Origin of the sequence: Microbacterium gallinarum (assembly GCF_014837165.1) — a bacterium.
GTDB classification, from domain to species: domain Bacteria; phylum Actinomycetota; class Actinomycetes; order Actinomycetales; family Microbacteriaceae; genus Microbacterium; species Microbacterium gallinarum.
Genome location: NZ_JACSPM010000001.1, coordinates 1326034 through 1383704, shown reverse-complemented (window position 1 = coordinate 1383704; position 57671 = coordinate 1326034). Strand labels below are relative to the sequence as shown.

Here is a 57671-nt window from a genome sequence, read left to right as displayed (position 1 = left end):
CCACCCCGACTCGTCGTCCCGCGACGACCGCCGACTCGAGCTCGGCGAGCGTCGCAAGCGGCGAGTCGACGCGCCACGTTCGCACAACAGCATCTCCGGCGGCGACGAGGTCATACGGGTCGGACAGCTGACGCCCGATGCTCGCCCACACCGACGCCGGCGACGCAACCATCAGACCCGTGCGATCATCGCGTCTGGCAGTCACGAGCGAGGGCTTCGCCTCGTGTCCGCGCACGCCCGCGCTGCGAGGAAGTCGCCGCGGCCGGAGCACCGACACATGGAGCAACGACCGCGCGACGACGGCGTGCGGGAGGGGGATGCCCAGGATGACCGCTGCGGTGACATGGCTGAAGAACTCGCCCTCGGACATCCGCGGTGCGTACGCCAGGGCGCGTGCGAGGTGCGCTTGCTCCGCCGGCCCGAGAGCCCGACCGCAGCGATCCGTCGCGAGCGCTGCGGGAAACCCGGCGTCGCTCACCACTCGGACGCCGTGGAACGGCTTGTCCACGTCTTTCCGCCGCAGCCTCCCCTCCGAGACTCCGGCGGCCTTCGCCTGCTGGACGGAGAATCGGGGTCCCAGCTCTTCCGGAAGCGGTCGCATCACTCGAAGATCGTGACCTCAGCTCAGCGAGCGGCGCAGGCTCACAGTTCGGCTGTGGAGAGTGCGGTGCTGGACGCGGCCTCCGGAGGAGGCAACATCCGCCCCGCGCCATCGCTCGTCCGTCACAATGTGCCACCCGCCTCGACACATCGTGACAGGTGAGCGGGTCGGCACGTCGCCGACAACAGCTCCCCTGTCACGAAGTGCCACCCGCCGCGACACATCGTGACAGGGGAGCGGGAAGGCACGTCGCCGACAACAGCTCCCCTGTCACGAAGTGCCACCCGCCCCGACACATCGTGACAGGGGAGCGGGAAGGCACCCGACGTCAGTTGGGGTAGATCGGCACCCGGATGTTGTCGAACTCGCCGCCGGTCAGGATCGCGAACATGTCGGCGTCGTCCTCGGCCTCGAGCACCGAGGTCACGACGGCGCGCGGGGCCATGTCCATCGTGCAGACCTGGTCGGCGGGCGGGGTCGCGAACGTCACCGTGATCTCGGTCGCGCTCGTCACCTCGGTGTTCTCGATCATCGGCGCGCACGACGACGACCCCCACGACAACACGACGAACTGCCCGTCGACGTCGGTCCACCCGGCGGAGGGCAGGTAATCGGTCTCGCCGCCGCCGCCGAGGTCGGCCACCCCGCCGAGCTCGGTGTCGCCGGTCCAGCCGTCGCCCGTCACCTCGATCTCAACGCCCTGGGCCGGATCGACCCCCTCGGGCACACCGACGAGCGAGACCCGGGGCGCGAGGTCGGCGGTACAGGCGGTGTCGCCCTCGACGTCGACGAGCGTGACCTTCATCACGCCGTCCTCGTACGTCGCCTCTTCGGCGGTCGGGATGCACGTGGAGCTGCCCTGGGTGACGATGCCGATCAAGCGGCCGCCATCGAGCCACGCGGCGCCGACCTCCTGTTCGTTCGCGTCGTCGCCGTTGGTCGACGACGTGCCCGAGGGCGCGGTGGGCGCGGTGCCGCCCGACGTGGTCGCGCAGGCGGTGAGCGCGCCCGCGAGGAGCGCGGCGAGGCCGAGCCCGGCGAGCACCGAGCGAGTGCGAGGGGTCATGCGAGATCCTTCCCTGAGCAGCGCGGACGCCCGAGACCGCGGCATCCGTCAGCCATATGGTGTCGCAGATCGGCGCGTGATCTCAGGGTCCTCGGTAACGCGCTGATCACAATCACCCCGACGGGGTGATCACTGCAGCGCGGAGGTCAGCCGCGCGAGGTTGTCGAGCACGGTCGAGCGCAGCGGCTGCTTCTCCCACTCCTCGAGGGTGAGCTCGCGGCTCAGGGCGCGGTAGCTGTCTTCGATCCGGCGCATCTCGCGCACGAACTCCTCGCCGCGCACGAGCATGGAGATCTCCAGGTTGAGACCGAAGGAGCGCATGTCCATGTTGCTCGAGCCGACGATCGCGACCTCGTCGTCGATCGTCATCGACTTGGAGTGCAGGATGAATGGGCGCTGGTACATCCAGATCCTCACGCCCGCCCGCAGCAGCGCCTCGTAGTAGCTGCGCTGTGCGTGGTAGACGAGCGCCTGGTCGCCCTCTTCCGACACGAAGAGCTCGACGTGGATGCCGCGCTGACACGCCGTCGTGATCGCGAGCAGCAGCGCCTCGTCGGGCACGAAGTAGGGGCTGACCACGACGATCTTGCGCTGCGCGGCGTAGAGGAGCCCGGCGAACAGCTTGAGGTTGTTCTGGAACTCGAACCCCGGCCCGGACGGCACGATCTGGCAGTCCAGGTCGCCCGGGCCGGACTCGACGTCGAACAGGTCGATCTCGTCGGTGAGGATCTGGTCGGTCTCGCTGTACCAGTCGGACAAGAAGACGGCATTGACGGATGCCACGACCGGGCCTTCGATGCGCACCATGAGGTCGACCCAGTGCAGGCCACGCTTGATGTTCTTGCGCAGGTTGTAGGTGGAGTCGGTGACGTTCTGCGATCCGGTGAACGCGACGCGGCCGTCGACGACGAGCAGCTTGCGGTGGTTGCGCAGGTCGGGCCGCTGGTACTTGCCCTTGAGGGGCTGCACCGGAAGCATCAGGTGCCACTGCGCGCCCATGGCGTCGAGGCGCTTGAGGGTCTGCTTGTAGAACGGCTTGCCGCGGTTGGCCCAGTGGTCGAGCAGCACGCGCACGGTCACGCCCCGCGCGCTGACCTCTTCGAGGGCACGGAAGAAGTTCGCGGTCGAGGCATCCGACTGGAAGATGTAGAACTCGACGTGCACGTAGCGCTTCGCGCCGCGGATGGCGTCGGCCATGGCGTCGAGGCTGTCCTGGTAGCCGCCGATGATGTGCGCGGCGTTGTCGCCGGCGAGCGGCATCGCGCCGAGGTTGCGGTTGAGGGTGACCAGCGACGTGAACCAGGACGGTGCGTGCGGGCGCAGCGTGCCGAAGTCGAGCGAGGCGCTGGTGTCGCGGATGTACTCGTTGATGCGCTCCTGCTTGCGCCGCCGCTTGCGGGGCAGGCGCGGGTTGCCGATCAGCAGGAAGAGGAACACGCCGATGATCGGGATGAAGTAGATGGCCAGCAGCCAGGCCATCGCCGCGGTGGGGCGCCGGTTGCGCGGCACGATGATGATCGCGGCGACGCGGATGACCAGGTCGACGACGAAGACCAGCACCAGCCACCACGTCGCATCGAACGTGATGGTGATCACTCTTGTGGCTCCTGACGTTCCCCGGACAGCGTGAGCCCCACCTTAGTGGGGACGGCGGTCAGCGCTCGGAGGCGGCAGGTGCATCGACGGATGCCGGGGCCGGCGGCATCCCGAGCTTCGCGCGCTCCTTGGCCTCGACGCGGGCGTACTCACGGCGCTCGTTGCGGTCGGCGCGGATCACGCTTCGCAGCACGAAGAAGAAGATGGCGCTGACGACGATCGTCGGGAGCAGCGTCCACACGACGGCGACCCAGTAATCGTCCATGCCCTCAAGGATACGCGGCGGTGGAGCGGTGGTTCCCCAGGTCTTCGCTGCTGGCGTCCGCGGCTGGCGGCGGCTCCTCCCCAACCCGGGCTCTGCGCTCACGATCCCCGGTCGGCGATCGGGTTCCCTGCTCACCCCGCCCGTGCCGCGACAGTCGACCCATGACCACGATCGTCAAAGCCGCGGGCGCCGCGGAGTTCCTGTCCCTCATCCCCCGCATGCTCGGCTACGTCCCCTCGCGCAGCCTCGTGATGGTCCCGTTCGCCGGTTCGCGCAGCGTCGGCGCGATGCGGTTCGACCTCCCCGCCGACGACCCCGAGTCCGTCGACCGCGTGGCGGCGACCGTCATCGGGACCGTGTGCCGGCTCCCCGACGCCGACGCCGTCGCCGCGATCGCGTTCACCGACGCGACCTTCGAAGGAGGGGATGGGATGCCGCACAGCGGCCTTCTGCGAGCGCTCGAGCGTCGCGCCGACGCCTGCGGCCTGCGCTGGACCGACGCCCTGTGCGTCGCGCAGGATGCCTGGGGCTCCCTCTTCGACCCGCACTGTCCCGAGGGCGGACGGCCGCTCACCGACCTCGACCTCTCCGCGGCGGACGCGGCAGGGCCGGCCGACGACGGCGCGGCCGGGGCACGAGACCAGGCGTCGGGCGCGGAACTCCCCCGAATCGGACTCGCGCAGAGCGAACGGGTCGCTCGCGCGCTCGTGTCACTGGAGCGGGCGGTCGACGTGCTGTGCGGACCGGGTGAGGGAGCGGATGCCGCGCCGGGCCGCGATCCGGAGGACGGTGAGGTCGCCTCGCCCGTCGGCGACCGCATCGACCCGGCGGCGTTGGCGGCGGTATGCGCGCTCGATGATCTGCCCTGTCTGTTCGAAGACGCCCTCGAATGGGATGCCGAAGACCTGAGCCCGTACGACGCTGCGACGCTCGTGTGGTGCCTCGCGCGGCCGTCGCTGCGCGACATCGCCCTCGTGCAGTGGAGCGCGACGATGACCGCCGGCGACGAGGCATTCGATGCGCAGCTGCGGTGGGAGTCCGGCGAGGAGTATCCGACGCACCTGGCGATGCGCATGTGGGGCGAGGGCGAGCAACCCGACCCGGACCGTCTCGTACGGGCGCTACGGCTCGTGAGGTTCGCGGCGGCTGCGGCCCCGCGCGCGTCCCGACCGGGACCGCTCGCGATGTGCGCGTGGCTGTCGTGGGCGCTCGGTCTCTCGACGCACGCCGAGCTCTATGCCGAGCAGGCATGCGCGATCGAGCCGGAGCACGGCCTCAGCGAGATCGTCCGGTCGTTCGTGCACGCCGGGCATCTGCCGGACTGGGCGTTCCATCGGCCCGCGCGGTGAGCGCGGGTCGTGGTCAGGAGGACAGCTGGTGACGCCGCGAGGCCGGGCGATCGACGTGCTGCTACTTGACGAGCGGGAAGAGAATCGTCTCGCGGATGCCGAGGCCGGTGATGGCCATGAGCAGGCGGTCGATGCCCATGCCCATGCCGCCGGTGGGGGGCATGCCGTGCTCGAGCGCCCGCAGGAACTCCTCGTCGATGCGCATCGCCTCGAGGTCGCCGCGCGCGGCCAGCTTGGCCTGCTCGATGAAGCGCTCGCGCTGGATGACCGGATCGATGAGCTCCGAGTACCCCGTCGCCAGCTCGAAGCCGCGTGTGTACAGGTCCCACTTCTCCACGACGCCCGCGATCGAGCGGTGCTCGCGCACGAGCGGACTGGTGTCGATCGGGAAGTCCATGACGAACGTCGGGCGCGTGAGGCCCGGCTTGACGAAGTGCTCCCACAGCTCTTCGACGAGCTTGCCGTGCGTGGCGTGGGGCGGCAGATCGACGCCCACCTCGTTCGCGAAGGCGACGAGCTCTTCGAGCGACGTCGCGGGCGTGATCTCGCGGCCGGACGCCTCCGACAGCGAGCCGTACATCGGCAGGCGCTCCCACTGACCGCCGAGGTCGTACTCGGTGCCGTCGGCCCACGTGACGAGGGTCGAGCCGGTGACCGCGATCGCCGCGTTCTGGATGATCTCCTGAGTGAGGTCGGCGATCCCGTTGTAGTCGGTGTACGCCTGGTACGCCTCGATCATGACGAACTCGGGGCTGTGCGTCGAGTCGGCGCCCTCGTTGCGGAAGTTGCGGTTGATCTCGAACACCCGCTCGATGCCGCCGACGACGGCGCGCTTCAGAAAGAGCTCCGGCGCGATGCGCAGGTACAGGTCGGTGTCGAACGCGTTCGAGTTCGTGATGAACGGGCGTGCCGATGCGCCGCCGTGCTGCACCTGCAGCATCGGAGTCTCGACCTCGAGGAACCCGTGGTTCGCGAACGTCTGGCGCACGCTCGCGTTGGCCTTCGCCCGCGCGACGACCGTCTGGCGGGCCCGGTCGCGCACGATGAGGTCGAGGAAGCGACTGCGGACGCGGCTCTCCTCGCTGAGGTCGGCGTACATGTTCGGCAGCGGGAGCACGGCCTTCGCCGCGATCTGCCACGTCGCCACCATGATCGACAGCTCACCGCGACGGCTGGAGATGACCTCGCCCTCGACGAAGACGTGGTCGCCGAGGTCGACGAGTTCCTTCCACTGCTGAAGCGATTCCTCGCCCACGGCGGCGAGCGACACCATCGCCTGGATGCGGCTGCCGTCGCCGGACTGCAGCGTGGCGAAGCAGAGCTTGCCGGTGTTGCGGCTGAACACGACACGGCCGGCGACCGCGGCGGTCACACCGGTCTCGGCGCCCGCCTCGAGGTCGCCGAAGCGCTCCCGCAGCGCGGGGATGGTGTCGGTCACCGGAACGCTCACGGGGTAGGCACCGCCCGAGGCATCCGTCCGCTCCGCCATGAGGCGCTCACGCTTGGCCAGACGGACGGCCTTCTGCTCGAAGATGTCCTCTTCGGTGGGTTCGGGCGTCTCGGCAGGCGTGTTCGCAGGCGTTTCGGTCATCGACGGGGCTCCTCGCAAAAGTCGCCGCCAAGTCTATCTGCGCGGCCTCGGCGGTCCCTGCCCTCACGTTCAGGGTCCTCGCCGGGGAGACTGCGGCTCGGCTGGGTGACCATCGGATCGGGGGCGCGGCCTCGCGGCGGGTCAGGGCGTGGGACCGGATCCGGGGTGTCGCGGGCGAACCGGGTGAGGTAGGCGTAGTAGTCGGCGCCGACGAGCTTCAGCAGGGACTCCTGCGCATCGCTGTCGCCGGACGCGGCGCGGTGGCAGAGGACGCCGAGCGCTTCCGCGGTGGAGAGGGTGCGCTGAGCGGCGTCGACACGGACATCGATGACGAGCGGGGTGCGGACGTTCTCAGCGGCATCGCTGCTGAGAACGATGTCGAACCCGGGCGAAGCTCGCCTCGTCACGGGAGGTCGTACCGGTGAACGTCTGCGTACCGGTGGTGCGGGTGACGCCGATGACCCGCCGGCAGGCGGCGAGGAGCTCAGGGTGGATCCAGCTCGTCTCGTCCTGCGCTGTCGCCAGCGGATGGGTCTCCTGCGGTGTGTCCCATATGGGTCCAGTCTCCCCGATCCGCTCGGCGCCCGCCTCCCCTGCGCGGGCGTCCGGCACGGGCGGCCGCACGCCGCCAGCCTTCAGGCGATGTCGACGGGACGCCGAGCGGATCGGGAAGGATGCGCCACCCATCCCACTCGACGAGACCAGCCGGTCCGCCGATCCGGGTGACGGGAGTGTCCGCCTCCGAAGCGTCAGTCGATATAGATCTGCGCGCTGTCGATGAACCGGTGCCCCGCCACACTCGCCGCGATGAGCGCGAGCGCAGGGCCGCGGTGGCCTTCGTCGACCGGAAGGAAGGAACCGGGATCGACGACGCTGAGGTACTCCAGACGGATCCGCGGCTCGCCCATGAGGGTCGACTGCGCCGCGGCGATGCAGGCGTCCACGCCGCGGTCGGCGTTCGACGCCGCGGCATCGAGAGCGGCGGGCAGCAGGCCGGCGGCGGCGAGGTCGCGGTCCTCCAGCATGCCGACGCGCGTCGACACGGGCAGACCGTCGTCACCTCGCACCGTCTCGACCGTGGCCACCTCGACGTCGAAGCAGAGGTCGCGGATCATGCGACGCACGAGGAAGATGCGCTGCGGATCGCGCTCGCCGTAGACCGCGACGTCGGGTCGCACGAGGTTGAGGAGCTTCGCCTCGACCGTGAGCAGCCCGTCGAAGTAGAACGGGCGCGCCCGACCCTCGTAACGCAGCCCGAGGTCGCCCGCGCTGACCTTCGTCGTGGCCGTGCCGTTCGGCAGCAGCTCGGCGGCGTCGGGCATGAAGACCACGTCGACGCCGAGCGACTCCAGCAGCCGCGCGTCCTCGTCGGGCGTGCGCGGGTACGCCGCGAACTCCGCCGTGGTGGCGAACCGCAGCGGATTCACGAAGACCGACACCACGACGATGTCGGCGACTTCGCGCGCGCGGTGGACGAGGTCGATGTGGCCGTCGTGGAGAGCGCCGATCGTCGAGATGAGCGCGATCCGGGCCCCCTGGGGAGCTGCGGCTCTGGCGTCTGCCAGCCGGGCGCGCAGCTCGTCGGCGGTGCTGATCATCCGTCGATCGTATCGGCGGGTTCGCCGGGAGCCCCGGAACCCGCATCGGCGAGGGCATGGTCGACCGTGGTGTGCACGAGCGCGGAGAGGAACGCCCCCGGGTGGGGAACCCCGGCCTGGCCGAGCAGCCCCGCTGCCTGGCGCACGATCGATCGCGAGAACTCGGTCGCCGCCTCGACCGCCTCGGCGTACGTCGCGCGGTCGTCCTCGGCGACCACGACGGGCTCGCAACCGAGCTCGACCGCGAGCGCCTGCGCGATCGGCAGCACCGGCCCGGGCGCCGTCACTGCTGCGTACCCCGTCGACAGCGCCCGCAGGTCCATCGAGGTGCCCGCGAAGACGATCGCGGGATGCACTGCGAGCGGGATCGCGCCCTGCGCCATGGCCGGCCCCAGCACCCCCGTGCCGTATGCGGCATCGGTGTGCAGCACGAGCTGCCCCGGCTGCCAGGCGCCCACGGCCGCGAGGCCCGAGACCAGCCCTTCGAGCTGGTCGTGCGGCACAGCGAGCACCACGAGCTCGCTCCGCCGGACGACCTCGGTTGCTTCGAGCACCGGGACCCCGGGAAGGATCGCCTCCACGCGCTCGGGGTCGGAGCCCTTCGTGATCCCGGTGAGCGCGTGCCCCGCACCGGCGAGCGCCGCGCCGATCACGGGGCCGACGCGACCGGCGCCGATGATCCCGACGCCGAGGCGCCCGTCACGATTCATGCGCGCTCCCGTCGGAGGCGATCCGCGCCGCGGGAGCCTCGGCTTCGGCCGCCGGCTCCGTTGCGGACGCTGCCGGCTCCGCGGGCGACTCCGTTACGGGCACTGCCGGCTCGGCGGGCGATTCCGTTACGGGCACTGCCGGCTCCTCAGGCTCGTCCGCACGCGGCGTCGACGCATCGGGCGCACCATGCCCGGCGACCGCCGCCTCCGCGGGATCCAGTTCGGCCTCCGCCCATCGGTGCGAGCGATCCTCGCCTGCCGCGTCGACGCTGGCATGAGCGACGTCGTCGAACAGGCGCAGCGCCTCATCGCGATCGATCGCGGCGAGGTGCGCGTACACCGGCCCGCTCACGACGTGGCCACGCAGCGATGCGACGCCTGTCAGTCTGTCCAGCGGCCCCTGGTGCAGCCCTATGCTCTGCAGGCGGGCGAGCGGCAGGATCGCGAGCTTGCGCCACACGACCCCGCGCCGCAGCAGCAGCACGTCGGGCGTGAGACGGAAGCCGTTGCGCCGGTAGGAGAACGGCCGGATCCACCACGCGCGCCGCGGCGAGTTCGTGAAGGAGTCCTGGTCCCGAGGCCCGAGCACGCCCTGCTCGACGATCAGCGGCCACTCGATCTCGGCGACGTGCGGCTGCACCAGCCGCAGCACCCGCTCGACGTCTGCGGACGTGCCCACCGGCAGCACCGTCGTGAACTGGTCGGTGTTGGCATCGGTCGCGCTGCGCCCGGTCAGCCGGTTGATGCGGATCATCCACCAGCCCGCGGGCCGCCACAGGATCGGCTGGGTCACCTCGACGGCATGGATGCGGCCCGGCGGCACGATCTCGGTGATCGTCGTGAGCAGCCCGAACGTGATGCGCACGCCGTCGGGCGTCGGCGCGATCGAGTACCGCAGCGAACGCACGATCGAGCGCACCCAGTAGGCGCCGAAGCCGATGATCGCGGGCACGAAGCCGAACAGCAGCCAGGTCACGCCCTGTGAGACCCCGACGCCGATCGCGACCGCGGCGACCAGGAGCCCCACCGTCGACATGCTGACGAGATGGGATGCCACGAGCCGACCGATCGGGATGTTGACGACAGAGTCGGGCACCGCGACGGGCAGTTCAGGTCCTTCGATGAGGCCGGTGAGCTCACGGCCGACGGTCTGCCCGAGCGCGGCCACGCGACCCGCCGGACGTGCCGGCGCGGCGTGGGACGCCGCATCCGTGAGTCTTCTGCCGGAGGCGAGCCGCAGGATGTCCGCGCGCACGGCCTCGGCATTGGCCGTCGAGAGATACTCCAGCTTGACGTTCGAGTCGGTCCCCGCGCCCACCACCTCGAGCTTGGCCATGCCCAGCAGCCGGGCGATCATCGGCCGCGTGAGATTCACGCCCTGCACGCGGTCGAGCGGCGCGCGGCGCTGCGTGCGGAACAGGATGCCGCTGCGCACCTCGACGTCGTCGTCGGTGATCCGGAACGTGTGGAAGCGCCACGACATGTAGAACACCGCGACGATCACGATGAGCGCCGCGAGGACCGAGAGCAGCGCGAGGATGTAGAGGTTGTTGGCGACGATGAAGTCGATGGGGTCGCCGGCACCTTCCCATTCGCGCACCTCTTCGCCGAGCTCGTCGCCGAGCTCGGGCGCGAGCCACGGCAGGAACAGGAACACCAGCCGGTCGCGCAGGTTCGCGATCACGATGCCGATCACGACGAGCAGGAACAGGCCGCCCCGCAGCAGGGGGGTGAGCGGGTGCAGGCGATGCCATTCGCCGTCGCTGAGGGGCGAGCGCACGAGCTCCTGCGGCGGAGCGTCGGGCGACGGAGTCGGATCTGTCATAGCCCCGTGCGCCGGCTCTCTGCGACCTCGATGAGGTGGTCGCGCAGCGTCTCGGCGGTCTGCTGCTCGAGGCCGGGGATCACCACGCCCGTCGTCGCCGCGGCGGTGACGAACTTGAGCTGCGCGATACCGAAGCCACGGTCGAGCGGGCCGTGCGTGATGTCGACGAGCTGCATCCGGCCGTACGGCACGGCGACGAAGCGCTGCCACAGGATCCCTCGGCGGAACACCAGGTCGTCCTCCCGCAGCTGATAGCCGATCGAGCGAGCCTGGCGGGGCAGGATCGCGAGCGTCCATACGAGGATCACGGTCAGGATTCCGCCCGGGATCCAGGCCCACGTCTGGTGCATCAGCAGCGTGAGCACGAGCATCGCCGCGACGACGATCAGCAGGAACGAGCCGGTCGAGATGAACTGCACCCGCACGTATTTGGGCGAGATCTGGTGCCACACCCCCGACTCCAGCACGAGGCGGTTCTCGGAGCGCGGCTCGGCCAGGCCGGCGTAGCCTCCGGCCGCCGGGTCAGTGCCCGTGGATGCGGGGCTCGAGTCCGGGATCCCCGCCGGGGTGTTCGTCATCATCGTCCTTCCGGATGGTGCACAGATGCTCCGCGACCAGCGCGGCGGCCACGAGGAGAGCCCCGCAGATCGCGGTCGCGATCACCGTCGCCATCGAGCCTATCGACGGCACGACGGGTCGGGTCACGAGGAACAGCAGCAGTCCGAGCGCCACCCCGCCGATGGCCGCGCCGACGATGCTGGCCGCCTTCGCGAGCATCGCCACGCGGACGGCGCGGAACGGGTTCACCATCTTCGACGCCGAGCCGCGCGTCGCCTGCCGGATCGGCACGGCGAGCACGACGACCACCGCGCCGAGCATCACCAGCAGGATCGGAAGGGTGACCGCGGGCGTGAAGGTGGCACGCCCCGACGACGTCAGAACCTGGTCGAGGAGGAATCCCGCCGCGACGCCGAGGGCGGCGGCGACGAGAAGGATGCCGGCTCCCGTGCGCTTCATCGGTCCCCTCGGAGCTTCGCGAGCAGGGCGTCGACCCGACCGGACCCCGGCAGCGTCGCCTCGGGGTCGATCGAGAGCCACGGCTCCAGCACGAAATCGCGCTCGGCGGCGCGCGGGTGCGGCAGGAGCAGATCGGGGTCGTCGCTGCGGAGGTCGCCGTACGCGATCAGGTCGAGGTCGAGCGTGCGATCGCCCCACCGCTCGCGGCGCTTCCGGCCGTGGTGCTCCTCGATCGCGTGCAGATACGCGAGCAGCACCGACGGGGCCAGCCGCGTGGTGACGAGCGCGACCGCGTTGAGATACGACGGGGCGGAGGCGTCCGGGCCGTCCGGCTTCACCGCGACCGACTCGACCGGCTCCGACGCACGCACCGTGTCGACGAGCGGCAGTCGTCGCAGCGCCTCGATCGCCGCCGACATCGTCGCCGCACGATCTCCGAGGTTCGCGCCGAGCGCGACCACCGCATCCACGGGTGCGCGGCCGGTGCGCGGGGTGTCGCCCTGGAAGCCCTGAGCCAGACGCCGGTTCATCGGGTCCCCCGAGCGCGTTCGATCGTGACGGAGACGTCGGTGAACGAGAGCGGAATCGGCGCGTACGGCTTGTGCACCGTCACGCGCACACCGTCGACGAGGTCGGCGGTGAGCACCTGATCCGCGATGCGGGCGGCGAGGGTCTCGAGCAGGTCGACCGGCTCGCCGCCCACGATCACCGCGATCTGCTCGGCCAGTTCGCCGTAGTGCACGGTGTCGGCCACGTCGTCGGTCGCCGCCGCCCGCCGCGTGTCGAGGCGCAGCGTGACGTCGACCACGAAGTCCTGCCCGACACGACGCTCCTCGTCGTAGACGCCGTGGCGCCCGAAGACGCGGAGCCCAGTCAGAGTGATCTCGTCTGCGCCGCCCATCGGCTCTCCCCTTCCCACGCCGTCGCGACGCTCAGCGCGTCACGGGTCGCGGCCACGTCGTGCACACGCACCGCCCATGCGCCCGCCTGCGCGGCGAGCACGCTGGTGACCGCGGTCGCGAGGTCGCGCCGACTCTCGCTCACATCGGACGGATCGCCGCCGGCCGCGCCGAGCGACTCGGCGAGGAACCGCTTGCGGCTCGTGCCGATGAGCACGCGATGCCCCATGGCGGCGATGCGCTCCGTGGCCCGCAGCGTCGCCCAGTTCTGCTCGCCCTTCTTGCCGAACCCGATGCCCGGGTCGACGATGACGCGTGACGGTGGGATGCCGGCAGCCGCGGCGGCATCGACGCGTCCGCTCAGCTCGGCGATCACCTCGGCCGCGACGTCGGCGTACGCGGCGCGGGCGTACATGTCGGCCGACGGCCCGCGCCAGTGCCCGAGGGCGATGTCGGCACCGGATGCTGCGACCGCGGCGAGCAGACCGGGATCGGCGAGTCCGCCCGACACGTCGTTCACCAGGCGCGCGCCCGCCTCGACGGCGGCCGCCGCGGTCGACGCGTTCATGGTGTCGATGCTGACGTAGACGCCCGCTTCGGCGAGCGCGCGCACGACCGGCAGCACGCGCTCCTGCTCGACGGCCGGGTCGACTCGCTCGGAGCCCGGCCGGGTCGACTCGCCGCCGACGTCGAGGATGTCGGCGCCCTGCTGACGGAGGGAGAGCCCGTGCGCGATCGCGGAATCAGCGTCGAGGAACCGGCCCCCGTCGCTGAAGGAGTCGGGCGTGACGTTCACGATGCCCATGACGAGCGTCATTCGCGGCTCCCGAGCAGCACGATGAGCTCGGCGCGCGCCGCCGGCTCGGCGAGCTCTCCACGAGCGGCGATCGTGACGGTCGAGGCATCCGACTGCCGTCCTCCGCGCATCGTGACGCACTCGTGGGTCGCGTCCAGCACGACCAGCACGCCGCGGGTGTCGAGCGATCCGGCGATCGCGTCGGCGATCTGCTCGCCAAGCCGCTCCTGCACCTGCGGCCGCGACGAGAGGATGTCGACCACTTTCGGCAGGGCGCCGAGACCGACGACCTGCTCGCCGGGAAGGTATGCGATGTGCGCATGCCCGCGGAAAGGCAGCAGGTGGTGCTCGCAGATCGAGCGGAAGCGGATGTCGCGGACCATCACGGCACCGGAGGGAAGCGTCTCGGGGGCGGGCCCGCGGGTCACCGAGATCGTGTGCGCGAGCGGGGCCGCGGCATCCTCCCCCACTCCGGCGAAGAATTCCGCGTACGCGTCGGCCACCCGGCCCGGGGTGAGCTTCAGCCCGGGGCGATCCGGGTCTTCCCCGATCGCCTCGAGCAGCTCGCGCACGAGCGCGGCGACGCGCTCTCGGTCGACGGCCATGACGGGAGCCTATGCGGTCGCGGGACGAGCCTGACCGGTCGGGCGACGCTTGGCGGCCTTCTCGGCCGAGGGCTGCTCCGCCTCGGTCTGGGCGGCGGCGCCGACCGGCTGGGGGCGGGCGGGCACCTCGACGGGCGGGAGCACCGACACCGGACGCTGCTCGCTCGACAGCCACTGCGGGCGCGGCGGGAGCCGCTTCACGTCGGTGAAGATCTCGGCGATCTCGAGGTGATCGAGCGTCTCCTTCTCGAGCAGCGCGAGCGCGAGCTGGTCGAGGATCTCGCGGTTGTCGTTGAGCACCTGGTACGCCTCGTTGTGCGCCTGCTCGATGAGCGCGCGCACCTGGGCGTCGACGCGCTCGGCGACGCGCTCCGAGAAGTCGCGGCCGTGACCCATGTCGCGGCCCATGAAGACCTCCCCCGAGGACTGCCCGAGCTTGACCGGACCGACGTCGGTCGTCATGCCGTACTCGGTGACCATCTTGCGCGCGATGCTCGTCGCCTTCTCGATGTCGTTCGAGGCGCCGGTGGTGGGGTCGTGGAAGATGATCTCCTCGGCGACGCGGCCGCCCATCGCCCACGCGAGCTGGTCCTGCAGCTCGTTGCGGGTCACGGAGTACTTGTCGTCGAGCGGCATCACCATCGTGTAGCCCAGCGCCTTGCCGCGCGGGAGGATCGTGATCTTCGTGACGGGGTCGCTGTGGTTCATCGCCGCCGCGACGAGGGCGTGGCCGCCCTCGTGGTACGCCGTGATGAGCTTCTCCTTGTCCTTCATCACGCGGGTGCGGCGCTGCGGACCGGCGATCACGCGGTCGATGGCCTCGTCGAGGGCGCGGTTGTCGATCAGCTGCGCATTCGAGCGGGCGGTGAGCAGCGCGGCCTCGTTGAGGACGTTCGCCAGATCGGCGCCGGTGAAGCCCGGCGTCTTGCGCGCGACGACCTCGAGGTCGACGCCGTCGGCGAGCGGCTTGCCGCGGCCGTGCACCTCGAGGATGCGCTGGCGGCCCCTGAGGTCGGGCGCGTCCACGCCGATCTGACGGTCGAAGCGGCCCGGACGGAGGAGTGCCGGGTCGAGGATGTCGGGACGGTTCGTCGCCGCGATCACGATGACGTTCGCCTTGGGATCGAAGCCGTCCATCTCGACGAGCATCTGGTTGAGCGTCTGCTCGCGCTCGTCGTGACCGCCGCCCATGCCGGCGCCGCGGTGGCGACCGACGGCGTCGATCTCGTCGATGAAGATGATCGCCGGGGAGGTCTCCTTCGCCTGGTTGAAGAGGTCGCGCACGCGGCTCGCTCCGACGCCGACGAACATCTCGACGAAGTCCGAACCCGAGATCGAGTAGAACGGCACGCCCGCCTCGCCCGCGACGGCGCGGGCCAGCAGGGTCTTTCCGGTTCCAGGAGGGCCGTACAGCAGCACGCCCTTCGGGATGCGCGCGCCGACCGCCTGGAACTTGGCCGGGTCCTTGAGGAAGTCCTTGATCTCCTCGAGCTCCTCGATCGCCTCGTCGGCGCCGGCGACGTCGCCGAACGTGACCTGCGGCATCTCCTTCGTCACGAGCTTCGCGCGCGACTTGCCGAACTGCATGACCTTGCTGCCGCCGCCCTGCGCGCTCGACAGCAGGAACCAGAACAGCAGACCCAGGAGGAGGATCGGGAGCAGCAGTGAGAGGAACCCGTCGAACCAGGTCGCGCGCGGGACGGCGTCGTTGAAGCCGTCCTTCGGGTCGGCCTCGTTGATGGCGCTGACGACCTCGTCCGCACGCGCTGAGACGTAGTAGAACTGCACGTCGCTCGCGCCCTCGTACTCGTCGGAGAGCTTCATGTCGACGCGCTGATCGCCGTCGGTGTTCACAACCTCGGTGACGGTGCTGCCGCCGAGCAGCTCGAGGCCCTCCTGCGTGGAGATCTGCTTCGCGCCGTTCAGGCTGGAGATGAGCGAGAACCCCACGATGAGGAAGACGCCGATCAGCAGCACGTAGAACAGCGGGTTGCGGGTGATCTTCTTGAAGTCCATGGTGCGGGCGCGCGCCCGATCCCTTTCGTCTGCGAACCCGCTGCGCGTCTACAGAATGGCGCGCGAAGCGGTGGGATCAGGGTATCGCGGGGTTCCTAGGCGCTGACTGTGCATTCGCCGACGGCGTAAGCAGCGGTCGCGTCGGGCGAGCGAGCGAGACGGAACGCGTCGGGCTACGAGTAGACGTGCGGGGCGAGCACCGCGACGTCGCGCAGGTTGCGGTACTTCTCGGCGTAGTCCAGGCCGTACCCGATGACGAACTCGTTCGGGATGTCGAAGCCGACGTACTTGCAGTCGACCTGCACCTTCGCGGCCTCGGGCTTGCGCAGCAGGGCGAAGACCTCGATCGAGGCGGCGCCGCGCGACTCGAAGTTCTCGAGCAGCCAGCTGAGGGTCAGACCGGAGTCGATGATGTCCTCGACGATCAGCACGTGCTTGTCGTGCAGGTCGGTGTCGAGGTCCTTGCGGATCTGCACCACGCCGCTCGACTTGGTGCCGGCGCCGTACGACGAGACCGCCATCCAGTCCATCGGCACCGACGACGGCAGGTAGCGCGAGAAGTCCGCCATCACCATGACCGCGCCCTTGAGCACGCCGACGAGCAGCAGGTCCTTGCCCGCGTAGTCCTCGGCGACGCGGGCCGCGATCTCCTCGAGCTTCTCTCGGATCTGCTCCTCGGTGACGAGGATCTCGGTCAGTTCGCTCTGGATGTCGGCCGCGCGCATGCTCAGAGTCTAGGCGTCGCCTCGCGCCGTGAACTCGATCCGTCCGCCGACGCGTCGGGCGCGGCATCCCGGCAGATCGATCGGCCCCTGGCCGGACCAGTCCGTCACCAGCCGCGCCACCTCGAGCGTCTGGCCGCGGGTGAGGCTCTCGTGGAACTCGCTCGCCACGACATGGCGGATGATCCGCCCCCGCAGCGCGGCGGGATTCGCGGCGAGCGCGGCGACGGAGACCGAGATGCCCGCCTCGGCGTGCTCGACGATGTCTTCGATCGTCTCGTCGATCATCTCGTCGAACGCCTCGGCATCCTCACGCAGCTGGGCCGCCGTGCGCGCGAGCGCCTCGGCGATTCCCGGGCCGAGCTCTGCCTCGAGCACCGGCAGCACCGTCTCGCGCACGCGCACCCGGGCGAACCTCGGGTCCGCGTTGTGCGGGTCCTCCCACGGCTCGAGACCTTCGGCCGCGCATGCCGCTCGCGTCGTCGCCCGCCGCACCTCGAGCAGCGGACGCAGCAGCACGAGCCCGTCGAGGGTCCCGACCGCCGGCATGCCCTGCAGGCTGCCGCCTCCGGAACCGCGCGCGAGGCCGAGCAGCACGGTCTCGGCCTGGTCGTCGAGCGTGTGGCCGACGAGCACCGCCACGGCGCCGGCGTCGCGTGCCGCCTCGCGGAGCGCCCGGTACCGCGCGTCCCGCGCCGCCGCCTCGGGTCCGCCCTCCCCGGCGACCTCGACGCGCACGACGCGGGTCTCGAGTCCCAGGGCTTCAGCCTTCGCCGCGGCGGCGGAGGCGGCATCCGCTGACCCGTCCTGAAGTCCGTGGTCGATCGTCACCGCGACCGTGCGCAGCCCGAGCTTCGGGGCCTCGAACGCCGCGGCCGCGGCGAGGGCCAGCGAGTCGGCGCCGCCCGACAGCGCGACGAGCACCGTCGAGCCGGCGTCGGTGCCCGCCAGCGCGCGCCGCACGGCGAGGCGCACCTCGGCGACTGCGGGGTCGAGTCCCGGTCTGCGCTCCTCCACCCGCCTACCGTACCGGCGGTCCGCGGTGAAGGAACCGGGCAGAACCGAGGGTTCCGGCGCGCTGGAGAGTCGTGAACGGTCGATTCCGCCCGCTCGTTTCACGCCGAGGCACGGCGACTAGGCTTGTCGCGGCATCCCACCGTCTTTCCGAAGGAGCACCAGCATGGGCGCGTACGACGCCGTCATCGAGATCCCGCGGGGCAGCCGCGTGAAGTACGAGGTCGACCACGGCACCGGCCGGGTCTTCCTCGACCGCATCCTGTACACGCCGATGGGCTACCCCACGAACTACGGCTTCTTCGAGAACACCCTCGGCGAGGACGGTGACCCGCTCGACGTGCTGGTCATCCTCGACGTCGAGCTCTCGCCCGGCATCCTCGCCAGCGTCCGCCCGGTGGGCGTGCTGAAGATGAGCGACGAGGCCGGCGGCGACGACAAGGTCGTCGCGGTGCTCGCCAAGGACCCGCGCTGGGCGCACATCCAGGACGTCGGCGACATCCCCGAGTACCTCCAGAAGGAGATCGCGCACTTCTTCGAGCACTACAAGGACCTCGAGCCCAACAAGTGGGTCAAGGTCGACGAGTGGGCGGACGCCGCCGAGGCCGAGCGCCTCGTCAGCGAGGCGTTCGACCGCTTCCAGGAGCACGAGGGCGAGACGCGCACCCAGGGCGAGGGCATCGCGCCGAAGACGCTCTGACGACGACTCACGAGGAGAGCGGATGCCGTCGCGGCATCCGCTCTTCGTCGTCAGAGGGCGTCGTTTTCGAGGCTCACCTGTCGCACCATGCCGATGGCGGCAGCGATTCGTGACAGGCGAGCGGATGCCGCGACCGCGACTGCGGGCGAGCGTCCCGCCGAGTCCACCACGCGAGCGGTCAGACCGAGACGCCGCGGTCGCGCATGAAGTTGATCGGGTTGACCGGGTACCCGTTCACGTAGGTCTCGAAGTGCAGGTGGCAGCCGAACGAGTTGCCGGTGTTGCCCTCGCTCGCGATGAGCTGACCCGCGTTGACCCACTGGCCGGGGCGCACGAAGATGCCACCGGGCCTGATGTGGCCGTAGCCGGTGCCGATGCCGCCCCCGTGATTGATGCGGATGTAGTTGCCGTAGCCGCCGTTGTAGCCCGCGTAGTCGACCGTGCCGGCGTGCGCGGCGTAGATGCCCGCGCCGCAGCCGGCGGCGAGGTCGACGCCGTAGTGGAAGCCGCTGGAGCAGTAGCCGCTGCCGCACTGGACGGTGCGCGAGCCGTAGCCCGAGCTGCGCCAGCCGGACGAGGGCCGTGCCCAGCCGGAGCCGACGACTGCGCCGCCGCCGCCGCCTCCGCCACCGCCACCGCCACCGCCACCGCCACCGCCCTGGTTCAGGCGGTCGGCTTCCTCGCGGGCACGGCGTGCCGCCTCTTCGGCGGCCTTGCGGCGGGCCTCCTCGGCGGCGCGGACGCCGGCCTGGTACTGCGCGACCGTGCGGGCGGTCGTGTCCTGGAGGGCGGCGAGCTGCGCCTCGAGCTGGTCGCGGCGGGCGCTCTGCTCGTCGAGCGCCGCCTGCGCCTCGTCGGCCGCCCGCTGGGATGCGACCATCTTCTGCTCGGCGACCTGCTGGAGGCGGTCGCGCTCGGCACGCTGCACCTCTGCTTGGTCGCTGAGGCTCTGCGCCGAGTCGCGCGCGGTGATCGCGTCGGCGTACACGGCCTGGTTGCGCTCGATGAGCTTGTCCATCGTGCCGAGCCGGGCGAGCAGATCGTCGGCCGAAGCCGCCGAACCTGAGAAGAAGAGCTCGAGGGAGGTGTCGTCCCCGCCGTTGCGGTAGAGCTGGGCGGCGACGCGGCCGGCTTTGTTCGCGGCATCCAGTGCCAGCTGCGCCTGCTCGTCGGCTTGGGACTGCAGCTGCTCGGCGCGGTGCGCCGCGTCGAAGTACTCCTGCTGCGCGACGTAGAACTCGTCTGCGGCGGCCTCGGCGATCGCGCGCTTCGACGCGACGTCGTCGGCGAGCGCCTGGATGAGGTTCTGGATCTTGGTGACCTCGGCGGACTTGGCCGTCTCGTTGGCCTTGGCGCGCTGCACGTCGTCCCACGAGGGGTAGCTGGCGGCGAAGGCCGGGGCGACGAGCGGACCGCCGATCGCACCGAGAGTCGCGAGGGCGATCGCTCCGACGCCGAGCGCGCCGCGGCGGCTCACGGCCGGCCAGAGCAGGCGTCGCTCACGGGGCGACGGTGCGCACCCGCACTCGTCGAGGGCGTCGTCGGTCTCCACCGGGCCCCCCTTCGTGACGTCGTCGTGTTCACATTAGCAACATCAGTCACATCTGCAACCGGTTCTGCGCAACGCCGTCCATTGCCCCGGGACGGGCGTCACCTGTTCAGTGTCATCCGGGAGGCCTCAGTGCACAAGGGCGCCACGCGCTCGATTGGCGCATTCGGGATCCATTGCGTATGCTTGACCCTCGGTAAGCGTGAGCCCCCGGGTTCACCCGGCCCCATCGTTTAGCGGCCTAGGACGCCGCCCTTTCACGGCGGTAGCACGGGTTCGAATCCCGTTGGGGTCACACTCCGAGAACACAACTTAACAAGCATGGCCCTGTAGCGCAGTTGGTTAGCGTGCCGCCCTGTCACGGCGGAGGTCGCGGGTTCAAGTCCCGTCAGGGTCGCTCCAAGCGACGGGCCCTTTCTCGAGAGGGCCTTTCGTCTAGGACGCGGCGATCGTGTTGATTCGCGGATGCCGCGCGGCTCTGTAGCTCAGTTGGTAGAGCGTTCGACTGAAAATCGAAAGGTCACCGGATCGATGCCGGTCGGAGCCACAAGGGTGATCGTTACAGTCACCCCAGGAACCCCTGCGTAGCTTCTACATCGCAGGGGTTTCGTCTTTCCTCGGCGCGTCGCGTCGCCGCTCGACCCGAACCGGACAACGCCCGCGAGACCGCCCCGGCGTGAGCCTCGAACCCGAACCTCAGGAATTGCTGAAGTTCGCGACAAAGGGGTGTCCCCCATATGGGGGACAGGGTACATTCGACGTACTGCGAATCCCGGGCAATCTGGGGAGATGGCTTCTGGGGAGCCGGCCCGGGAATTCGCGGTGATAAGGGGAAGACGTGGTCCTCGCAACCACGGGATTTTCCGCACAGGGGATGCGGACGGCCCCCGGAGGATTCCTCCGGGGGCCGATACCGTTCCCGGTGAGCGTCAGCCTTCGCGCTCGGCGAGCATCCGCTGCATGCGCGTGATCTCGATGCCCTGGTCTGCCTCGACGTGGCGGGCGAACGTGTCGATCTCCGGTTCCTGGCCGCCATCTGCGGCGTAGAGCTCCTGGACCATCTGGATCGCGCCTTGGTGGTGCTTGATCATGAAGGTCAGGAAGAGGATGTCGAACTCCTCCCCTTCGGCGGCCTCGAGCTGAGCCATCTCGGCGTCGGTGAGCAGACCCGGCATGGAGTCCGCGGAGTGCGCGTGCGAGGCATCCGGATCCCGCACCGGTTCCCCCCGATCCTGCAGCCACTTCTCCAGCACCGCCATCTCGTCGGTCTGGCTGATGTCCATCCGCTCGGCGAGGAGCCGGACGTCCTCGTCGTCGCTCCGGTCCACCACGAAGCCGGTCATCTCGATGGCCTGGGAGTGGTGGTGGAGCATGTCGCGCACGAACAGCACGTCGTCCTCGCTGTAGGACGGGCTGGTCAGCGCGGCGGCTTCGTCGGGCGACAGCGTCCGGTTCGGCTCACCAGGCCCACCGAGCTGCACGACCGGGGTCGTGGGAAGCGGCGCGGCGTCTTCGGGCTCGCCGGTGCAGGCCGTCAGGCCGGCGATCAGGAGCGCGGCGATGCCGAGCGATGCGAGCCGGATCGGCGGCGTCATATGGGAGACCTCTCATCGGGGGCGTCGCTCCATCATGCGGTCCACGTGACGCCTGAGCGAGCGTTCGACGGCCTACCCCGAGATCGGCCTGGCCGCCGGCGCCTGTGAGGGCAACGGCATCCTGATCGACATCAGCGACCCGGCGAACCCGGTGCGCATCGACGCCGTGACGGACCCGCGATTCGCGTACTGGCACTCGGCCACGTTCAACAACGACGGCACCAAGGTCGTCTTCACGGACGAGTGGGGCGGCGGCAGCGGTGCGCGTTGCCGTGCGACCGACCCGCTGAACTGGGGTGCCAACGCGATCTTCGACATCGTCGACGGCAAGCTCGAGTTCCGCAGCTACTACAAGATGCCCGCGCCACAGACGGCACAGGAGAACTGCGTCGCCCACAACGGCTCGCTGATCCCGGTGCCCGGCCGCGACATCATGGTGCAGGCCTGGTACCAGGGCGGCCTCTCGGTGTTCGACTTCACCGACAGCGCCAACCCGGTCGAGATCGCGTTCTTCGACCGCGGTCCGAACAGCGCGACCAGCCTGGTCACGGGTGGCTACTGGTCGACGTACTGGTACAACGGCAACGTCTACGGCAACGAGATCGGCCGCGGCTTCGACAGCCTCGCACTGCAGCCGAGCGAGTTCCTGAGCGCCAACGAGATCGCCGCCGCCGGCGAGTACCAGCTCGCCGAGTTCAACGCCCAGGCTCAGCCGAAGTACGGCCACGCCCCCAGCTTCGCTGTGGTGCGCTCGTACATCGACCAGGCCGAGCGTGACGGCAGCCTGAGCGGCAAGGCCCTGACCGAGGTGCGCAAGCACGTCGACCAGGCCGAGAAGCTCGCCGACGGTCCCGCGAACCCGCGTGCTGTCAAGGCGCAGTTCGACAACGCCGTCCGCAAGGCCGGCGTCCCCGGCTCGGAGGTCGAGGCGGCGCTCGTCGCGCTGGCCGGCACCTTCAGCTGATCCATCCGGGAGGTCGGTGCGAGCCGGCCTCCTGCGGGGCTCGGCGGTCTTCGGACCGCCGGGCCCCTGCTCGTTCCGCCGCCGTGGGTGACCGCCGCGCCCCTTCGGCCGAGCCGTTGCTTCTCAGTCGAGGGTGACGTCGACCTGGATCTCGGCCGCGAGCCGCTCGATCTCGGCGGCCACAGCCGCGATGTCCACATCGGCCGGGGCGGTGGCGACGACCGTGGCCTGGAACAGCCTCCCGCCCGCCATCGCCGCATCCCGCGTCTCGGTCGTCATGCGCTCGATGCTCACCCCGTGGGCGCTCAGCGCCGACGACAGTTCGCGCACGATGCCCGGGTGGTCGTTGCCCAGCACGTGCAGCACGAGATCCTGGTGCGGCCGGGGCGCAGCATCCGTCCCCGCCTGCACGGCGACCGTGTGGAGGCCGTCCAGCCCGGCGAGCGCGGCGCGCAGGGGGTCGGCGCTCTCGGCGGGCACGGACACCTCGACGATGCCCGCGAACGCTCCGGCGAGCTCGGCCAGCTGGCTGTTCTCCCAATTGCCGCCGTGCGCGGCGACGGCGTCCGCGACCGAGGCGACGATCCCGGAACGGTCGCTGCCGACCACGGTGAGCACGAGAGTTGTCATGGGCGACAGCGTAGCGACCGCCCCGCGACGGGGTCAGACCCGCGGCTGCAGCGCGTCGGGCGCGGGGAAGGGAAGTCGGAACCGGTCGAGGTCGGCGCCGACAGCGGATGCCGCGCCGAACTCGTCGCCCACGACGGTGATGCCGCGGGCGCTCGCCTCGGAGATGCGCACCGGGCGCTCGGTGCCGTCGTGCAGGCGCAGCGTCCAGCGGTCGGCGAGATAGCCGATGCCCAGCGCCTCGAGCAGCTCCTCGGCCTCGAGCCACTCGACGGGCTCAGCGGTCCGCTCGCGCCCCAGCAGGTCGAACACCCGGAAGCCCTCGCCCTCGGCAGCCATCCACCCCAGCACCTCGCCGTCGGGCCGGCGGTGTTCGATCCAGTCGGTCGGCAGCACGGCCGCGAGCCTAGCAGCGCGCGGGGCACGGCATCCGCTCTCCTCTAGAGCTCTCCGGGAGCCATCGCCTGCGCGTCGAGCTCGTCGACGAAGCGACGCGCGCGCGACGGCTCGACGCCGGTCCTGCGCGGCGCGTAGACGACGAGGGAGTGGAACACGAAGCGCACGACGAAGGCCACGGCGAGCGTGAGGGCGGTCGCGAAGACCACCGAGATGTGCCACGACTCCACCAGCAGCGCCATGATCGGGATGCGCACGAGGGCCTCGGCGTTGTTGAACGTGAACGACTTCGCGAAGCGCAGCCAGCCGCGCGAGGCCGCCTCGCGCATGTCGTGGAACACGAAGTGCTCGAGCAGCAGGAAGTTGCCGATGATCGTCACCTCGGCGGCGATGACGGCGGCGATCACGTAGCCCACGCCCAGCTCGGTGAGACCCCAGACGATCGCGATGTTCACGATGGCGCCGAGCCCGCCGATGACGGCGAACAGCGACATCTTGCCGAACCGCAGCGCCGTGAGCTGCGTCATGAAGTGCAGCCCCTGGCGCACCGACGCCTTGGACTCGCCCGCGTGGCGGTCGGCGAAGGCGAACGGCACCTCCGCCACGCGAAGGTTCTTGCGCGCGAGGATCTCGAGGAGGATCTTGAATCCGCGCGGCCGCAGAGTCGACGCCTCGATCGCCCGGCGGTCCACGAGGAAGAAGCCCGTCATGGGATCGGACACGTCGCGCAGGCGGATCGGGAACATCGCGCGGGTGAGGGCGGTCGCCGCCTTCGACACGAGCACGCGCGTCCGGTCGGCGAGACCGGTCGCCGTGCCGCCGCCGGCGTATCGCGAGGCGATCACGACGTCGGCATCGCCGCGCTCGAAACGCTCGAACAGCACCGGGATCTGCTCGGGGGGGTGCTGCAGGTCGCCATCGATCACGAGGCAGGTGTCGGACTCGGCGAGCGCGAAGCCCTCGACGACGGCGCCGCCCAGACCGCCGGCGCGGGACGAACGGTGCACGAGTCGAACCGGAAGATCAGCGGATGCCGCGACCTCGCGGATCACGTCGGGCGTGTGGTCGGTGCTGTCGTCGACGAAGATGACCTCCGCGTCGATCCCCTCGACCGCCGCCGTGACGCGACGGATCAGCTCCGCGACGTTGGGAGCCTCGTTGAAGGTGGGGACGATGATGGACAGCTGCACTGCGGTCCATCGTCGCACGACGGGCCGTGAGGGCGAACTCGGGCTGTGGACCGGTCGTTTCAGGGATGCCTCGGGGGGAGACAGCCGGGGCACGGCACCCGGCCCCTGTCCAGGATGGATACGGGAGAATAGACGTCATGACGTCTTCCCCCTCCACCATCACGATGTTCGGTGCCGACTGGTGCCGCGACTGCGTCCGCACGAAGCGCCAGCTCGACTCGCTGGGGATCCAGTACACGTACGTGGACCTCGTCGCCGACCCCGCTGCCGCCGACGTCGCGCGCGAGATCTCGGGTCGCACGAACATCCCGGTCGTGGTGTACCCGGATTCCTCGCACCACGTCGAGCCGTCGAACGACGACGTCGAGGCCAAGCTCCGCGAGCTCGAGCTCATCTGACATCGCGCCGCTCGCGCCGCTCACAGCCCTGACGAAGGGCCGCCCCGCCTCGTTAGGCTGAGCGGGTGAGCGAAGGCGTCGAACGCAATACCCGGGCGATCGAGGGCACGGTCGTCACCGACTTCGCCGATCGCATGAGCTACGGGGGCTACCTCGATCTCGGCACTCTGCTGGCCGCGCAGCGGCCGCTGAGCGATCCCGAGCACCATGATGAGCTGCTGTTCATCATCCAGCACCAGACCACAGAGCTGTGGCTCAAGCTGGTGCTCCACGAACTCGGCGCCGCCTGCCGTCTGCTGCGCGAGGACAACCTCGCGCCGGCGCTCAAGTGCATCGCCCGTGTGAAGCACATTCAGAAGACGCTGACCGAGCAGTGGTCGGTCCTCGCGACGCTCACGCCCGCCGAATACGCGCAGTTCCGCGGCGTGCTCGGCAACGCGTCGGGGTTCCAGTCGGCGCAGTACCGAGCGGTCGAGTTCACCCTCGGCAACAAGAACGCCGCCATGCTGCGCGTGTTCGAAGCCGACCCGGCCGCGTACGAGCTCGTCGAGCGCGCGCTGCTCGCGCCGAGCCTCTATGATGAATTCCTCGGGATGCTGGCGCGGTCGGGCTACCCGATCCCCGCCGCGGTGCTCGAGCGCGACGTCACGCAGGCCTGGACGTTCACTCCCGAACTCGTCCCCCTGTTCGCCGACATCTACGCCGACCCGCGGGCCCACTGGGCCGCCTACGAGACGTGCGAGGAGCTCGTCGATCTGGAGGACAACTTCCAGCTCTGGCGGTTCCGCCACCTGAAGACGGTCGAGCGCATCATCGGCGGCAAGACCGGCACCGGCGGGTCGAGCGGGGTGCCGTTCCTGCAACGGGCCCTTCAGCTGACGTTCTTCCCCGAACTGTTCGCGGTGCGCACCGAGATCGGTCGCTGACGTGCACGCCGACCCGTTCGCGCTGCGAGAGCTCCTCGGTCCTGCGGCGACGCCGTGCCACCGAGCCATCACGGGCGAGTCCGGCGTCGCGCTGCCGCCCCTGATCGACCACCACGTGCACGTGCACCTCATCGACGAGCACGCCCTCCCCGCCGGCGGCATCGCCGGCGCGGTCGATCTCGGCGGCGACCCCATCGGCTTCGCCCGTCGCACCGGCGCGGGAATGCCGCGGGTCGTGTACGCCGGTGCCTTCCTCACCACGCCCAACGGCTACCCGACCGGACGCGGGTGGGCACCCGACGCGATCGTGCGGACGGTCACCGGCCCGTCGGCGCATCCCGGCGTGGCCGGCGGCGCCGCGACGGCGGTCGACGAGCAGGCGTCGTTCGGAGCATCCCTCATCAAAGTCGCCCTCAACTCCGCCGCCGGGCAGGTCTTCGACGCGACGACGCTCGAGGCGATCGTCGCCGCCGCGCGGGGGCACGGCCTGCCCGTCGTCGCCCATGTGGAGGGAGTCGGGATGACGCGGCTCGCGCTCGACGCCGGCGTCGACGCCCTCGCGCACACGCCCTTCACCGAGGCGGTCGACGACGACGCGATCGGTCGCGCCGTCGCCGCGGGGCAGACGTGGATCTCGTCGCTCGACATCCACGCCGGCGATCCCGGCGCCGAGGCGACCGCCCTCGCCAACCTCGAGGCCTTCGTCGCGGCCGGCGGCACGGTGCTCTACGGCACCGACCTCGGCAACGGCGACCGCCGGGTCGGTGTGCTGGTCGACGAGCTGCGCGCGCTCGACCGCGCCGGTGTCCGCGGCGACCGGCTCGTCGCCGCCCTGTGCGACCCGTGGCCCGCGTCGGCGCCCACCGGCGTCTCGACCTTCGTTCCCGGCCCGCCGCCCACCGCGCTCGACGAGATCGCCCCGTGGCTCGGGCACGCGACCGTCGTCCCCTCCGAGGAGCTCATCCATGACGACCACTGACCCGACCGCAGCCGCGACGGTCGCGGACCTCGAGGCCGAGGCATCCGCGCTCGACGCCGCCGACCCGCTGCGGCACCACCGCGACGCGTTCGTCGGCGCCGAGTCGTCGCTCGTGTACTTCGACGGCAACTCGCTCGGCCGGCCGCCGCGTGCGAGCGTCGAACGGCTGGCCGCCTTCGCCCGCGAGGAGTGGGGCGGGCGGCTCATCCGCGGCTGGGACGAGTCGTGGATGGAGCTGCCGTTCCGGATCGGCGACACGATCGGACGGGCGGTGATCGGCGCGGCGCCGGGGCAGACCGTCGTCGGCGACTCGACGACCGTCCTGCTCTACAAGCTCGTGCGGGCGGCGTTCGACGCCCAGCACGCGGCGGATCCCGCCCGGGTCGAGATCGTCGTCGACCGCGACAACTTCCCGACCGACCGCTACCTCGTGGACGGCATCGCGCGCGAGCGCGGCGGGCGCGTGCGGTGGATCGACGTGGACCTGTCCACCGGTGTGACGGAGGAGGCCCTCCGCGCGGCGGTCGGCCCGTCGACGGCGGTCGTGCTGCTCAGCCACGTCGCGTACCGGTCGGGATATCTGGCGGACGCCGCCGCCTTCACCGAGGTCATCCACGACGCCGGCGCGCTCGTGGTGTGGGACCTCTGCCACTCCGCAGGATCGGTGCCCGTGAAGGCGGACGCGTGGGGCTTCGACCTCGCCGTCGGCTGCACGTACAAGTACCTCAACGGCGGTCCGGGCTCGCCTGCCTTCGCCTACGTCGCCGCGCGGCACCAGGATGCGCTGGCGCAGCCGATCCAGGGCTGGATGGGCACCGCCGACGTGTTCGCGATGGGCCCCGACTACCGTCCGGCCGAGGGCATGCGGCGGTTCCTGTCGGGCACCCCGCCGATCGTCGGGATGATCGCGATGCAGGACACCCTCGCGCTGATCGAAGAGGCGGGGATCGACGCCGTGCGGGCGAAGTCGATCGCGCTCACCGAGTTCGCGGCGAAGGTCTCCGACGCGCTGCTGGCGCCGCTGGGCGTGAGCATCGCCTCTCCGCGGGATGCTGCGCTCCGGGGCGGGCACATCACGCTGTCGCACCCCACCATGCGCGCGGTGACCGCGCGGCTGTGGACCGAGGACGTCATCCCCGACTACCGCGACCCCGACGGGCTGCGGATCGGACTCTCGCCGCTGTCGACGAGCTTCGCTGAGACACTCGCCGGGCTGCGCGCCGTGCGCGACGCCGTGACCGAACTGGGCTGAGGGCTCACGGGAGCCTCGCCGACCGACGAGCTGTCCACAGCCGCCGCTCCGCACCCGCATCCGCCCCTACACTGGCGCGATGAGCACCGACGCCGCCGGCGGCGGCGCGGGCGCGGCATCCGAATCCGCCACCGCACGCGCCCGCCTCTCGAACGGAACCATCGCGCGCTACGCCACCGGCTCGCTCGGCACCGGCGGGTTCGCGACCCTGCCCGGACTCGTGCTGACGTACTACCTCACCGACTCGCTCGGCGTCGCCGCGCTCGCTGCGGGCCTCGTCATCACGCTCGCCAAGGTGTGGGACGTCGTGATCGACCCGATCATCGGCACCCTCACCGACCGCGACCTCGCCCGCCACGGCACGCGCCGCCGGCTGATGCTGCTCGGCGCCTGCACGATCCCGGTGCTCTTCGCCCTCACGTTCGCCGTCCCGCCCGCCCTCGGTCCGGCGGTCGCGGCGATCTGGGTCTTCTTCGCGTTCACCCTGACGGCGACCGCCTTCAGCCTCTTCCAGGTGCCCTACATCGCCCTCCCCGCCGAGCTCACACCGCGCTACGACGAGCGCACGCGACTGCTGACGTGGCGTGTGGTGGTGCTCACGCTCGCGATCCTGCTGTTCGGCGCCGGCGGTCCGGCACTGCGCCGCGTGGCCGACGACCCGGTCATCGGCTACCTCGTGATGGGCGTCGTCGCCGGCGTGGTCATCGGACTCGGGATGCTGGTCGCCACGACCGTCGCGCGCCGGCCCGTGACGGAGACCGCGCTCGGCGCGTCGGAGAGCACGCTCCCCACCGCAGCCCGGGCAGGCCTGCGCGAGCACTACACCGAGGGCGTCCGCGCCCTGCGCCGCAGCGGGCCGTTCCGCGCGCTGCTCGCGACGTTCGTGCTGCAGGCGCTCGCGACCGGGCTCATGCTCGCCGGCGCACAGTACGTCGCGACGTGGGTGCTCGAGTCCGAGGCCGCGGTCGAACTGCTGTTCGTCGCTCTCATCGCACCCGCGCTGTTCGCAGCCCCCGCGTGGGGCGCCGTCTCCCGACGGATCGGCAAGGAGCGCGCGTTCGCGATCGCGAGCACCGTCTTCGCCGTCGCCGCACTGTCGATCCTCGGCGTGCTGTGGGCACCGGGCGACTGGATCTACGCGCCGGTCGGCGTCGCGGGGATCGCCTACGCGGGCATGCAGTCGCTGCCGATGGCCATGCTGCCCGATGTCGTCTCGCACGACGAGCGCACCTCCGGACCGGGGCGCGCGGGGTCGTTCAGCGGCGTCTGGACCGCGGGCGAGACGGTCGGCTTCGCGCTGGGCGCCACCGTGCTGTCACTGATCCTCGCGGTCACGGGGTACATCTCGTCGACGGCGGGCGAGACGGTCACCCAGCCAGCCGCCGCGGTGACGGGAATCGTCGTCAGCTTCAGCCTGGCGCCCGCCCTCCTCATCGGACTCAGCCTCTGGAGCCTCGCCCGCTACCCGCTCCGTCGCAGCGACATCGAGTCACAGCAGTCGTGAGATCCCGTCTCACCGGAGCCGTCGTAGACTGAGTCATCCCGCCCGAAGGAGAGCGCCCGTGCCCAAGGCCGCCCCGGCAGCAGCCGTCCCGTCCCGCGCGAAGGCGCCCGCCCTCGCCGAGGATGTCTCCGCCCCGTTGGACGCCATGATCGACGACCTGCAGACGGGCGCCCGCACGTGGAGTCACCTCACACTCGACCAGCGCACCCGCCTGCTCGGCCGGGTCCGCGACTCCGTGGCGACGGTCGCGGAGGAGTGGGCCGACGTCGCCGCGACCTCGAAGGGCCTCGAGCCGGGACATCCGCTCCGTGGCGAGGAATGGCTCTCGGGGCCCTACGCCACGCTGGTCGCCCTCGACGCGTACCGGTCGACGCTGTCGGCGCTCGCGAAGGGCGAGAGTCCGCTTCGCGGGGTGAAGACGGATGCCGCGCCCGGCGGCCGGCTGCGCGCACAAGTGTTCCCGCTCAGCCCGATCGACGGCGTGCTGCTGTCGGGCTACACCGGCGAAGTCTGGTTCGAACCAGGCGTCACCGAGGCCCAGGCGCGTCGCACGGCCGGACTGGCGCAGCTGACACCCACGGAACCCGGCGGAGTCGGGCTCGTGCTCGGCGCGGGCAACGTGACGTCCATCCCGGTGCTCGACGTGATCTACGAGCTGATGGCGCACAACCGCGTCACGATCCTCAAGGTCAACCCGACCCAGGACTCCGTCGTGCCGGTCTTCGAGCGTGCGCTCGCACCGCTCATCGAGCCCGGCTTCCTGCGCATCGTGCGCGGCGGCGGCGACGTGGGTGCGTACCTCGCCGATCACCGCGGCATCGCCCACGTGCACATCACCGGAGCCACCCCGACGTTCGACACGATCGTGTGGGGTCCGTCGAGCGGTGCGGGCGCGGCGGCCACCGCCCGCCGCAGACGCGAGGACCGTCCGAAGCTCAAGAAGCCCATCACGGCCGAGCTGGGCGGCGTGTCGCCGATCATCATCGTCCCCGGCGAGTGGAGCGACGCCGACCTCCGGTTCCAGGCCGAGCACGTCGCCACCATGCGGCTCTACAACTCGGGCCACAACTGCATCGCCGGCCAGCTCGTGCTGCTGAGCTCGGACTGGCCCCAGCGCGAGGCCTTCCTCGACGCGCTCCGCGCGGCGTTCGACGCCGCGCCCGCGCGACCGGTCTGGTACCCGCGGTCCGACGAGAAGCTGGCTGCCGCGGCATCCGACTACCCGTCCGCCACCTGGCGCGGCGACGGCACCCGCGCGTTCATCGAGGTCGGTCCGGGCGACGACGCGACCGCCGTCGAGACCACCGAGTACTTCGCACCGGTGCTCGGCATCGTGACGCTGCCCGGCAACGGTCAGGAGTTCGTCGACCGGGCAGTCGCGCACGCCAACGACGAGCTCGCCGGCACGCTCGGAGCGAACGTGCTCATCGATCCCGTGACGCAGGCGGCGCTCGGCGACGGCTTCGAGCGCGCGATGGCCGACCTCCGCTACGGCACGATCTCGATCAACTCGTGGACCGCCTTCGGCTTCCTCACCCCGACCCTTCCCTGGGGCGGTTTCCCCGGCGCGACGCCGCAGAACGTCGAGAGCGGCATCGGCGTGGTCCACAACGCGCTGCTGCTCGACGGCATCGAGCGGGCGGTGACCCGCGGCCCGTTCCGGCCGTTCCCACGGTCGCTCCAGCCGAAGTCGCTGAGCCGCTCGGGCGGTCGCGCCTTCTCGGTGCTGCCGAAGCCGCCGTGGTTCGTGACGTCGCGGACCGGCGCCGCCGTGAGCGAGGGCTTCACGCGGTTCCGGATGGACGGCGACTACGCGAAGCTCTCGGCCACCCTGATCAAGGCCTTCCGGGCGTGACGCGGCAGGACCGGCACAGCCTGAGTGCCGACTACATCGTCGTGGGCGCCGGCTCCGCGGGCGCGGCCCTGGCCGCACGGCTGAGCGAGGACCCGTCGGTCTCGGTGCTGCTGCTCGAGGCGGGCGGGCCCGACAGGGCGCTCGAACTCCATGTCCCGGCGGCGTTCTCGAAGCTCTTCCGCGGCCCGTACGACTGGAATTACGACACCGTCCCGCAGGAGCGGCTGGAAGGGCGCACGGTGTACTGGCCGCGCGGCAAGACGCTCGGCGGATCGTCGTCGCTAAACGCGATGATGTGGGTCCGCGGCTTCGCAGCCGACTACGACGAATGGGCCGAGGAGGCCGGGCCCGCCTGGTCGTGGAAGTCGCTCGTCCCCTACTTCCGCCGCGTCGAGCGCACCCAGGATGCGGTCGATCAGACCCACGGGACCGCCGGTGCGCAGTCGATCGAGCATCAGCGCGATCCACGCCCCCACACGGCGGCTTTCCTCGACGCGGTGCGCGAGGTGGGGCATCCCGTCACCCCCGCGAATCTCCCGGAGGGGCAGGGTTTCAGCCAGACGATGGTGTCGCAGCGGCGAGGCGGCCGCGCGTCGACCGCCGACGCCTACCTGCGCCCCGCCCGACGGCGGCGCAACCTTCGGGTGGTGACGAACGCCTTGGTGCGCCGGGTCACCTTCGCACGGCGGAACGACGCCGATCACGCGCACGTCGGCGACACCGGGGTCGAGACGCCGACCCCCACCGGCGCTCTCGTCGCGACCGGCGTCTACGTCGACATCGACGGCATCACTCGCCACGCGCGAGCGCGACGCGAGGTCGTCCTGGCAGGGGGCACGATCAACACCCCGCAGCTGCTGATGCTGAGCGGCATCGGGCCTGCGGAGCACTTGGACGAGCACGGCATCCCGGTGCTCGTCGATGCGCCCGGCGTGGGCTCGAACCTGCAGGACCACCTCGTCGCCGGGCTCGCGCCCGAGGCGCGCGGCGGCACGCTGCACGGCGCCGAGCGCCTCGCCGAGCTCGGGCGCTACCTCTCGTCGCGGCGCGGCATGCTCACCTCCAACGTCGCGGAGGCGTGCGGCTTCGTGCGAACGAACGTCGCCGACCGCGCCGGTGTGCCGGACGCGCTGCCCGACATCGAGATCATCTTCGCGCCGGTCCCGTACGTCGGCGAGGGCCTCGTGCCCACGCCGGGCGAGGGCCTCACGGTGGGTGCGATCCTGCTGCGGCCGCGCAGTCGCGGCACGATCCGCCTCGCTTCAGCCGATCCGACGGCCAAGCCGCTCATCGATCCGGGCTACCTCACCGACGCCGACGGCATCGACGAGGCGACGATGCTCGCGGGCCTCGCGGAGTGCGAACGACTCATCGACACCGACGCGCTGCGCGCCGTGACCACCGGCGGCTGGATCCAGCCCGAGGGCGGCGAGTCCATGACGCAGGCCGAGCGGGCCGACCTGTCGCTGCGTCGCTACTCCCACACGCTGTACCACCCCGTCGGGACGGCGCGGATGGGAACGGATGCCGCGTCCGTCGTCGACCCGGAGCTGCGGGTCCGCGGAGTCGAGGGACTGCGCGTGGCCGACGCATCCGTCATGCCCACGGTCATCCGCGGCCACACGAACGCGCCCGCGATCGTGATCGGCGAGGTCGCCGCCGACCTCATCCGGGGCCGCTGACGCTCGCCGGCCGGTTCACCTCGGCCTGCCACCATCGCCAACCCCCTCGCTCTCGCCGAGATCAGGTGATCTGGCGAGAACAGGATGATCTCCGCCGAGCCGTCCTGTTTTCGCCAGATCTCCTGTTTTGGGGCAAAGAAAGGGGGACGGATGCCGCGCCACAAGGTGCAGCGGCACTCACCGGCCAGCCCTTCCTCACCCCACCGTCGCCACCCCGAGACCAGGTGATCTGGCGAAAACAGGATGATCTCCACCGAGCCGTCCTGTCGCCGACAGAACTCCTGTTCTGGGCAACGGAAAAGGGGAAGAAGGGGGACAAGGGGAGGAAGGGGAAGTAGGGGGACGGATGCCGCGGGCGGGAACGGCGAAGGGGAGGCACCCGGCCGCGATGACCGGGTGCCTCCCCTTCGTGGATCCTGGGGTCAGCGACCGCCGCGGCGGCTGCCGCCGTTCTGGCGGACGACCGAACCGACCATGAGCTTTCCGCCGCCGTTGCCCGCACTCGAGGCGCGGCGACCCGTGGTGCGCGGGTTGCCCTGCGGCTGGGCCGAGCGGGTGTGCCCTGCGCTCTGGTCGGAGCGCTGGTGACCGGTCTGCACGCGGTCGGTGGACTGAGCGCGACCGCCCTGGCCGCGACCGCCCTGGCTACGGCCGGAGCGCTGTCCGCCGCCGCCGGTGCCCTGCTCGCGGGCGGCGCGCTTGCGCTGGGCGTTGGCGCCCTGGCTCTTGCCGCCGCCGCCGCGGACCGGCTGCTGCACGGGCTCGGGCTTGACGTACGGGGCGACCTCGCCGACCAGCTCGGCGACCGCGGCCGAGTCGGCCGTGACCTTCACCGGCGCGACCGAGATCGCGGCCTTGCGCAGGAGCTGCGCCACGTCCTTCTCCTGGCCGGGGAGCACGAGCGTGACCACGGCACCCTCCGCCCCCGCGCGGGCCGTGCGGCCCGAGCGGTGCAGGTACGCCTTGTGCTCCATCGGCGGATCGACGTGGATGACCAGCTCGACGTCGTCGACGTGCACGCCGCGGGCGGCGACATCGGTGGCGACGAGCACCTTGGCGGTGCCGGCCGAGAACGCCGCGAGGTTGCGGTCGCGCTGCGGCTGCGAGAGGTTGCCGTGCAGGTCGACGGCGGGGATGCCCTGCGAGGTGAGCTGCTTGGCGAGCTTCTTCGCGTGGTGCTTGGTGCGCATGAACAGGATGCGGCGGCCCGTGCCCGAGGCGAGCGTCTTGACGACGTCCTTCTTGGCGTCGGCATCGGTCATCGTGAAGACGTGGTGGGTCATCGCGGCGACCGGCGAGTGCGCCTCGTCGACCGAGTGCAGCACCTCGTTCTGCAGGAAGCGGTTCACGAGCTTGTCCACGCCGTTGTCGAGCGTGGCGCTGAAAAGAAGGCGCTGGCCGCCGGACGGCGTCGCGTTCAGGATGCGCGTCACGACCGGCAGGAAGCCGAGGTCGGCCATGTGATCGGCCTCGTCGATGACGGTGATCTCGATCGCGTCGAGGTGCGCGTAGCCCTGCTTCATGAGGTCTTCGAGGCGGCCCGGGCAGGCGACGATGATGTCGACGCCGGCGTTGAGCGCCTGCACCTGGCGGTTCTGGTTCACGCCGCCGAAGATCGTCGTCGTGGTCAGGCCGTACGCCTTGGCGAGCGGGGCGAGCACGGCGTCGATCTGCGTCGCGAGCTCACGCGTGGGCGCCAGCACGAGGCCGAGCGGGCGGCCCTTGCGGCGCGAGCCGCCAGCGAGCGCGCCGCCGAGGCGGGCGACCATCGGGATCGAGAAGGCGAGGGTCTTGCCCGAGCCGGTCTTGCCGCGGCCGAGCACGTCGCGGCCTGCGAGGGTGTCGGGGAGCGTGTCGACCTGGATCGGGAACGCGGTGGTCTTGCCCTCTGCCGCGAGCGCGGCGACGAGGGGCTGGGGCACGCCGAGCGTGCCGAAGGTGACGTCAGTCATCGGGGATCAATCTCCGGGCGCGCATACGCACCCTGGTCGGTGGCCGGTGGCGTATCTCGCCCACGGGTCGCCGTACGAAAGTTTTCAGCCGACGGCGTCTGTGCGGGCGGGCCCGGAGACGGCGGCGAGGGAAGCGTTCTACGACGCAAGAAGCGCAGAAATGCGCTGCAAGTACGTCGAGCCTACCAGGGATGCGGGTGGGGTTCCTGAGCGACCGCCTCACCCGGGTCCTCGTGCGAGGACCCGTCGGCGTCGGACGCGTCACCGCCCTCGGCCACGTCCTCACCGTCCGTCGCGGCCTGCTCGGCCGGGGGGACGTCCTCGTCCTCGCTCCCGGCGAACCGGTCGGCGGCGGCGCGGAGCGCGGCGGCGATGCCCGGCTCTGAAGCCGAGTGCGAGGCATCCGGAACCATCACGAACTCGGCCTCGGGCCACGCGCGATGCAGATCCCATGCGGTCATGGGCGGGGTGCACACGTCGTAGCGACCCTGCACGATGACGGCGGGGATGTCGCGGATGGCGTCGACCCCCGCGATGAGCTGCCCCTCTTCGAACCAGCCGCCGTGCATGAAGTAGTGGTTCTCGATGCGGGCGAACGCCGTCGCGGCGGCAGCCTCGGTCATGTCGTCGACCAAAGACTCATCGGGCAGCAGCGTGAGCGTGGCGGCCTCCCACCGCGACCATGCGACCCCCGCCGGCGTGTGCACCGCGGGGTCGGGGTCGAACAGCCGGCGGTGGTACGCCTCGATCATGCGCGAGCGCTCGAGCACCGGGATGGGTGCGATGAAGTCCTCCCACAGGTCGGGGAAGAGCGCCGACGCACCGCCCTCGTAGAACCACTCCAGCTCGTGGCGGCGCAGCGTGAAGATGCCGCGGAGCACGAGCTCGGATACCGAGTCGGGGTGCGTCTGGGCGTACGCGAGCGCGAGGGCGCTTCCCCACGAGCCGCCGAACACCTGCCACTTCGCGACGCCGAGGTTGCGCCGGAGCAGCTCGATGTCGGCCACGAGGTGCCACGTGGTGTTGTGGCGCAGGTCGGCGGTGGGGGCGCTCGCGTGCGGCGTCGAGCGCCCGCAGCCGCGCTGGTCGAAGAGCACGATCCGGTAGCGCTCGGGGTCGAAGAACCGGCGATGCCACGGCGACGTGCCGGCACCGGGGCCGCCGTGCAGGAAAACGACGGGCTTGCCCTCGGGATTTCCGCTCTGCTCCCAGTAGACCCGGTTGCCGTCGCCCACGATGAGCTCGCCGGTCTCGTACGGCTCGATGGGCGGATACAGGATGTCGTCGAGGTGTTCGTTCATAGGCTTCCCCCCGGAATGCCGAAAGTCTCGCAGGCTGCGACCCCGTTGCGGTAGCCCGTCTCGAACCAGCGCTGACGCTGCTCGCTCGAACCGTGCGTCCAGGTCTCGGGGTTGACCCCGCCGCCGGACTGCTGCTGGATGTGGTCGTCGCCCACCGTCTGCGCGGCGTTGATCGCGTCGGCGATCTGCTGCTGGGTGGGCTCCTTGAGGTAAGCGACGCCGTCCTCGTCCACCTGCTCGGTCATGTCGCCGATGAAGGCACCGGCGAAGCAGTCGGCCTGCAGTTCGAGGCGCACGCCGTCGCTGTCGGGGCCGGTGCCGCGATCGGAGTGCTCCTGCATGATGCCTGCGATGTTCTGCACGTGATGGCCGTATTCGTGGGCGAGCACGTACAACTGTGCAAGCGGGCCCGCGGTCGCATCGAACTGCTGGCGGAGCAGCCCGAAGAAGGTCGGGTCGACGTAGACGGCCTGTTCGGGCGGGCAGTAGAACGGTCCGGTCTGGTTCGACGCCGTGCCGCACTGGGTGTTGGTGGCGCCATCGACGACGAAGAGCTGCGGCGGGGTGTAGCCCTGCACCTGGCCCTCCCAGAATTCGTCGAGCACGACCTGCCCGGCGGCCAGACGGCAGTCGTCGCGCGCGTTGGCATCGGCGCCGGACTGGCACTGCTCGATGCGGGTCGCCTCGCCACTGTCGACAGCGCCGCCGCCGCCGACGAGTCCCGAGATGTCCTGTCCGGTGAAGAGCTGGAACAGCAGCACCGCGATCGCCCCGATGCCGGCGATACCGCCGCCGGCGATCGCTGCTCCACCGCCACGACGCCGCGCGGTGCTCCCCCCGACGTTGGCGTTGTCGTTGAACGTCATGGGCACACGGTACCCCGGGCATGGGTCCCCGGCGAGGAGACTTGACACGGCAATAGGCTCTGGGCATGGCCAGCGCACTCACGACCGTGACCATCACCGGGGCCGGCGGGCAGATCGGCTACGCCCTGCTGTTCCGCATCGCCGCAGGCGACATGCTCGGGGGGGATCGTCCGGTTCGGCTGCGGCTGCTCGAGATTCCGCAGGGGATGCGCGCCGCCGAGGGCGCGGCGCTCGAGCTCCAGGACTGCGCGTTCCCGCTGCTGCACGGGGTCGAGCTGAGCGACGACCCCCGCATCGCCTTCGAGGGCTGCAGCATCGCCCTGCTCGTCGGCGCCCGCCCACGCGGTCCGGGCATGGAGCGGGCCGACCTGCTCGCGGCCAACGCCGGCATCTTCGGCCCGCAGGGCGCCGCGATCGGCGAGGTCGCGGCCGACGACGTGCGCGCCGTGGTCGTGGGCAACCCCGCGAACACGAATGCGCTCATCGCCGCGTCGGCGGCGACGCCCGGTGTGCCCGCCGACCGGTTCACCGCCCTCACACGGCTCGACCACAACCGCGCGGTCGGCCAGTTGGCCGAGGCGCTGGATGCCCGCCCCGACGCGGTGCGGGGCGTCGCGATCTGGGGGAACCACTCGGCGACGCAGTACCCGGACGTGACGCACGCCACGGTCGACGGGGTGCCGGTCATCGACGCCCTCGCGGAGCGCCTGGGCGGGCGCGCGGCCGCCGAGGCCTGGCTCGACGACGTCTTCATCCCTCGCGTCGCACGGCGCGGGGCCGAGATCATCGAGGTGCGCGGCTCGTCGTCCGTGGCCTCCGCCGCCCACGGGGCCATCGAGCACGTGCGCGACGAGCAGCTCGGCACGGCCGGCGCCACGACCTCGGCGGCGGTCGTGTCGCGCGGCGAATACGGCGTGCCCGCGGGGATCGTGTGCTCGTTCCCCGTCACCTCCGACGGTGACGGCTACCGGGTCGTCGAAGGGCTCGAGCTCGACGCCCGGTCGCGCGCCCGGTTCGACGCGTCGGTGGCAGAGCTGGTGGCAGAGCGCGACGCGGTCGAGGCACTCGGGGCGCTGTAGCCGCATGGAAGTCCTCGTCCTCGCCATCCTCGCGGTCGTCGTGATCGCGCTCGCCACTGCGGTCGCGCCGAAACTCAACATCGCAGGTCCGCTCGTGCTGGTGCTCATCGGCGTCGCGGTGGGCCTGCTCCCCTTCGTGAACGTGCCCGAGATCGATCCGGAGTGGATCCTCGTCGGCGTGCTGCCGCCGCTGCTGTACTCCGCGGCCGTCGCCCTCCCGGCCATCGAGTTCCGCCGCGACTTCGGCCCGATCGCCGGCCTGTCGTTCCTGCTCGTGCTCCTGAGCTCGATCGCGCTCGGGTTCTTCTTCGTGCTCGTGATCCCGGGGCTCAACCTCGCATTGGCGGTCGCGCTCGGTGCGATCCTCAGCCCGACCGACGCCGTCGCCACCTCGATCGTGAAACGACTGGGGGTCTCGGGCCGCGTGGTGACCATGCTCGAGGGCGAGAGCCTGCTCAACGACGCGACCGCGCTCGTGCTGCTGCGCACGATGGTGGCCGCCGCGGCGGTCGCGACCGCCGGCGCTGCGGCCGAGGACGGCGTGGGCGTCGGGTTCATTCCCGCCTTCGCGTGGGGCGTGGTCGTCGCCGTGGTCATCGGAGCGATCGTCGGCTACCTCAACCTGCGGCTCCGCTCGCTCATCGGACACTCCGCCGCCAACACCGCCATAGGCTTCGTGATCCCCTTCGCGGCGTACCTTCCGACCGAGGAGCTCGGCGGCTCGGGCCTCGTCGCCGCGGTCGTCGCCGGCATCGTGACCGGTCAGGGCTCGGCGCGCTGGTTCACGCCCGAGCAGCGCATGTCGGACGAGCACAACTGGCGCACCATCGAGCTGATGCTGGAAGGCGCGGTGTTCCTGCTGATGGGTCTCGAGCTCAAGCAGATCGTGGAGGGGAACGTCGAGAACCACGACGGCCTCGGCACGGGCATCGGCATCGCGCTCGGGGCGCTGGCGATCGTCCTCGCCGTGCGCGCCGCGTACGTCTCCGTGATGGTCTGGCTGCAGAGCCGCCGGGCTCGCGGGAGGCAGCGGGCGCGGCTGGAGCAGATCGGCGAGCGCATCGACGAGCTCGCGAGCGGCGCGGCCGCCGACCCGATGAGATCCGGCGGCGGACGCCGGGCGCGCCGGGACACGCTGTCTCCCGACCACCCGCGCACGCAGCGCCGCATCGCGTCGATGAGGGCACGGGTCGCCCGGGCGATGCGAGACCTCAACTACTACCAGGCGTCGCCGCTCGGCTGGAAGCACGGCGTGGTCATCGTGTGGGCCGGGATGCGCGGTGTCGTGACGCTCGCCGCGGCGCAGACGCTCCCGCGCGACACCCCGGAGCGCGAGCTGCTCGTCTTCATCGCGTTCGCCGTGGCCGTCGGAAGTCTCATGCTGCAGGGATTCACCCTGCCGTGGCTGGTGCGCGTGCTGCACCTCACGTCACCCGCCGACAGCCTGCTCGAACGGGCCGAGCAGTCCGAGCTCGACGACGAGCTGCGCACCGCCGCCGTCGCCGCGATGGCCGACCCGAAGCTCCGGCGCCGCGACGGGAACCCGTTCCCCCAGGAGCTCATCGAGCGGGTCGGCTCGCGCCTGGCCGACCCACCCGACGACGACGCGAGCACCGCGGCGCGCGACGCCCTCGAGCTGCGCCTCGTGCTCATCGAGGCCATGCGGCGGCGGCTGAACGAGCTCTCCTCAGGGGGCGAGTTCAGCACACCCGCGCTGCGGCACGCACTGGCCGAGCTCGATGCCGACCAGCTGAGCCTCGAGCTGCGCCTCGGCGACCAGGACTGAACTGAACCACGGCGACGACGGTTTCGGGAGAGAATGGGTTCCGGCGAAGGAGCGATGGCGATGAACGGTGCGGGTCCCGCGGCAGACGCGATGGCGACGGATGCCTCGACCCTGCGTTCCGGGGCGGCCGAGGGCGAAGCATCCGCTCAGACCGCTCCTCTGCACCTGCCGCACGCCGCCGCGGACTGCCCGAAGTGCTTCACCGAACTGCAGCGCGACCGTGACTGGTGGCAGGCCCGGCCCGCCGGTTCGCGCCTGGTCGGTCTCGTCATCTCTCGCGACGACATGCCGTCGGTGGTCGAGCAGCGCAACGACCTGACACGGTTCGGCGTTCCGATCGAGGGCTTCCGGCACCCAGCGCCCGAGACGATGGAGTCGTGGGAGGAGCGCCTCGTGCGGCTCTTCGGCACGCTCACCCGCGGCGATGTGCTCGTGGTGAGCAACGTCCACGCGCTCGGGCGCGACATCGACGAGGAGACGCGCACCGTCGCCGAGCTGCACCGGCGCGGCGTCGTCGTCAAGGTCATCAGCCACGGCGGCCGGCACCTCTACGACACCGGTCGCTGACCGCTGCGTGCTCAGTCGTCGTCCGCAGCGGCGGACTCGCGCTCCAGGTCGAGCAGCGGCAGGTCGTTGCGCGTGACCAGTCGTGCGGCGATCGCATGCTCGACGAGCCTCACACGCCGGTTCGTGGCGTAGGAGCGCACGCCGCCGCGCAGCCCCGGCACGCCGATGCGGTCCAGCTTGTCGCAGACGTTGTCGAGCTTGCGGTTGAAACGGGTCAGCGTCCAGCCGAGACGCTCGGCCGCCTGCGCCGAGGTGGGCAGCTCGCTCATGCCGGTGCCCTCGCGGCGCAGGACGGGTTCGGCGAGCGCGAGGATCATCATTCGCTGGCTGTGCGTGAGCGGCACGTCGCCGATGGTGCTCAGCCCGTCGTCGTGCTCGAGCTGCTGCGTCTCGCGGAACGCCGGCTCGGCCACACTGATCGTGAGCTCGTAGGTCGTCGGCCCGGCGCTGAAGATCACCGCGGTGGCGGCGAACACGAGCGGCAGCCGCGCACCCGGCGCGAGCCACGCCTGCACACGGCCACCCGAATCGGTGACGGTCGCCGCGAGCCGGCTGCCGACGTTCGAGAGCAGCCAGAGTCCCTGGACGTTCTCGATCGTCAGGAAGTGCCGGTGCAGGAAGAGGTTGTCGTCGATCGCCAGGTCGCCCTCGCGACCCACGGTGAAGACCGCGTCGGGACCGACTGTGAAGGCCTCGCCCGCGAACTCGACCGTCAGCTCGTCGGTGGGCGCGGTCACGGAGCACACCCCCGGACGGCATCCGACGACTGGCCGTTGTCTCGCACGAGCAGAACCTCCACACAGGTCGTCCCCGAGGGGTCGGCGGGCACGGTCACCTCGGCGTCGGTGACCGGCTCGAACACCGGCTCCTCGTCGGGGCGGGTCACCACGCCGACGAGGTAGCGGTCGCCCTCGCGGGGATCGGGATTGGTCCACGTGAAGGCGACCCCGTCGGCCGTCGCGACGCCCGACAGGTCTTCGGGCTGCGGCACGACCGCCGACACCGGATCCTGCGGATCGGACGAGGTCACCGGAGTGGGCACCGGATCGGGTCCGGCGAGGATGCCCGGAAGCGAGACGCCGACGATGACCGCGACGATGACGATCGCCGCGGCCCCTAGCCCGATCCACAGTCCGCGACGCGACTGTGGCCCCGCGGCGGCGGTGTCGCCTGCGGCTCCGGGATCGGCGACCGGCTCGTAGGCGGGCGCTGCCGTGGCCGCCGGTACGGCCGGGGAGGCGGGCACGGCGGGTCCAGACGTCGAGAGCGCCGCAGACGGCGCACGCACGACGGTGTGGTCGAGTTCCGGCGCGATCTCGGCCGGCGAGCGTCGGCGCGTCTCGGCGGCCGCGGCCGACGGGGCGGTCGCGCGGATGACGGTCTGCGCGTCGGCCGGCTCGTACACCGGCGGGACGACGGGCGGGCGCCCGGCGGTGGGGCTCGTCTCCGCCGACGGGCGGGTGCGGCCGGCGGCGGGCGTCGTCTGCGGCGAGATGCTGACGACGCCTCGCACCCGCGTCAGGCCTTCGTCCTCGTCTTCGACGATGTCCTCGGTGATGCCGTCGTCGAGGATGTCGACCGGCGTGACCGAATGCGAGAGCTCGATCTGCACCTTCTGCAGCGCACGGGCGAAGGCGATGGCGGATTCGTAACGGTCGGCCGACGGCTTCGACATCGCACGCTCGAGGGTGCGTTCGAGAGACGGCGGCACGTCGGCGCGACCGAGCGGGGGCAGCGGCGCGGTCTCGATGCGCTGGATGAGCTCGGCGGCCGTATTGCGCTGGCCGGGCAGCTCGAACGGCGAGCGACCGGCGAGGAGCGTGTAGACGGTGGCGCCGAGGGCGTACACGTCGGACTGCGGGTCGCTGCGCGGCTCGTCGGCGAACGACTCGGGCGGCGACCACGGGATCGACAGCCCGGCGGACTCAGCCGCGGCACTCGTGGTCGACGCGATGCCGAAGTCGGTGAGCGCCGGCCGGTTGTACTCGGTGACGAGGATGTTCGCCGGCTTGATGTCGCGGTGCAGCACGCCCGCGCGGTGGGCCGTCTCGACGGCTGCGGCCACCTGCACGCCGACCCGCAGCGACTCGGCGATCGAGAACGGCTCTCGGCGGTACCGCACCTGCAGGTTGGGCTTCGGGCAGTACTCCATCACCAGGTACGGGCGCCCGTCGCGCGCGACGCCGGCCTGGTAGATCGTCACGATGGCGGGGTGCGTCGAGAGCATCGCCATGACGTTCGCCTCGGCGGTGAACTCCGAGACCGAGCCGCTCGACATCCGCTCGGTGAGCAGCACCTTCACGGCGACCCGTCGCTTGGGAAGCGCCTGCTCGTACAGGTACACGTCGGCGAACCCGCCCGAACCGAGCAGGTCGACGTACGTGAAGCCCGGCAGGTCGGGTGGCGCCATCGGCGCGCGTTTGGAACTCACGCGATGTCCTCGATCGCCACCGTGATGCCGTCGCCCAGATCGATCACGTCGCCCGGCACGACGACCGTCGCCTCGCCAGGATGCAGGCGCATCGGGTCGACGCCCGGCCGCAGCAGAGTCGACCCGTTGGTGGTGTTGAGGTCGGTCGCAACGATGCTGTCGCCCTCGACGCGCAGCTCGACGTGGCTGCGCGAGATGTCCTGCTGCGGGCTGTCGACCGCGACGAGGTGCGGCAGGTCGGTGCCCGACACGCGCGTCGATCGCGGGCGTCGTCCGATCACGACGGTGCGGTCGAGCGTCACGACCTGGCCCGACGACACGCGGATGCGCCCGGGAGCCGGCGGCCGCGGCGGCGCGAGCGGCGGCACCGGCTCGGCAGCACCCCGCATCGCCCTGGCCTCGGCGAGCGAGATGGTCTCGCCGTCGTGATCGCCGAGCACGACTGGCGTGTCGGCCGGGCGCACGACGGTCGCCTCGAGGGCGGGATCCTCTGCGATCTCGTCGAGCACGTGCTCGGCCTCCTCGTCGCGCGGGATCAGCGTCGACTCGGCGGGCAGGAGCGTGTCGGCGTCGGCGAGCGACAGCACGGCGGCGGAGTCGATCAGCCCGGCCGACGGGGTCGTGAGAGGCGTCGCGGGAGAGGGAGGGGCGACGGATGCTGCGCCCTGTGCACCCGGAACGTGCGCCGACCGTCCGCGCGGGGCAGGCTCGGGCGTGGGCTGTGCTGGCGGCAGCGGTGCGACCGCGGGCTCTGGTTCGAGCTCTGGTTCGGGCTCCGATTCCGGTTCAGGCTCGGCTGCAGGATCGGGTGCGGGCTCAGGCTCGCGCTCAGGCGCGGGTGCGGGTGCGGGTGCAGGCTCGGGCGACTCCACGGCCGGATCGGGCCGCTCCGCGGGGGCGGCCTCCGTCTTCACCGCGGCAGCCGCAGACTCGTCCGCGCCGGCGGGAACCCACACGAGGCCGGCGGCGAGCACGACGCCGTCCGCGATAGGCAGCTCGGGGGGCGCAGCATCCGCTCCCCCGTCCAGCGAGACCCGCGATGCCTCGGCGACGACGCGCTCCGTCCAGGTCGTGACGCCCTCGCCCGATACGCGCTCGGGCGAGCGGCCGTCGACGTCGAGCGCGAACGAACCGCGGACGGCGAGTCGGACGGATCCTCCTTCGGCGAGCGCGACCGCGAACGGCGGCACGGCCGACAGCGAGGTGCCGTACGCACCCGTCAGTGCCTCGAGAACGCCGCCGAGCCCGCGACCGTCGGCCACGAGCGCGTGGATGCGTGCGGCGAGAGCGGGCGATGTGTCGTCGGCGAGCGCAGCGAACCCCTGCGGGGTGACCGCGACCGGGTGCGTTCCCGGCGAGTAGTGGACCGACATCAGAATCCTCCCGTGGCGACGACGCGGGGCAGCGTGTCTCCGTCCACCTCGTCCGCGGCGGCGGCGGCCGACGGGGACGTGTGATCACCGGGGCGGTTCGCCCGGGTGCGGACGGCCGTGGCATCCACCACCAGCGCCGTGATGTTATCGCGTCCGCCGCGGAGCATGGCCTCGTGCACCAGGCGGGTGGCGGCGCACTGCGGCTGCGTCTCGGCCACCAGGACGGCATGGATGGCGGCGCTGTCGAGCTCGCTGGACAGCCCGTCCGAGCACACCAGGATGCGGTCACCGGGCTCGGCGGGGATCAGCCAGTAGTCGGCGTCGCCGTCGCTCCCTGCGCCGATCGCCCGCGTGATGACGTTGCGGCGCGTATCGCTCGAGGCCGCCTCGGGAGCGAGCTGGCCGGCGTCGATCAGCTCCTGCACGACGGAATGATCGACGCTCACCTGCTCGAAGACACCCTCGCTGAGGCGGTAGGTGCGCGAGTCGCCGAGGTTGATCGCGAGCCAGTAGCCCTCGCCGTCGACGTCGGCGATCACGACCCCGGTGAGCGTCGTGCCCGCGCCGGCGCCCTCACCGGCGGGCAGCGCCTCGACGCGGCGCCGAGCCTGGGCCAGCGCCGCGCGGACCTCATCGATCTCGAGGCTGTCGCGTCCGGCGAATCCGGAGAACTCGTCGATCACCGTGGCGCTGGCGATCTCGCCCGCGTGGTGTCCGCCCATGCCGTCGGCGACGAGGAACAGCGGCGCGACGGCGAGGTAGGAGTCCTCGTTGATCGCTCGGCGCAACCCCGGATCGGTCGCCGATCCGAAGGCCACGGTCACCGGGGAGCTCATCGCGGCACTCCCACCGAAGCGATGCGGTCACCGAGCTCGAGGAGGTCTCCGTCGCGCAGTCCGGTGCGCAGGCCGGGGACGAGCGGATGCCGCTCCCCGCCGCGCACCAGGACGGTGCCGTTCGTCGAGTGATGGTCGGCGACCCATGGCCCCGATGCCACCCCGCCGATCTCGAAGTGCGTCTTCGACAGCGACAGCGTCTCGTCGCGCACCGGGACGCTCACGATCCCGGGCTCGACAGCGGGGTTGCGGCCGTAGCGGGTGCGGCCGTAGACCGCCATGCGGACGCCATCGTCCCACGTGAGCACCGCGAGCACGGGATCGTCGAACATCGGCGCAGGCGGAGCGGGCGGCGGGACGGTCATGCTGCGCGCCTGGTCGGCGGAGGGCAGCGTCACAGGGCGGGTGGCGGGCGCCTGCGGGATCATCGCGGAGGGAGGAGCGGATGCCTCGGCCACCGCCAGGGTGCCGGGGACAGCCGTGAGCGTCATCGCCGGCGCGGGGGCCGCGACGGGCGCAGGTGCCGGTACGGCCGGCGCAGCGGCCTGCGCCGGGACCGCTGCCACGGGAGCGGGTACGACCGGCGGGGCCGGCTTGGGCGGGATGACGATGGCGTCGAGGAACCACGGGTGCGGAGCGGACACGGCCGGGACGGACGATACCGAGGCGGCCGTCGCAGCCGCGGCTGCGGCATCCGCTCCCCGCACGTCGATGACGAGCGCGCCGGCGGCCCGATCGTGCCAGCCCTGGCGGCGCGGACTCGCGTCGAACAGCGGCGTGAACCAGCCGACGATGATGGCGCAGGACGCCGACCACACCACGTTGCGCCACAGTGCGCGCCAGAAGCCGATCGCAACCGGGGCGTCGGCGTCGAGCAGTCGCAGGCCGAGCGCGCGCTGGCCGACCGAGCCCTGCGCACCCTGCATCGCTGTGTAGACGAGCGACCACGCGAGCAGCGACGTCCACGCCGCGACGGTTGCGACACCGAGCGCGAGGGCGAGGGTGCGGGCATCGCCGACGGCGCCGAGGCTCAGGGCGACGGCGAAGGCGGCAGCGGCTGCCGCGGCGCCGATCGCCGCGGCGACGAGCGCGTCGATCACGTAGGCGCCGACTCGCCTGCCGGGCGGCGCGGCGACGAGGGCGAGGGGCGGACGGGCGGTCATGCGTTCTCCTGGGGGGCGTCGGGCTCGGGTGCCCGCTCGGACGACGTCTCACGGCCTCCGCGGCGCGCATGCGGCGGGCGCGGCGCTCGCGGTCGGCGGTCGGGCAGCGCGAACCGCGTGCCGGCGAGCAGCGAGCGCAGGCTCAGTCGCGCGCCGAGGCGGTTCCAGACAGACCGGCCGGCCCCCATGCCGCCGACGATCTCGTCGACCTGGCGCCAGAACTCCGCGACGTCGTCGGGCGTCGGCTCGGACGGCCCGAAGACCTCGAGATCCGCGCGCTGGGCGAGGGTGATGACGCGCGGCTCGGTGAACGCGGCCTCGACGACTCCGGCGTCCTCCGCGCGGGTGGCGCCGGGCGTGACGGGGGTGCCGTAATCCTTCGCGTGGTCGACGAGCTCGTCCCAGCCGCCGCTGATGCGGTCGGCGGCGCGTTCGGCCTCGCGGCGGCGGCGACGACGCACGGCCTTGAGCGCGCCGATGACGATGAACGGCGCGGCGAGCAGCGCCAGCACGCTGAGCACTCCGATGCCGATCACGACGATGAGCGCGAGCAGGGCGGCGTCGAAGGTGCTCTCGTCTTCCGACTCGCGGTCGTCGGGCACGGTCGGCGGAAGGTCGACCGGCTCCTGCGGCGGGGGCGGCGGCTGCAGCACCTGCGGCTTGGGGTCGGCGCGGGGCTTGGTGGTCTGGTCGTTGGGAACCTGGTCCTCGGGCGGCGTCGGGTCGAACGTGACCCACCCGTGCTCCTCGAACGCGACCTCGACCCACGCGTGGAGGGTGTCGCCGGTCGCGGTGAAGACCGGCTCGCCGGCGGCATCCTCCTCGGGATAGAAGCCCATCACGACACGCGCGGGGATGCCGATCTCGCGCGCGAGCAGCGCCATCGCCGTCGCGTACTGCTCGTCGTCGCCGACCATCTGGTCGGATCCGAGGAGCGTCGAGATGCGCTCCGCACCGTGGCCGGCCCGCGAGAGCACCTCGCCTTCGAGTCCGTGGCTGAAGAAGCCGCCCTCGGCCAGCATCGTCTGGAGTGCGCGCACCTGCTCGATGGGCGTGGTGGCCTCGGCGACGGCCTCCGACGCGATCTCGACGAACGCCTGGGGCACGCCCTCCTGATCGGGCAGCGCGACAGGCGCGAAGTCGTCGCCCTCGAGCGCGTCGTCGCTCGGCGTCGACGGCACCACGGCCTCGAGCGTGTAGGCATCGCCCTCGCTGAGCTCGCGCGTGACGACGGCGGTCGACGTGCCCTCGTTGTAGTAGGCGGTGCGACGCAGGTCCTCCGCGCGATCGCCGTCGAAGGCGATGCTGCGGACGGCGCCGACCTCCGGCATCCACACTCCCTCCAGCGCACCGATCTCCACGTGCACGGTCGCGGGCGTGCCCTCGGCCTGCGCGGACATGTTGCCCCGCACCGGGCTGAAAGCACTCGAGGTGCCGGCCCCGTCGTCCGACACGTTGTAGACCGTGCCGTCGTAGGCGTCGACCGTCGCCAGACGCACGCGCGCCTCGTCGGGCATACCGGTCACCGAGAAGAGCGGCTCGTCGGGGAAGTCGCGGACGTAGGCGCGGAAGGACTGCAGCGGGCTCGGGTAGGCGTGCACGTCGAACGGCGGGATCACGACGTCGCGGAGCACGTAGCGCGGGCTCTGCGGCGCGGCGAACGCGCTGGTGGCGACACCCACGAGCGCGGCGACCGCGACCACGGCACCGCCGAGGATGAGCCGTCGAGTGGCCACCCCGCGCACGGGGGCCGCCCCGTCGCCGAGGGGCACTGCGCCGGTGCCGTGCTCCCAGCTCTGCCGCAGGGCGAGCCAGATCGCCGCGACCAGCGCGAAGACGACGCCCTGCACGACGGGGACCGCGGGCTGCGGCGTGCCGAGCGCGATCTGCGCCACCAGGAGCGCCGCCGCGGGGATCAGCGCCCAGGCCGGGGTGCGCAGGCGCAGCGCCAGTGAGGCCGTGAGCACCGCGGCGACGAGCGAGAGCAGGAAGGGGACGATGAGGTGACCATCGGATGCCGCGACCGGCGCGACCGTGGTCAGCAGCTGCTTCCACGACGTGACGACCCCGAGGGCGAGCCGGCCCAGCGTGTCGATCGTCGGGATCACACCCAGCGCCGCGGTGTGCGGGAGGGCGAGGGCGCCGCCGAAGAGGAAGTAGGCGACCACGGTGAGGCCGGCGAGCGGGAGGATGCCCCACCGCAGCCAGGCGCAGAGCGCGGCGAGACCCATGCCGAGGAGGGCGCCGCCGATCGCCGCAGGGAGGTAGGCGGGTCCGCCGAACGTGGGCCAGAAGCCGGCGATCGGCACGGCGAGGAGCGCGGCGACCGCGCTCAGGTCGAGCACCCAGCGCCGCACGCTCACCTCGGCCCGGGCACTCACGAGAGCACCTTCCGCAGCGCGGCGGGCAGCTGCTCGAGCGAGCCGACCGTCACGACGTCGGCGTCGCCGATGCGGCGCAGCGCGGGAGCGGCGCCGGTCTCGGCGACCACGGCGAGCGTGCGGGCGCCGAACGGCAGGCGGGCGCAGGCCGCACGCAGCTTGGTGGCGCTGACCCCGCTGCCGCACACCAGCACCACGACGCTCGCCAGCGGGAGCGTCGCGGCGACGATGCCGGCGAGGTCGACGACGCCTCCGGCGCGCGGACGCGAGTGCACCACGCCCGACAGCGAGTCGAGGAACTGCTTCCCCGTCGCCGAGGGGAGCGCGCGCTCCTGCACGCGGACCTCGACACGCTGCGAGTCGCGCAGCGCGCGCAGTCCCAGCGACCCGGCGGCCGAGATGGCGAGCTCGAACTCGTCCTCGTCGCGGTAGTCGCCCGGGTGCGTCGAGAGCCCGATCACGAAGTGCGACCGACGGGTCTCCTCATACTGGCGCACCATGACGGTGCCGGTGCGCGCCGTCGACTTCCAATGGACGTGACGCAGGTCGTCGCCCGGCTGGTACTCGCGCAGCGCGTGGAACGACACGTCGTCGCGCGAGAGGTCGGTCGCGGGCAGGCCCTCGAGGTCGCGCAGGAAGCCGAGCGACTGACCCTCGAACAGCACGGTGCGCGGGTGCACGTAGAGGTCGACCGGCTCGTCCTTGCGATGCACGCGCTCGAAGAGGCCCAGCGGATCGCCGCGCACGACGCTGACCGGGCCCACCTCGACCACGGCGCGCTTGGTCGTCGGGATCGCGAACAGCTCTTCGGCGGAGGCGCCGGGTGCCAGGCGATGCACCTCGAACTCACCGCGACCGGCGCCGACCGGCAGCACGACGCGCGACGGCAGGATGGCGCGGGTGCCCGAGTTCGACAGCGTGAGTGCGCCGACCGCGCGCTCTCCGACCACGACCCGGGTCCGGGTGAGGTCGAGGGTCACGTCGTAGGCCGTGCGTCCGATGAGGAAGAGCGCACACAGCGCGAGAAGCACGGTCAGCACAGTGGCTGCGACGGTGAGCTCCCACCAGCCGAGCGTCGCCCCGGCGATCCAGAGCACGACGGCGACGGCGATCAGCACCCAGGCGGCAGGGCGGACGACGGCGATCACGCCGCGCAGCCAGCGCGCGGCATGTTCGGCGGTCGTCTCCCACCATTCGCGGCGCTCCGTCACCGGAGCGGCCGACCCGAGCGCCTCCGTCGTCATCAGGCCGCGGACCTCGCCTGCGGTGCCGCGACGTCCTCGAGCACGCGCGAGACCACGGTCTCGGCCGTCGTGCCGGCGAATTCGGCCTCGGGATCGAGCACGAGACGGTGGGTCCACACCGGGCCTGCGAGAGTCTTGATGTCGTCGGGCGTGACGAAGTGACGGCCCTGGGCGGCGGCCCACACCTTCGCGATGCGGATCATCGAGAGCGAACCACGCACCGACACGCCGAGCCTGGTCGCGGCATCCGCCCGGGTCGCCTCCGAGAGCTGCGCGGTGTAGCGCAGCACGGCACCCTCGACGTGCACAGTGGCGGCGAGGTCGGCCATGTCGGCCACCGCACCGGTGGTGATGATCGCGGGCAGATGCGAGGACGGGTTGCGATCGGCCGCGCCGGCGAGGATGCGCTCGGCTGCGGCGAGGTCGGGGTAGCCGATCGACGTGCGGATGAGGAACCGGTCGAGCTGCGCCTCGGGCAGCTTGTAGGTGCCGGCCTGCTCGATCGGGTTCTGCGTGGCGATCACGAGGAACGGGCGACCCGCCTCGTGCGTGACGCCGTCGACCGTGACGCGCGACTCCTCCATGACTTCGAGGAGGGCCGACTGCGTCTTCGGCGAGGCGCGGTTGATCTCGTCGGCGAGCACGATCGACGCGAACACCGGTCCCTTGTGGAACTCGAAGCGGTGCGACGTCTGGTCGTAGATCGTGACGCCCGTCACGTCGGAGGGCAGCAGGTCGGGGGTGAACTGGATGCGGCTGCTCGTGCCCTGCACGGTGGCGGCGAGCGCCTTGGCCAGGCTCGTCTTGCCCGTGCCCGGCGCGTCCTCGAGCAGCACATGGCCCTCGGCGAGCATCGCCGACAGCACGAGCCCGACGACCTCGCGCTTGCCGAGCAGCGCCCGGTCGACGTTGTCGACGAGCCGCGCGAAGGTTCCCTGGAACCAGGCGGCCTGTTCGGGGGTCATGGTCATGGTGATGTCCTGTCCGTTGTCTTTCTCGTCGTGCTCGTCGTGGTGCGTGCGCCGGCTACCACGTACGGCGTTCGTAGGCCTTGCCGCCGATGGTGACCCAGACCTCCGCGCCGTCGTCGCCGAAGTAGCAGCCGAGCTGGACCCGGTCGTTCGCCCCGATGTTGCGGCTGGCGCCCTGGACGAAAGGCGTGCCGCCGTACGGGCCGGTCGCGTTGCATCCCACCGAGTAGTTGCCTGCGGGGAAGTCCTGCGTGTTGACGACGAAGTAGGCGCACTGCGAGCTGCTGCAGCCCGGCTGGCCCTGCGCCGAGGCGCCCTTCGTCACCCAGGCGCGCGGCTCGGGCGGATCCACCGTGGTCGCCGCGGCCGAGACGACCGCCGACCACTGGCCTGCGGCATCCTGCGCCCGCGCGTCGATGGTGTGTCGCGTGCTGTAGGCGTAGGTGTTCGTGCGCGAGCCGTTGTTGGCGACGTTCTGCCAGTTGCCGCCGTCGATGCGGATCTGCATCTGGGTGATGTTGCGGCCGTTCGGCGCCGGGGCGTTCCAGCTGAACGTGATGTCACGGCCGTTTCGGGAGGCGTCGACGCTGGGGTTGCGCACCGGGCCGTACGGGATCACCTGGTTGGACGGCGCCGACTCGGCGCCGTCGTAGCGGACGCCGTCGAGCGCGGTGTACGCGCGGACGCGCACGGTGTACTGCTGGCCGTTGCTGAGCCCGCCGATCGTGCGGCCGTCCCAGTTCGCCTGCCAGCCGCCGCCGTTGAGCGAGTACTCGTAGCGCAGCTCGCTCGCGTTCGCGCCGTTGCCCGGCGCCGGGTTGTACGTCACGACGACCGCGCTGTTGCCGCTCGGCGTCGACGCCTGGACGTTCGTCGGCGCTCCCGGCGGGGTGAAGGCGCGGCGCGGCGCCGACGGCGCGCTGTCGGGGCCCCAGCCCGCCTTGTTGCGCGCCGCGACCGTGAACGTGTAGTCGGTGGTCGACGCGTCGATGGCGAGGGCCTGCGACGTCTGGCCGCCCGGGATCCCGGCGATCGTGTTCACGACCGCTCCGCCGCGCAGAACGTTGAGCCGGTATTCGGCGATCGCGTCGCCGTTGTTGGCGGGAGCCACCCAGGAGACGCGCATCTGCGCCTGCGTGCCGACCGGGTCGAGACGCTCGACCGACGGGGCGCCGGCCGCATCGGGGGCGCGTGCCGGGATCTCGGACGCCGACCACGCGCTCCAGCTCGACGGCTCGGGCGCCCGGTTGTGGGCGCGCACGCGCACCTGGTAGTTGACGCCGTTCTCGAGCCCCTCCCACACAAGGGAGTTACCGGTGACGCCGGTCTTCTGCACGACGCCCGAAGGCGGAGCGGGGGAGATCTCGAGCGTGAACGACTCCACCGGCGAGCCCGGCGTCGTCGGCGTGACCCATGCGACCTGGAGGCTCTGGTCGCCGAAGGCGAGGGTCGGCGGCTGCGGCGTGTCGGGGCGGGCGTCCGGACGCGCGGTCTCGGACGGCGCCGACGGGTCGGACGGTCCGACGCGGTTGATCGCGACCACGGTGAAGTTGTACTCGACGTTGTTCGTCAGGCCGTCGAGGGTGCACGTGGTGGACGCGCACACCTTCGTGTAGTTCCCCGCGGTCGACGAGACCTCGTACGAGGTGATCTCGGCGCCGTTGTTGGCCGGCGGCGTCCACGACAGCACCACCGTGCGGTCCTGCACGCTCGAGACGACGGGGGTGCCCGGCGCATCGGGCTTGCCCTGCACGGTCAGCCGGATACGGGCCTCGACCTCGCGGTCGGGGTCGTTCGTGACATCCGCCACGCGATAGCGGACCACCATCGTGCCGAAGAACGTCTCGTCCGGCGTGACGCGCACCGCGTCGCCATCGATGACGGCGGTGCCGCGGCCGGTCTCGGTGATCACGTCGACGACCGTCAGCGGGCCCTCGCGGAACGGGTTGACGTCGTTGCGGAGCACGTTGACGGTCACCGTGTCGCCCTGGTGCGCCTCGTCGATGATGTCGTCATTGGCGGTCGCGAGTTCGCGGGTCGAAGCGGTGACGCGCACCGTGACCGTGCCCTCGATGGGCTCGGTCTCGCCGTCGCTCACGCGGATGGTCAGTCGCTCCAGCGTGCCCTTCGGAGTGTCGGCGCCGGCGCTGACCCGCAGCTCCTGCCCGGCCACCGACGCCGTGATGCCGGCGGGAGCGCCGCCCACGATCTCGTACCGCATGCCGTCGAGGTCGTCGACGTCGGGATCGGTGGTGAGGGCGCGCAGATCGAGGCCCTTGGGGTCTTCTCCCGGTGCCACATCCAGCGAGCCGTTGACGAACTCCGGCTGCTGGTTGTCGGGCGGGAGCACCGTGATCGGCAGCGTCAGCGTCGCCTTGCGGCCCTTCGGGTCGTCCGGGCCACTGCCGGTGGTCACTTCGAACGTCAGCGCGTCCTGCCCGAAGTACCCGTCCTTCGAGGTGTACACGAGCGTCCGCTGGTCCTTCACGAGGTTCGCGCCGTCGGCGTTGACCGCGCTGACCTTCGCAGCCTCGGTGATCACGACGGATCCACCGCCCGCGACCTCTACGTACTCGCTCAGCGGGAGCTCGATGGTCTCGCCGCTGTCGACCTCGACCGCCTCGGTCGAGATGAGGGTGGGCGGCAGTGAGCTCATCGACGGGACATGGATGAAGGCGGATGCCTCGAACCCGTCGCGGTCGGTGATGGTGTACTTCACGAGCCGGTCGCGGTCGTCGATGGTGACGCGCACCCGGTCGTTGCCCAGCACGCGGGCACCCGCGTCGCCCACGGTCACCGTGAGCTCGTCGACCGTGCCGTCGGGGTCCTCGTCGTTGGCGAGGACCTCGAGGTCGACGGTCTCGCCGTCGACGTCGGCGGCCTGCACGTAGTCGTCCCGCGCGATGGGCCTCAGGAGCGGCACGTCCTCGTCGACCGTGATCTGCAGGACCGCCTTCGACGTCGCCCCGCGCTCATCGCGGATCGTGTACTGCAGCGAGGTCTCGAGCTCCTCGTCGGGAGCCGTGACGATGACGCGGTCACCGGTCACCTTCGCCTCCAGGCCCTCGACGTCCGGGAGGATGAGACCGTCGCGCAGGAGCGCGAACTCGTCGCCGTCGGGGTCGGAGTCGTTGGCCGTGACGGGCACCGCCACGATCCGGCCGGGTCGCATGACGACGGCGTCCTTCGCGGCGAACGGCGCCTGGTTCGACGTCTCGGCAGGAGCGATGCCGACGCGGATCGAGCCGGTCGCCTCGGCGCCGATCCGGTCGCGCACGCGGTACGTGAACGCGTCCACCCCGCCGGCATCGTCGAACGCCTCGTACACGAGGTGATCGGCGCCCATCTCGACGACGCGTCCCTTCGACGGCGGCGAGGCGATGCCTTCGAGCCGCACCGAGTCGCCGTCGGCGTCGATGCCGTCGAGCGGGATCGCGATGCGCACCTGGCTGCCCTCGAGAGCGCGCGCCACGATGTCGCGCGGTCGCGGCGCGGCGTTGGTCTCCTCATTCACCGGCAGGACCTGGATCGTGACGTAGCCGGCGTCCTTCTGTCCGGTGCTGTCGATCACCTCGTACGTCGCGTAGACCGTACCCGGCTCGTCGGACGCCCGGAAGCGGAGCACGTCCTGAGACACGAACATCTCGCCGTCCTCGGGTTCGACGAGGGGCGGCACGAGGTCGGGGGCGACGTGGATGGCGTCGCCGTTCGGGTGGTAGTCGTTGTCGAGCACCGGGATGTTGACGACGTCCCCTGCGCGCACCACGATCTGGTCGTCGTTGGCGACGGGCGGCTGCAGCTTGGACGGCGCGGGGATCGGGATGACGATCACTTCGCCCTCGGCGGACTTCGCGCCGTTCGAGACGCGGTACGAGATGCGCACCTGCGATCCGAGAGCGGCCTGATCGGCGATGCGGATCGTCTCGTGGTTGATCACCGCGACGGAGATGCCGGAGTTGGGCTCGACGGTCACCGACTGGACGACGAGGATGCCGCCCGCCGGGTCGGTGTCGTTTGCGAGCACGTTGACGAGCACTTCGCCCCCGCTTGGCAGCAGGGCGACGTCGCGCACGGCGACCGGCGGTGACGTCGTGTCGTTGTCGGCGAGCACCTGCACGCGGACGAGTCCTTCGGCGTTCTTGGAGCCGGCAGCGACGAGGTACTGGACGTAGTAGTCGCCGGGGACGTCCGACAGGAACGTGAAGGTCTTGTTCGCGAAGTCGGGCACGATGCGCGCGCCGGAGACCTCGTCGACGCGCACCAGGCGCAGCGGCTCGCGACCCGAGCTCGTGTCGTTGGCGAGCGGGGCGATCGTCGCGACCTGCCCGGCCTGCACGACGACGCGGTCTGCGTTCGTCACGGGGTCGGTCGACCCGAGCGGGCGCACGTCGAAGCGCACGATGCCGGCCGCCTCCTCCGTGCCGTCCGAGACCGTGATAGCGACGTCCTTGCGGCCCTGCGTGCCGCCCACCGCGCGGTACGTGATGCGTCCGTCGGCGGTGAAGTCCGCTTCGTCTCCCTCGGCGGGGGCCACGCCGAGCAGGAAGACGTCGTCGCCGTCCGGGTCGATCCAGTCGGGGAGCACGTTGTACGAGACGACGCCTCCTGCCTCGACCACGACGCTCGTGACGCGCTTCTGCACCGGGGGCGAATTCACGCTCCAGTCGTGGACGCTGAGCGAGACGCGTGCCGTGTCGGTTCCGCCGCGGCCGTCGTCGATCTCATAGACGAACGACGTGGTGCCCGATGCGTTCTCGGGGACGGCGATCTGCAGGGCCGCTCCGTCGTTGACGGTGGTGATCTCACCGAAGGCGGGGCCGTCGTCGGCGACCGCCGCGATCAGCACGTCGCCGTCGGGGTCGCTGTCGTTGTCGAGCACCGGAAGCAGGGTCGTGCGGCCCGGCCGCACGCCGAAGGAGTCGTCGGTGGCGACCGGCGGGGTGTTGACCTCGGAGCGCTCGGGGAGGGTCGTCTCGACGGTCTCCTCGGTGGTCTGCTCGTCCTCTTCGGCCTCGCCCTCGGGCGGAGTGATCTCGTTCCAGTTGTCGACCCGCTGCATGCTGTCGCTGGCCATCCAGGCCGCACCGCCGATGACGTCGTTGAGCACGACGACGTCGCGGTTCACGCGGAACTGCAGCACCGACGACGCCTTCACGCCCTCGATGTCGGTGGCGAGGTCGTCGCCGTCGCCCACGCAGTCGCGGATGAACTTGCCGGATCCGTTCCACGCGGCGTACGCGCAGCCCTCGAGGAAGACCGGGGCGGCGGCCCCGCCCTCGGCGCCGGCGGGCTGCGCAACGGGCTCGGAGCCGTCCAGGGGCACCCGCACGAGTGCGTCCGCGGTCGCGAGCACGACCGAGTCGTTCTGCGCGGACGCGTGCTGCAGGACTGCCGAACGGCCGCCCTCGACCTCGGTGGTCCGGCCGGCGGCGAACAGCATGCCGCTCTTGGCATCCAAGACGGCCGGCACATCGCCCACGACGGAGATCGACACGGTGGCACCGGACTCGAGGCCCTCGACGCCTGCGCGAGACGGATCTCCGGCGGGCGCTCCTTCGGCGTCGGTGCGGACTGTCACGATCTCGGCGTCCTCGGCCGACACGGCGTAGACGGTGCCGTCGACGCCGGCCGCGACATCCGCTCCCTTGCCGACGTTCGCGATGGGCTCGGCGGCCTGCACCTCGAACGAGCCGACCGATGCGGACGGCACGACCCACAGGTCACCCGACGACGGATCGAGGATGCCGACGGCCGTGCCGCCGAGCACGACCTTCGCGCCGCCGGGGACGTCGGCGGACTCGTTGAGCGCGACCATCGCCGGATCGACCGACGTGACGCTGGATTCGGTCTCATCGACGACGAGCACGTTGGTCCCGGACTGGAGGATGTCGTAGTCGGTGCCGACCGTGCGGAGCCCGCCGTCGAGCACCTGCGACTCGTGGTTGAAGTGGCCGACGAGGAGCGATGACCGCTTGGTCACCCAGACGCCGCCGTCGTGGAGGTCGACCTCGGTCGTGGGATTGCCCTCGTAGACGAACGCCATCGTCGTGATGGCGACGGCTGCCGCCGTGATGATGCTCGCCGAGGCGACGGCGCGTGGGCGTGAGCGGAGCCACGCGAACGACTTCATCAGACCCTCGGCCTCCTCCGGGCGGTCGGTGCATGCGGGGCGAGCGCAGTGGCAGAAAGCACCAGCCTAACCCGGGAATCCGGACACCCCCGAGGGAGGCTGCTCGCCTGGGAGATCGTATTCCGGGAGCGACGCGGGCGACCATGGGGAGAATCACCCACGGGCGCCCCCGTCGATCAGCGTGCGATGTATTCGCGGAGATGCTTCGCGGTGAGGCCCGTGTCCGACGCCACGAGATCGGCGGGTGTGCCTTCGAAGACGATCTCTCCGCCGTCGTGTCCGGCGCCCGGGCCGAGGTCGATGA

49 protein-coding genes and 3 tRNA genes (2 of these 52 only partly in view) are annotated in these 57671 nt (G+C 71.3%); 16 read left to right on the top strand and 36 right to left on the bottom strand.

All coding sequences use genetic code 11. From position 1 onward, the window contains the following. The 4 genes from H9622_RS06405 to H9622_RS06390 form a co-directional block, all read right to left on the bottom strand. On the bottom strand, positions 1-601 hold the 5' portion of the coding sequence (locus tag H9622_RS06405; protein WP_191765306.1) for an endonuclease domain-containing protein. It extends 359 nt beyond the left edge of the window; only the first 601 of its 960 coding nucleotides appear in the window; the start codon lies at positions 599-601; its stop codon lies beyond the left edge, outside the window. Between the two features lie 328 nt (positions 602-929). Beyond that, positions 930-1667, bottom strand: coding sequence for a hypothetical protein (locus H9622_RS06400; RefSeq protein ID WP_191765304.1), 738 nt, complete (start codon positions 1665-1667; stop codon positions 930-932). Positions 1668-1796: 129 nt separating this feature from the next. After that, positions 1797-3263 carry a cardiolipin synthase gene (gene cls / locus H9622_RS06395; RefSeq protein ID WP_191765302.1) on the bottom strand — a complete coding sequence of 489 codons (1467 nt, stop codon included), beginning with the start codon at positions 3261-3263 and terminating at the stop codon, positions 1797-1799. A gap of 58 nt (positions 3264-3321) precedes the next feature. Beyond that, entirely contained in the window at positions 3322-3528 is a 207-nt protein-coding gene (locus H9622_RS06390) for a hypothetical protein (RefSeq protein WP_191765300.1), read from the bottom strand. A gap of 161 nt (positions 3529-3689) precedes the next feature. Here H9622_RS06390 and H9622_RS06385 point away from each other — a divergent pair, with 161 nt between their 5' ends. Beyond that, positions 3690-4877 carry a DUF4192 family protein gene (locus H9622_RS06385; RefSeq protein WP_191765298.1) on the top strand — a complete coding sequence of 396 codons (1188 nt, stop codon included), beginning with the start codon at positions 3690-3692 and terminating at the stop codon, positions 4875-4877. Positions 4878-4938: 61 nt separating this feature from the next. Here H9622_RS06385 and lysS read toward each other — a convergent pair whose 3' ends face one another. From lysS to tilS, 14 genes are all read right to left on the bottom strand, one after another. Then, a complete protein-coding gene (lysS, locus tag H9622_RS06380) occupies positions 4939-6468 on the bottom strand; it encodes a lysine--tRNA ligase (RefSeq protein WP_191765296.1) in 1530 nt (509 codons plus the stop codon). Further along, positions 6465-6875, bottom strand: coding sequence for a hypothetical protein (locus H9622_RS06375; RefSeq protein WP_191765294.1), 411 nt, complete (start codon positions 6873-6875; stop codon positions 6465-6467). Before H9622_RS06375 ends, lysS begins: the two co-directional genes overlap by 4 nt. A 342-nt stretch (positions 6876-7217) precedes the next feature. Next, positions 7218-8066: a pantoate--beta-alanine ligase gene (gene panC, locus H9622_RS06370; RefSeq protein ID WP_191765292.1), complete on the bottom strand. Its 849-nt coding sequence runs from the start codon at positions 8064-8066 to the stop codon at positions 7218-7220. Beyond that, positions 8063-8776, bottom strand: coding sequence for a DUF2520 domain-containing protein (locus H9622_RS06365; RefSeq protein WP_191765290.1), 714 nt, complete (start codon positions 8774-8776; stop codon positions 8063-8065). Before H9622_RS06365 ends, panC begins: the two co-directional genes overlap by 4 nt. Continuing rightward, entirely contained in the window at positions 8766-10601 is a 1836-nt protein-coding gene (locus H9622_RS06360) for a PH domain-containing protein (RefSeq protein WP_225221562.1), read from the bottom strand. Before H9622_RS06360 ends, H9622_RS06365 begins: the two co-directional genes overlap by 11 nt. Next, complete coding sequence (locus tag H9622_RS06355) at positions 10598-11179, bottom strand: PH domain-containing protein (protein WP_191765288.1); 582 nt, start codon at positions 11177-11179, stop codon at positions 10598-10600. The genes H9622_RS06360 and H9622_RS06355 overlap by 4 nt, the downstream gene beginning before the upstream one ends. Beyond that, positions 11124-11618 (bottom strand): DUF3180 domain-containing protein, encoded by a 495-nt coding sequence (locus H9622_RS06350; RefSeq protein ID WP_191765286.1) that lies wholly within the window; start codon positions 11616-11618, stop codon positions 11124-11126. The genes H9622_RS06355 and H9622_RS06350 overlap by 56 nt, the downstream gene beginning before the upstream one ends. Then, a complete protein-coding gene (gene folK, locus H9622_RS06345) occupies positions 11615-12148 on the bottom strand; it encodes a 2-amino-4-hydroxy-6-hydroxymethyldihydropteridine diphosphokinase (protein ID WP_191765284.1) in 534 nt (177 codons plus the stop codon). Before folK ends, H9622_RS06350 begins: the two co-directional genes overlap by 4 nt. Further along, positions 12145-12519, bottom strand: a complete 375-nt coding sequence (gene folB, locus H9622_RS06340; RefSeq protein WP_191765282.1) for a dihydroneopterin aldolase — start codon at positions 12517-12519, stop codon at positions 12145-12147. Before folB ends, folK begins: the two co-directional genes overlap by 4 nt. Continuing rightward, positions 12492-13334, bottom strand: a complete 843-nt coding sequence (gene folP, locus H9622_RS06335) for a dihydropteroate synthase (RefSeq protein WP_191765280.1) — start codon at positions 13332-13334, stop codon at positions 12492-12494. Before folP ends, folB begins: the two co-directional genes overlap by 28 nt. Continuing rightward, positions 13331-13918, bottom strand: a complete 588-nt coding sequence (folE, locus tag H9622_RS06330) for a GTP cyclohydrolase I (RefSeq protein WP_191765278.1) — start codon at positions 13916-13918, stop codon at positions 13331-13333. Before folE ends, folP begins: the two co-directional genes overlap by 4 nt. Before the next feature lie 9 nt (positions 13919-13927). Continuing rightward, positions 13928-15934, bottom strand: a complete 2007-nt coding sequence (gene ftsH / locus H9622_RS06325; RefSeq protein ID WP_191765276.1) for an ATP-dependent zinc metalloprotease FtsH — start codon at positions 15932-15934, stop codon at positions 13928-13930. Positions 15935-16107: 173 nt separating this feature from the next. Then, on the bottom strand, positions 16108-16659 hold the full coding sequence (gene hpt, locus H9622_RS06320; protein WP_191765274.1) for a hypoxanthine phosphoribosyltransferase: 552 nt from the start codon (positions 16657-16659) through the stop codon (positions 16108-16110). A gap of 9 nt (positions 16660-16668) precedes the next feature. Continuing rightward, positions 16669-17673: a tRNA lysidine(34) synthetase TilS gene (gene tilS / locus H9622_RS06315; RefSeq protein ID WP_191765272.1), complete on the bottom strand. Its 1005-nt coding sequence runs from the start codon at positions 17671-17673 to the stop codon at positions 16669-16671. Positions 17674-17836: 163 nt separating this feature from the next. On the opposite strand from tilS, the gene ppa reads away from it, so the two are divergent. Further along, complete coding sequence (gene ppa / locus H9622_RS06310; RefSeq protein ID WP_191765270.1) at positions 17837-18370, top strand: inorganic diphosphatase; 534 nt, start codon at positions 17837-17839, stop codon at positions 18368-18370. 178 nt (positions 18371-18548) lie between these two features. Here the strand turns inward: ppa and H9622_RS06305 are convergent, their stop codons facing one another. Then, a complete protein-coding gene (locus H9622_RS06305) occupies positions 18549-19922 on the bottom strand; it encodes a peptidoglycan DD-metalloendopeptidase family protein (RefSeq protein WP_191765267.1) in 1374 nt (457 codons plus the stop codon). A 219-nt stretch (positions 19923-20141) separates the two neighbouring features. Here H9622_RS06305 and H9622_RS06300 point away from each other — a divergent pair. The 3 genes from H9622_RS06300 (at position 20142) to H9622_RS06290 (ending at position 20466) form a co-directional block, all read left to right on the top strand. Beyond that, positions 20142-20214: transfer RNA gene (locus H9622_RS06300), tRNA-Glu, on the top strand. A gap of 28 nt (positions 20215-20242) precedes the next feature. Next, positions 20243-20316 (top strand) — tRNA-Asp (locus H9622_RS06295). Positions 20317-20393: 77 nt separating this feature from the next. Continuing rightward, positions 20394-20466, top strand: a tRNA-Phe gene (locus H9622_RS06290). Positions 20467-20848: 382 nt separating this feature from the next. Here the strand turns inward: H9622_RS06290 and H9622_RS06285 are convergent. Beyond that, complete coding sequence (locus H9622_RS06285) at positions 20849-21514, bottom strand: DUF305 domain-containing protein (RefSeq protein ID WP_191765265.1); 666 nt, start codon at positions 21512-21514, stop codon at positions 20849-20851. Positions 21515-21680: 166 nt separating this feature from the next. Here H9622_RS06285 and H9622_RS06280 point away from each other — a divergent pair, with 166 nt between their 5' ends. Next, complete coding sequence (locus H9622_RS06280) at positions 21681-22478, top strand: LVIVD repeat-containing protein (RefSeq protein ID WP_191765263.1); 798 nt, start codon at positions 21681-21683, stop codon at positions 22476-22478. Between the two features lie 123 nt (positions 22479-22601). Here H9622_RS06280 and H9622_RS06275 read toward each other — a convergent pair whose 3' ends face one another. From H9622_RS06275 to H9622_RS06265, 3 genes are read right to left on the bottom strand one after another with little or no spacing between them, the layout of a single operon-like run. Beyond that, positions 22602-23108: a glycine cleavage system protein R gene (locus H9622_RS06275; RefSeq protein ID WP_191765261.1), complete on the bottom strand. Its 507-nt coding sequence runs from the start codon at positions 23106-23108 to the stop codon at positions 22602-22604. A 33-nt stretch (positions 23109-23141) separates the two neighbouring features. Further along, positions 23142-23501: a hypothetical protein gene (locus H9622_RS06270; RefSeq protein ID WP_191765259.1), complete on the bottom strand. Its 360-nt coding sequence runs from the start codon at positions 23499-23501 to the stop codon at positions 23142-23144. Between the two features lie 44 nt (positions 23502-23545). Next, on the bottom strand, positions 23546-24691 hold the full coding sequence (locus H9622_RS06265; protein ID WP_191765257.1) for a glycosyltransferase: 1146 nt from the start codon (positions 24689-24691) through the stop codon (positions 23546-23548). A gap of 137 nt (positions 24692-24828) precedes the next feature. On the opposite strand from H9622_RS06265, the gene H9622_RS06260 reads away from it, so the two are divergent. The 7 genes from H9622_RS06260 to H9622_RS06230 all read left to right on the top strand — a co-directional run bounded on the left by H9622_RS06260 (position 24829) and on the right by H9622_RS06230 (position 33287). Next, positions 24829-25089, top strand: coding sequence for a glutaredoxin family protein (locus H9622_RS06260; protein ID WP_191765255.1), 261 nt, complete (start codon positions 24829-24831; stop codon positions 25087-25089). A 65-nt stretch (positions 25090-25154) separates the two neighbouring features. After that, the gene (gene kynA, locus H9622_RS06255; protein ID WP_318247048.1) at positions 25155-26015 is read left to right on the top strand and encodes a tryptophan 2,3-dioxygenase; all 861 of its coding nucleotides are present in this window, start codon (positions 25155-25157) and stop codon (positions 26013-26015) included. A gap of 1 nt (position 26016) precedes the next feature. Next, entirely contained in the window at positions 26017-26994 is a 978-nt protein-coding gene (locus tag H9622_RS06250) for an amidohydrolase family protein (protein ID WP_191765253.1), read from the top strand. Further along, on the top strand, positions 26981-28246 hold the full coding sequence (locus H9622_RS06245) for a kynureninase (RefSeq protein ID WP_191765251.1): 1266 nt from the start codon (positions 26981-26983) through the stop codon (positions 28244-28246). Before H9622_RS06250 ends, H9622_RS06245 begins: the two co-directional genes overlap by 14 nt. A 79-nt stretch (positions 28247-28325) precedes the next feature. Then, complete coding sequence (locus tag H9622_RS06240; protein ID WP_191765249.1) at positions 28326-29750, top strand: MFS transporter; 1425 nt, start codon at positions 28326-28328, stop codon at positions 29748-29750. Between the two features lie 145 nt (positions 29751-29895). Further along, positions 29896-31605 carry an aldehyde dehydrogenase family protein gene (locus tag H9622_RS06235; protein WP_191765654.1) on the top strand — a complete coding sequence of 570 codons (1710 nt, stop codon included), beginning with the start codon at positions 29896-29898 and terminating at the stop codon, positions 31603-31605. After that, positions 31602-33287: a GMC family oxidoreductase gene (locus H9622_RS06230; protein ID WP_318247046.1), complete on the top strand. Its 1686-nt coding sequence runs from the start codon at positions 31602-31604 to the stop codon at positions 33285-33287. The genes H9622_RS06235 and H9622_RS06230 overlap by 4 nt, the downstream gene beginning before the upstream one ends. 422 nt (positions 33288-33709) lie before the next feature. On the opposite strand, the gene H9622_RS06225 is transcribed toward H9622_RS06230, so the two are convergent. From H9622_RS06225 to ypfJ, 3 genes are all read right to left on the bottom strand, one after another. Continuing rightward, positions 33710-35239, bottom strand: a complete 1530-nt coding sequence (locus H9622_RS06225; RefSeq protein WP_191765247.1) for a DEAD/DEAH box helicase — start codon at positions 35237-35239, stop codon at positions 33710-33712. A gap of 182 nt (positions 35240-35421) precedes the next feature. After that, entirely contained in the window at positions 35422-36540 is a 1119-nt protein-coding gene (gene pip / locus H9622_RS06220; RefSeq protein ID WP_191765245.1) for a prolyl aminopeptidase, read from the bottom strand. Beyond that, positions 36537-37406, bottom strand: a complete 870-nt coding sequence (ypfJ, locus tag H9622_RS06215) for a KPN_02809 family neutral zinc metallopeptidase (RefSeq protein ID WP_191765243.1) — start codon at positions 37404-37406, stop codon at positions 36537-36539. Before ypfJ ends, pip begins: the two co-directional genes overlap by 4 nt. Before the next feature lie 65 nt (positions 37407-37471). Here ypfJ and H9622_RS06210 point away from each other — a divergent pair, with 65 nt between their 5' ends. The 3 genes from H9622_RS06210 to H9622_RS06200 all read left to right on the top strand — a co-directional run bounded on the left by H9622_RS06210 (position 37472) and on the right by H9622_RS06200 (position 40838). Continuing rightward, a complete protein-coding gene (locus H9622_RS06210; RefSeq protein WP_191765241.1) occupies positions 37472-38485 on the top strand; it encodes a malate dehydrogenase in 1014 nt (337 codons plus the stop codon). A gap of 4 nt (positions 38486-38489) precedes the next feature. Then, complete coding sequence (locus H9622_RS06205) at positions 38490-40271, top strand: cation:proton antiporter (protein ID WP_191765239.1); 1782 nt, start codon at positions 38490-38492, stop codon at positions 40269-40271. 90 nt (positions 40272-40361) lie between these two features. Next, the gene (locus H9622_RS06200; protein ID WP_191765652.1) at positions 40362-40838 is read left to right on the top strand and encodes a recombinase family protein; all 477 of its coding nucleotides are present in this window, start codon (positions 40362-40364) and stop codon (positions 40836-40838) included. 11 nt (positions 40839-40849) lie between these two features. Here the strand turns inward: H9622_RS06200 and H9622_RS06195 are convergent, their stop codons facing one another. From H9622_RS06195 to H9622_RS06150, 10 genes are all read right to left on the bottom strand, one after another. Then, positions 40850-41584 carry a hypothetical protein gene (locus tag H9622_RS06195; protein ID WP_191765237.1) on the bottom strand — a complete coding sequence of 245 codons (735 nt, stop codon included), beginning with the start codon at positions 41582-41584 and terminating at the stop codon, positions 40850-40852. After that, positions 41572-43269: a serine/threonine-protein kinase gene (locus H9622_RS06190; protein WP_191765235.1), complete on the bottom strand. Its 1698-nt coding sequence runs from the start codon at positions 43267-43269 to the stop codon at positions 41572-41574. Before H9622_RS06190 ends, H9622_RS06195 begins: the two co-directional genes overlap by 13 nt. Then, positions 43266-44642, bottom strand: a complete 1377-nt coding sequence (locus H9622_RS06185; protein ID WP_191765233.1) for an FHA domain-containing protein — start codon at positions 44640-44642, stop codon at positions 43266-43268. The genes H9622_RS06190 and H9622_RS06185 overlap by 4 nt, the downstream gene beginning before the upstream one ends. Beyond that, positions 44642-45478 carry a PP2C family protein-serine/threonine phosphatase gene (locus tag H9622_RS06180; protein ID WP_191765231.1) on the bottom strand — a complete coding sequence of 279 codons (837 nt, stop codon included), beginning with the start codon at positions 45476-45478 and terminating at the stop codon, positions 44642-44644. The genes H9622_RS06185 and H9622_RS06180 overlap by 1 nt, the downstream gene beginning before the upstream one ends. Beyond that, positions 45475-46641, bottom strand: coding sequence for an RDD family protein (locus H9622_RS06175; protein ID WP_191765229.1), 1167 nt, complete (start codon positions 46639-46641; stop codon positions 45475-45477). Before H9622_RS06175 ends, H9622_RS06180 begins: the two co-directional genes overlap by 4 nt. Further along, entirely contained in the window at positions 46638-49022 is a 2385-nt protein-coding gene (locus H9622_RS06170; protein WP_191765227.1) for a transglutaminaseTgpA domain-containing protein, read from the bottom strand. The genes H9622_RS06175 and H9622_RS06170 overlap by 4 nt, the downstream gene beginning before the upstream one ends. Next, entirely contained in the window at positions 49019-50266 is a 1248-nt protein-coding gene (locus tag H9622_RS06165; protein ID WP_191765225.1) for a DUF58 domain-containing protein, read from the bottom strand. Before H9622_RS06165 ends, H9622_RS06170 begins: the two co-directional genes overlap by 4 nt. After that, a complete protein-coding gene (locus H9622_RS06160) occupies positions 50266-51237 on the bottom strand; it encodes an AAA family ATPase (protein ID WP_191765223.1) in 972 nt (323 codons plus the stop codon). Before H9622_RS06160 ends, H9622_RS06165 begins: the two co-directional genes overlap by 1 nt. Positions 51238-51292: 55 nt before the next feature. Continuing rightward, positions 51293-57367: an Ig-like domain-containing protein gene (locus H9622_RS06155; protein ID WP_191765221.1), complete on the bottom strand. Its 6075-nt coding sequence runs from the start codon at positions 57365-57367 to the stop codon at positions 51293-51295. Positions 57368-57543: 176 nt separating this feature from the next. Further along, positions 57544-57671 carry the end of an ATP-binding cassette domain-containing protein gene (locus H9622_RS06150; protein WP_191765219.1) on the bottom strand. 2230 nt of this gene lie beyond the right edge of the window, so the window shows 128 of its 2358 coding nt (coding positions 2231-2358); its start codon lies off the right edge, out of view; its stop codon occupies positions 57544-57546.

Coding starts and splice junctions, on each gene's coding strand:
- folK (WP_191765284.1), bottom strand. CDS start 12,148: ATGAACCGGCGTCTGGCTCAGGGCTTCCAGGGCGACACCCCGCGCACC.
- folP (WP_191765280.1), bottom strand. CDS start 13,334: ATGACGCTCGTCATGGGCATCGTGAACGTCACGCCCGACTCCTTCAGC.
- H9622_RS06285 (WP_191765265.1), bottom strand. CDS start 21,514: ATGACGCCGCCGATCCGGCTCGCATCGCTCGGCATCGCCGCGCTCCTG.
- ypfJ (WP_191765243.1), bottom strand. CDS start 37,406: ATGACGTTCAACGACAACGCCAACGTCGGGGGGAGCACCGCGCGGCGT.
- H9622_RS06245 (WP_191765251.1), top strand. CDS start 26,981: ATGACGACCACTGACCCGACCGCAGCCGCGACGGTCGCGGACCTCGAG.
- H9622_RS06210 (WP_191765241.1), top strand. CDS start 37,472: ATGGCCAGCGCACTCACGACCGTGACCATCACCGGGGCCGGCGGGCAG.
- H9622_RS06365 (WP_191765290.1), bottom strand. CDS start 8,776: ATGAATCGTGACGGGCGCCTCGGCGTCGGGATCATCGGCGCCGGTCGC.
- H9622_RS06235 (WP_191765654.1), top strand. CDS start 29,896: ATGATCGACGACCTGCAGACGGGCGCCCGCACGTGGAGTCACCTCACA.
- ppa (WP_191765270.1), top strand. CDS start 17,837: ATGGGCGCGTACGACGCCGTCATCGAGATCCCGCGGGGCAGCCGCGTG.
- H9622_RS06260 (WP_191765255.1), top strand. CDS start 24,829: ATGACGTCTTCCCCCTCCACCATCACGATGTTCGGTGCCGACTGGTGC.
- panC (WP_191765292.1), bottom strand. CDS start 8,066: ATGATCAGCACCGCCGACGAGCTGCGCGCCCGGCTGGCAGACGCCAGA.
- H9622_RS06165 (WP_191765225.1), bottom strand. CDS start 50,266: ATGACGACGGAGGCGCTCGGGTCGGCCGCTCCGGTGACGGAGCGCCGC.
- H9622_RS06240 (WP_191765249.1), top strand. CDS start 28,326: ATGAGCACCGACGCCGCCGGCGGCGGCGCGGGCGCGGCATCCGAATCC.
- H9622_RS06225 (WP_191765247.1), bottom strand. CDS start 35,239: ATGACTGACGTCACCTTCGGCACGCTCGGCGTGCCCCAGCCCCTCGTC.
- H9622_RS06155 (WP_191765221.1), bottom strand. CDS start 57,367: ATGAAGTCGTTCGCGTGGCTCCGCTCACGCCCACGCGCCGTCGCCTCG.
- H9622_RS06360 (WP_225221562.1), bottom strand. CDS start 10,601: ATGACAGATCCGACTCCGTCGCCCGACGCTCCGCCGCAGGAGCTCGTG.
- pip (WP_191765245.1), bottom strand. CDS start 36,540: ATGAACGAACACCTCGACGACATCCTGTATCCGCCCATCGAGCCGTAC.
- H9622_RS06350 (WP_191765286.1), bottom strand. CDS start 11,618: ATGAAGCGCACGGGAGCCGGCATCCTTCTCGTCGCCGCCGCCCTCGGC.
- H9622_RS06185 (WP_191765233.1), bottom strand. CDS start 44,642: ATGTCGGTCCACTACTCGCCGGGAACGCACCCGGTCGCGGTCACCCCG.
- H9622_RS06200 (WP_191765652.1), top strand. CDS start 40,362: ATGGCGACGGATGCCTCGACCCTGCGTTCCGGGGCGGCCGAGGGCGAA.
- H9622_RS06160 (WP_191765223.1), bottom strand. CDS start 51,237: ATGACCATGACCCCCGAACAGGCCGCCTGGTTCCAGGGAACCTTCGCG.
- H9622_RS06385 (WP_191765298.1), top strand. CDS start 3,690: ATGACCACGATCGTCAAAGCCGCGGGCGCCGCGGAGTTCCTGTCCCTC.
- lysS (WP_191765296.1), bottom strand. CDS start 6,468: ATGACCGAAACGCCTGCGAACACGCCTGCCGAGACGCCCGAACCCACC.
- folB (WP_191765282.1), bottom strand. CDS start 12,519: ATGGGCGGCGCAGACGAGATCACTCTGACTGGGCTCCGCGTCTTCGGG.
- H9622_RS06355 (WP_191765288.1), bottom strand. CDS start 11,179: ATGACGAACACCCCGGCGGGGATCCCGGACTCGAGCCCCGCATCCACG.
- H9622_RS06390 (WP_191765300.1), bottom strand. CDS start 3,528: ATGGACGATTACTGGGTCGCCGTCGTGTGGACGCTGCTCCCGACGATC.
- H9622_RS06175 (WP_191765229.1), bottom strand. CDS start 46,641: ATGACCGCCCGTCCGCCCCTCGCCCTCGTCGCCGCGCCGCCCGGCAGG.
- H9622_RS06400 (WP_191765304.1), bottom strand. CDS start 1,667: ATGACCCCTCGCACTCGCTCGGTGCTCGCCGGGCTCGGCCTCGCCGCG.
- folE (WP_191765278.1), bottom strand. CDS start 13,918: ATGGCCGTCGACCGAGAGCGCGTCGCCGCGCTCGTGCGCGAGCTGCTC.
- H9622_RS06205 (WP_191765239.1), top strand. CDS start 38,490: ATGGAAGTCCTCGTCCTCGCCATCCTCGCGGTCGTCGTGATCGCGCTC.
- H9622_RS06275 (WP_191765261.1), bottom strand. CDS start 23,108: ATGACAACTCTCGTGCTCACCGTGGTCGGCAGCGACCGTTCCGGGATC.
- H9622_RS06180 (WP_191765231.1), bottom strand. CDS start 45,478: ATGAGCTCCCCGGTGACCGTGGCCTTCGGATCGGCGACCGATCCGGGG.
- ftsH (WP_191765276.1), bottom strand. CDS start 15,934: ATGGACTTCAAGAAGATCACCCGCAACCCGCTGTTCTACGTGCTGCTG.
- hpt (WP_191765274.1), bottom strand. CDS start 16,659: ATGCGCGCGGCCGACATCCAGAGCGAACTGACCGAGATCCTCGTCACC.